We start from the raw sequence: 55,191 nt of genomic DNA, 5'->3' as shown, positions 1-55,191 counted from the left end.
TGCTGCGGTTCTCCCGCGAGGACCGGATCGCGGCAGTGTTCTGCGGTTCGAAGAAAAGCCTGGCCAGCGGGCTGCCGATGGCGGCGGTGCTGTTCTCCGGACACACCGTCGGCCTGATCGTGCTGCCGCTCATGCTCTTCCACCAGATCCAGCTGATGACCTGCGCGGCGCTGGCCAAGCGGTGGGGCAACCGGGCGGGCGCTTCCGGCGCGCCGGCGGCACCGGCCCGGTCGCTGGCCGCCGCCGGCTGACCAGACCGCGTGTCGCAGGCGCAATCCGGTCAGCCGGCCGGCTCCGCCCGCGCGGCCAGACCGTCAAGAACGTCGACGTAGGCGGGCGGCACCCGCACGTCGAGTAGCAATTGTCCGGTCGCGGTCGCCAGCGTGAAGGCAAAGAACGAGCAGCACGAACTCTCCCGCTCAGTGAGGTCGCGCGCCGCGCTCTCGGCGGCGGGATCGAGTTCCCACCGCAACACGGTGGGCGACAACCGCCGCTGACCACGTACCGCCGTCGCGAACAGTTCGTCGAACTCAGCGACCCGCAGCGGCTGAGCTGCCGTGGGTAGCGTGCACGCCTGCGGCATCCATGGGTCATCGGACGTAGCCATGCGACGACGGTAAACCCGTACCCAGCCAACCGGTGGGACCGCCGATGCCGATAGCTGGGGGAAGACTCGCGCAGACGGCCGCTTCCGCGAGACGTCCGGCGGACATCCGGCGAACCAATACCAGATCAGGTTTTGACTGTCCATACACACCATCTGGCTGACATTTGCCCCTAAGGTACAGTGCGTTCCACGAATTCGATCAAGGAGGGCGAATGCGGAACATCAAGCGCGGACTGCTGTCCGTCGCCGCCGCGGTGGCGATGGGAGCGGGAGTGCTGGCGGTGAGCGCGACTCCGGCCGCGGCGGCGAGCACCTGCGGCGGGGGCCTGCTGGGCAACTGGCCGATCACCGGCGGCTACATCGCGGTCTACTACTCGTCGTCGACCGGCGACAACTGCGCCATGACCTACACCAACCACCCGGGTAAGCCGCAGCACATCATGGTCGAGATCGACGACGGTGGCGCCGCACACCGTGACTCGGGGACCTACTCGTACTACGCGGGTCCGGTGTACGTCCACGCGCCGGGCAAGTGCGTCAACTTCGAGGGCCAGATCGGCAACGGCAGCATCGACGGCGTCATCAACGCGTACTGCGGCTGATCGGATCGGCCGCGGACGGGCGGCCGGCGTGGGACACCATGGATGACCCATCGCCGGCCGCCCGCACCGCACCAGGGGGCCTCGGGCGGTTACCGTCGCCGTCTCAGTCGCGGCTTCGGCGCGTCGCGCCGGGTCAGTCGGTGGTGTCGATGGCCTGCAGGAAGGCGTCGGCGATGACCGCGTGGCCAGCCAGGTTCGGGTGGATGCGATCGTCGGCCCAGTCGCTCGGCCGGGTCGAGGACAGCGCCTGGTCGAAGGCCTGCTGGGTGGCCACGTGGACGGCGTCGAACTCGGCCGCGAGCGCGGCGACCACCTTGCCGTACCGGTCGGACTCGGCGCGCTGCGGCTCGTCGCGGTCGGGCTCGATGATGTACGGGTCGGCGAGGATCAGCCGGCAGCCGGTGGCCTGCACCGCCCGGGTCAGCAGGGCGCGCAGGGTGCGCTCGTACTCGTCGATCGGCACGGCCTCGTCAAGCTGGCCGGTGAAGGCGCGCCAGACGTCGTTGATGCCGATCATCACAGACAGCCAGTCCGGCCGGGCCTCGATCGCGTCCCGCTCCCACCGGGCGGCCAGGTCGCGCACCGTGTTCCCGCTGATTCCCTGGTTCGTCCAGGTCAGGTGGGCGTCCGGTCGCCGGGCCGTGACGAAGGCCCGGATCAGGCTCATGTACCCGTTGCCGAACGGCGCGTACGAGTCTCTCCGCCCGCAGTCGGTGATGCTGTCCCCGATGAACACGACGTGCTGGCGTTCCTGAAAGAGCACGATCCCCTCCACGATCACAGGTCGTCGCTGTCGACGGCTGGTTGGCGTATAGGAGATCACAAGCCGGCCGCGGACACCCCCCTCGGGGGCGTCCGCGGCCGGCCCTGCCGATCAGAACCCGGCGGGAATCCCCTCGGTCGCGCTCAGCTCGTGCGGGCGGGCGCGGACCAGCACGGCGGTGAGGACGGCGGCCACCGCGATCAGGGCCGCGCTGACCCAGAACGCCACGGTGTAGCTGTGCACCGTGCCGGCCGCCGTCACCGCGGCCGACGGCGCCTTGCCCGCCGCGTGGTCGGCCAGGTACGAGGTCAGCGCCGAGGCGGCGATGGTGTTCAGCAGCGCCGTACCCAGCGAGCCGCCGATCTGCTGCGTGCTGTTGACCAGCGCGCTGGCCACACCGGCATCGTGGCTGGCGACGCCGACCAGCGCGGTGTTGGACAACGGGCCGAAGGTGATGCCCATGCCGAAGCTGATCACGAGCACCGCCGGCATGACGTGCGACCAGTACCCGGTGTCCACGCCGATCTGCGTCAGCAGCACCATGCCGATGGTCGTCAGCACCAGGCCGGCCACCATCGGGATCCGCGGGCCGATCCTGGGCGTCAGCGGGGCGGACACCCCGGCGCCGATGATGATGCCCGCGGTGAACGGCAGGAACGCCACGCCGGTCATCAGCGCCGAGTAGCCCAGGTTGATCTGCATGTAGTACGTCAGGAACAGGAACACGCCGAACATGCCCACGCCGACCAGCAGCGAGGCGAGGTACGAGCCGCCCCGGTTGTTGTTCAGGATCACGCGCATCGGCAGCAGAGGGTGCCGGGTGCGCAGCTCGATGACGACGAACGCGATGAGCAGGATCACGGAGACGGCCAGCAGGGACAGGGTGGTCGCCGAGGTCCAGCCGGCGGAGTCGGCCTTGGTGAAGCCGTAGACCAGCCCGACCAGGCCGAGTGTGGAGGTCACCGCGCCGGGGATGTCGTAGCGAGTGTCGCCTTCGGCCCGGCTCTCGTTCACGTACCGCAGCGCGAACACCGCCGCCACGATCGCGATCGGCGCGCTGACCAGCAGGCACCACCGCCACGACGCGTACTGGGTGAGCACTCCGCCCATCAGCAGGCCCACCGCGCCACCGCCACCGGCGATCGCGCCGTACACGCCGAACGCCCGGGCCCGCTCCCGCGCGTCGGTGAACGTGACGGTCAGCAGGGACAGCGCGGCCGGGGCCATCAGCGCGGCGAACACGCCCTGCGCGCCGCGCGCCGCGAACAGCATGCCCTCGTTGACCGCGCCGCCGCCGACCGCGGAGGCCGCGGCGAAGCCGATCAGGCCGATGATGAACGCCCGCTTGCGGCCGGTGAAGTCGGCGATCCGGCCGCCGAGCAGCAGCAGGCCGCCGAAGGCCAGGGTGTACGCGGTGACCATCCACTGCCGGTCCGCGTCGGAGATGTGCAGGGCCTTCTGCGCGGTCGGCAGTGCGATGTTGACGATCGTGGCGTCCAGCACGATCAGCAGCTGGGCGACCGCGATGATGGCCAGCGCCAGCCAGCGCCCAGGGTCCGGGACGGCGCTCTTTGTGGGCGCCGCCACCGTTTCGGTGGACATTGACATGGTGTATTCCTCTCCGGGCACGGCCGTATTCCTCACGGGCCAATCCGTGACGTATGGCGTCGTGCATGGTTTATCGGTCCGGTCGAGCCGGTACCGGTCGATCGTGTCGGTCGGCGAAATTGTCTGGTCGGATCGATCAGCAGGTCATGACGTTCACCGCATCAGCAGGGGCAGCACGATGTCGTCGACCAGATGGTCAACGAGGCGGGCGTCCAGCGGTTCACCCAGGACGAAGCTGTGCATGAACAGCTGCGCCGGAACGATCTCCTCGATGAGATCGACGTTGTATCCGGGCCGTAGCTCGCCGCGCTCCTCGGCACGGGCGCAGATGACCCTGGCGATGGGGCTCTTCGACGAGTGCAGCGCACGCATCTCGGCGGCCAGATCCTCGTCGGTGCGCATCGCCATCACCAGCCCGGCCAGCAGCGGCCCGTCCTGGCCGGCGGTCGCCTCGGCCATCTCACCGAACCAGGCGACCAGGTCGCCGCGCAGGCTGCCGGTGTCCGGCACGGTCGCCTCGCCGTCCTTGCACATCCGGATCGCGTCGACGGCTAGCTGGGCCTTGCCGGGCCAGTGCCGGTAAAGCGTGGCCTTGCTGGCCCGGGCCCGGGAAGCCACCACGTCCATCCGCAGGCATTCGTAGCCGACCTCGCGGAGCAGTTCGAAGGTGGCGCGCAGGATGGCCTGCTCGCGCTCGCCCCCCAGGCGGGAGTGCCGGTGCGACGGGGCGTCCGGGTCGCCGGCACCGGGCACGGACTGCTCGGCGGCGACCGGCTCGACCGCGACACCGCCGGCGGTTACCCCCTGTGTCATGACGCCACCCCCGACTTACGAAACGAAACCGTTTCGTACAGTACCAGCGAGGTGCCAGCGACCGGACACGATTTAGCGGTGAGCAGACACACACCCACCGCCCGGGACCGCCGCCCGGAAGACGGCCCGGCGGCGGGCGGCGGTGCGGGTGGCCGCGTTCAGAGGCTGGGCGAGGACCCCGGCTCGTCCGCCTCACGCCCGGCGGCGGCCTCCCGGCGGGCCTGCCGGTTGCGCTCCTGGAGTTCCTTCCACGCCCGGCGAACCTCGGGCGAGTGACCCTGCAGGGCCCCCTGCACCGCGGCCGGACCGAGCACGCGGTACATGGCCGATCCCAGGCGGTCCCGCTTCTCGCGGGCCGGAGCCGGCGCGGATCCGTCCGGCGCGGACCCGTCAGGCGCGGATCCGTCGGGCGCCGACCCGTCCGGCGCCGATCCGGCCGACGCCGATCCGGCCGGCGCCGCCGAGCCGTCGAACTCCGGCTGGCGCTTCCTGCGTCCGAACATGGCGCCCCTCCACTCCTTGGTGCGCCAATAGTGGCTACACCAATAGTTTGTGTGCCAATTAGTTGTACCATGAGGAAAATTCGGGAGGCACGCTTGAGCGATATGCGCGCGGTCACAGACCCGCTCGCCCTGGAGCGGCAGGTCTGCTTCGCCCTGTCGGTGGCGTCGCGCAACGTCGTGGCGCTGTACCGCTCCCACCTCGAACCGATGGGCCTGACCCACCCGCAGTACCTCGTCATGCTCGCGCTCTGGGGGGACTCCCCGCTGTCGGTCAAGGCGCTCAGCGGCCTGCTGCAACTCGACCCGGGTACGTTGTCGCCGCTGCTCAAGCGGTTGGAGAGCGCCGGATATGTGCGCCGCGAGCGGGATCCGAACGACGAGCGCCAGCTCGCGGTGACCCTCACTGAGGCCGGCACCGCCCTGCGGGACAGAGCCCTGGCCATCCCGGGCGCCATCGTGGCGCGGCTCGGCATGAGCCTGGACGAGTTGGAGCACCTGAAGGAGGTGCTGACCCGGCTCATCGACGCGTCCCGGCAGGAGCCCGCGACCGAGCGCTGACCCGCGAAGCGCTGACCCGCCGAGACCAGACCCTCCGTGACGAGGCCGTCTCGCCGGCCGTTGACCGGCGACCGACCGGTCGGCGACGCCTCGACGACCGGCCGGCGTCCGCCGGGTGACGTGACGCAGGCCGCTGCGGATACCCCAGCGGGTGCGGGCCGGACCCATAGGGCGCAAACTGTCAGGCGACCCGCACCCGATCGAGGGATGAGATATGCGCAGCCGCACCGACCTCGTCGAAGACCTCATGCAGCGGTTCCCGCACGTGCCGCGGGAGGCCGTGATCAAGGAAGACCTGCTGCGCGGCGGCCTCGCGTTCGACGACTCGGCGCTGTCGGACAACGAGGACGGCGAGGTCAAGCCGAAGTCGTACTTCATCTTCTCGTTCGACCACCGGACCCTGCCCGAGCTGGGCACCGCGGCCCTGCGCCGGCCGCCGGAGGAGATCGTGCTGACCGGCGGCCCGTACGAACTGCGCCGCACGGTGGTCTCCGTCCGGGTCAACCCCGACTCGCCGTACCAGGTGCGTGCCGACGAGGACGGCGCGCTGCGGCTGTTCCTGGACGGCCGGCCGATCGCCGACGTCGGACTGCCGCCGATGCCGGAGTACTACCGGCACAAGCTCTCGGGCGGCAAGTCGGTCATGGAGATCGCGCCCACCATCCAGTGGGGCTACCTGATCTACCTGACGGTCTTCCGGGTCTGCCAGTACTTCGGCGCTAAGGAAGAGTGCCAGTACTGCGACATCAACCACAACTGGCGCCAGCACAAGGCCGCCGGCCGCCCGTACACCGGAGTCAAGCCGGTCGACGAGGTGCTGGAGGCCATGGAGATCATCGACCGGTACGACACCTCGGGCATGTCCAAGGCGTACACGCTCACCGGCGGCAGCGTGACCTCGAAGGTGGACGGGCTGGCCGAGGCCGACTTCTACGGCCGGTACGCGGAGGCCATCGAGCAGCGCTTCCCGGGCCGATGGATCGGCAAGGTCGTCGCGCAGGCGCTGCCCAAGGCCGACGTGCAGCGGTTCCGCGACTACGGCATCCGGATCTACCACCCCAACTTCGAGGTCTGGGACAAGCGGCTGTTCGAGCTGTTCTGCCCGGGCAAGGAGCGGTATGTAGGCCGTGCCGAGTGGCACCGGCGCATCCTGGACTCCGCCGAGGTCTTCGGCCCGCGCAACGTGATCCCCAACTTCGTCGCCGGGGTCGAGATGGCCAAGCCGTTCGGCTTCGACACGGTGGACGAGGCGATCGCGTCGACCACCGAGGGCCTGGAGTACTTCATGTCCCGGGGCATCACCCCCCGGTTCACCACCTGGTGCCCCGAGCCGACCACGCCGCTGGGCAGCACCAACCCGCAGGGCGCCCCGCTGGAGTACCACATCCGGCTGCTGGAGGCGTACCGGGCGACCATGGACGCGCACGGCCTGTCCAGCCCGCCCGGGTACGGCCCGCCCGGCGCCGGCAACGCGGTGTTCTCGGTCAGCTCGTTCATGGACAGCCTGCCGCCGGCCGAGGAGTCCGAACCGGAGGCCCGGGCCGCGCTCAGCGTGCCGCCCGCCGGTCCCGCGCCGGCTGGGGAACCCGCCTGACCTCTCCGGTCGCCTCGTAGTCCCAGATCCGCCCGGCGTACGGGTTGCGGGCCGCCCGGCGGTACACCCGGAATTCCACCTGGGCGCGCAGGGTCTCGGCGAAGAACCCGACCTCGTAGAGGATCGGCGGGTCCTGCGGATCGTCCACGTCGATGGTGACCATGCGGCCATCGAGCGGGCCACCGTGCAGCAGCGCCCTGACATTGGGCATGTTCACTCCCCGGGGTCGGCGGTCCGCCTCCAGACTGCTGCGCCGGAGCGCCGGCCGGGGGTGGTCGGCGCGCCGTCAGCCTGGCGGGTGAACGCCGGCCGCGGCGCGACAGGTGGGCTCCGGACTCACCCGTCGCGCAGCGCGCTGACCCGCCCGGCCAGGTCGGCGGGTGCCCCGGCGACTGCGAAGAGCTTGTCCCGGCTGGTGTGCCCGGCCCGCACCGTCACGTCGGCGGGCCGCAACCGCAGCGCCTCGGCCACGGCCCTGCGGGCCTGCTCGGTCGCCCGCCCGTCCACCGCCGGCGCGCCGACCGCCACCACCAGCGCCGGGCCGTAGCGCCCCTGGTAGCCGCCGCCCACCCTGGTGTTCGCCGCGCCCGGCCGCACCCGCACCGCGATGACCGCCTCCACGGCACTCATTCTGGCCCACCTCGCTCCGGCAACCGCAGGACCGGGCACGGACGGGAGAACCGGGAACTTTCCCGGCGGCCGGGCCGACTATCTCTGGCGGGATGGGCATAACACCGGCGCTCGTCGCCCGCGTAGCTGGCGCGTGGACGTGAGCTGGCCGGCCCGCCGGGCCCGCCCTTGGCCACCGTGCCGCCGCCGGGCCCGATCCGGGGCCGGTCCGGACGACCGGCCGTCACGGAAGATCACGAAAGGACAACAATGAAGCGGACACTGCGGCGCGGATCGGTGATCGTCGCCGGGTCACTGATCGGCCTGCTCGCCACCGCGGGGGTCGCCCAGGCCCACGTGACGATCGATCCAACCCAGGCCAGCCAGGGCGGATACATCCGGATGGCGTTCCGGGTGCCGACCGAGAGCGACACCACCTCGACCACCAAGCTGGAGGTCGATCTGCCCACCGATGAGCCGATTGCCTCGATCTCGCTCGAACCGGTGCCGGGCTGGACCGGAACCCTGGACAAGACCAAGCTCCCCAAGCCCATCACCACCGACGACGGCGAGGTCACCGAGGCCGTGACCAAGATCACCTGGACCGCGAACTCGACCGACACGGCCATCAAGCCCGGGCAGTTCGAGGAGTTCCCGGTCTCGCTCGGCCCGCTGCCGGCCGTCAAGTCGATCACGTTCAAGGCCCTGCAGACCTACTCCGACGGCACGATCGTGCGCTGGATCGACCTGAAGACGCCCGGGGCGCCCGAGCCCGAAAACCCAGCCCCGGTGCTGAATCTGACGCCGACCTCCGACGACGCGGCCGTCCAGGCGGGCGCGCCGGCGGCCACCGGGGTGGGGGCCGACCCGTCGACGAGGACCTCGTCGGACACCGCCGCCCTGGCTACTGGCATCATCGGCGCCGTACTCGGACTCGGCGGACTGGTCCTGGGGGGCCTGGCGTTCACCCGGAGCCGCCGGGCCGGGTGAGCGCTACCGTTGTCGAGGGCTGGAAGCGGCACCCGAACCCCGGAAGCGGGTCGCAGACAGCGCGGTCGGAGCACGTACAAGGAGGCGGATCGGGTGTCGAAGAGTAGCCGGCAGGCGCAGCAACGGGCGAGGGAGGCGCTGGAGGCCCAGCGCAAGGCCGCCCGCGCGCGCCGGCAGCGGTTCACCATCGCTGGCTCGGCGGTGCTGGTGGTCGTGGTGGTGCTGGGTGTCCTGATCGGGGTGAAGGTGGCCGGCGGCGGCAACAAGACCCCGGCCGCGGCGACCTCGCTCGCCGCGTCGGACGTGGTCAACCCGCTGACCACGGTCCCGGTCGACGCGCTGAACCAGGTCGGCAAGGGCCAGGTCACCACGCTGCCCAGCGTGACCAGCGGTCAGACCATGCTCAGTGACAATGGCAAGCCGTTGATCGTCTACGTCGGCGCGGAGTACTGCCCGTACTGCGCCGCGGAACGCTGGGCCATGGTCCAGGCGCTGAGTCGGTTCGGGACGTTCAGCAACCTGGGCCAGACGCACTCCTCGTCGACCGACGTGTTCCCGAACACGCCGACGCTGTCGTTCCACGGCTCGAGCTACACCAGCCAGTACCTCTCCTTCCAGGGCGTCGAGACGGAGACCAACCGGCAGCAGGGCAACGGGTACGCGCCGCTGGACAAGCCCACCGCGGCCCAGCAGGCGCTGGTGAACAAGTACGACGCCGCACCGTACGTGCCGTCGGACGCGGCCGGTTCGATCCCGTTCATCGACTTCGCCAACAAGGCGATCGTGTCGGGCTCCTCCTACAGCCCGCAGTTGCTGGCCGGAAAGACTCCGGCCCAGGTCGCCGCGGCGCTGTCCAACCCGTCCGACCCGATCGCCAAGGCCGTCGACGGCACCGCCAACGCGTTCACCGCGATGCTGTGCCAGCTGACCAACGGCCAGCCCGGGAACGTGTGCACCACGTCCTCGGCGACGGCGTACCAGAGTCAGCTTCATGTCGCCAGCTAAGAGCGCGGGGCGAACGGTGACGGAACCGGAGCCGCTCGCCCCGCCGCGCTGGCCGGGGTTGGTCACCCTGCCGATCAGCGTGGTCGGGCTGGCGGTGGCGGCGTTCCTGACGATCCAGCACTACACCACGGCGATCCCGCTGGCCTGCCCGGACACCGGGATCATCAACTGCACCAAGGTCACCACCAGCGCGCAGTCCGCGATCTTCGGTATCCCGGTCGCGCTGCTCGGCCTGCTCTTCTTCGCCGCCATGGTGCCCCTGTGCCTGCCGGCGGCGTGGCGCTCGACCCGGCCGGAGTTGCGCTGGGGCCGGCTCGCGTTCGCGCTGATCGGCGTCGGGTTCGTGGTGTACCTGGTGTACACGGAGCTGTTCACGCTGGACGCGCTGTGCCTGTGGTGCACCACCGTCCACGTGATCACCGTCGTGCTGTTCGCCGTGGTCGCGATGGCCACGGCATCCACCGGCGAGGCCAACGCCTGACCGGTGCCGGCGGTGCGACGCGGGTCACCGCGTCGCACCGCAGCCGGTCCGGCCCGCCGGGGAACTTCCCGCACCCCGGCGGCGACTAACCACACGTGACGATCAAGCCCGAAACGCCGTCGCGTCCCGATCGGCGCCGCCGCCCGTGGCCGGTGCGGCTGGCCGCCTCCACCGCCACGATCATCGTGGTGGTGCTCGCGGCGGCCTCTCCCGCCTGGGCGCACTCCCGCTTGGAGCACACCGATCCGGCGGACGGCGCCACGTTAACCGCTCAGATCTCGACGGTTACCCTGACCTTCAACGAAATGGTTCGGGGGCAGTTCACGACCGTGGTGGTCAACGGCCCGGGCAAGGTCTCGTACAGCGAGGGGCATGTGCAGGTAATCGACGATGACGTGCGCCAGAAGGTGTACCCGCTGCACTCCGGCGGCTACACGGTGGCCTGGCGGGCGATCTCGGCGGACGGGCACCCGGTCGAGGGCCAGTTCCACTTCACCATGAAGCTGGCGGCCGACCAGGAGCCGACCACGAACCCACCGGCCACCCAGGCGGCCTCGGCGGGCGGCGGCGGGCGCTCGAACCGGCTGTGGCTGTGGGGCGGCGCGGCGGCGGTGGTCGTCGTGATCGTCGCTCTCGTGCTGGGCCTGACCCGCCGACGGGCGGTGAACGCGCCGTGACCCTGGACCCGAACGCCACCGCCCCCGACACCGACGCTCCCGACACCACCGCCCCCGAGGCCGACGCTCCGGAGGCCGACGCTCCGGAGGCCGAAGCCTCGGCCGCTCCGGTCGCCGCGGTCCCGGCGGGCGCGGTCCCGGCGGCTGTCGGTCCGGCGGGCCGCGGTCCGGGCACGGCCGGCCCGGTCACGACCGGACCGGCTGCGGCCGGCTCGAGGTGGTGGCTTCCGGCCGTGGTCGGCATCGCGGCGCTGGCCGTGCTGGTGCTCTCGCTGGAGGGCGGCCACGGGCTCAACGCCACCACGATCACCGGGCTGCCGAATCCCGGAACCTTCACTAACTGGGCGCTGCCGGTCGTCACGCTCGTCGTCGAGGGGCTGGGAACGCTCACCGTCGGCCTGTGCGTGGCCGCCGCGTTCCTGCTGCCGGGCAAGGACCGGACCGTCGGCGCGCAGGGGTACCGGATGCTGCACCGGGCCACCGGCTGCGCGGTGATCTGGGCGGTCGCCAGCCTGGCGCTGATCGTGCTGACCGTCTCGGACGTGCTCGGGCTGCCGCTGTCGCGGCTCGGCGCGACCAGCGTGTACAGCTTCGCGTGGTCGGTCTCCCAGGGGCAGGCCCTGCTGGTCCAGGCCATCATGGCGCTGGTACTGGCGATCATGACCCGGGTCGGGCTGTCCCGCTCGAACGCGGCCGCCTGCGCGGTGCTGGCGGTGATCGCCGTGCTGCCGCCCGCCTTCACCGGGCACGCCGCCGGCGCCGGCAACCACCAGATAGCGGTGACCAGCCTCGCCCTGCACGTCGCGTCGGCCGCGCTGTGGGTGGGCGGCCTCGCCGCCCTGCTGTTGCTGCGCCGCAGCCGGCTGCTGGCCGACGCCGCCGCCCGGTACAGCCGACTGGCTCTGTTCTGCTGGGTGGCCGTGGCGGTCAGCGGGGTGGCCAACGCGTGGGTCCGGCTGGGCGCCTTCGACGAGCTCTGGCGCTCCAGCTACGGGCTACTGGTGCTCGGCAAGCTGGCCGCCCTGGCGCTGCTCGGCGGTCTCGGCGCGGCGCACCGCACCCGTACCCTGCCGGCCCTGTACGCCGGCAGCCGGCGCGCGTTCTGGCGCCTGGCGGCCGGCGAACTGGTCGTCTTCGGGGCGACCTTCGGTCTGGCGGTGGCGCTGTCCCGCAGCCCCACCCCGGTCGCCAACACGGCCAGCCCCGACCCCCTGGTGGACATCCTCGGCTTCGGCATGCCGCCCGCGGCGACCCTGTCCCGCATGATCACGCTCGTGCTGCCGGACATGTTCTTCCTGACCGTCACCGTGCTCGGGACCGTGGCGTACCTGATCGGGGTGCGGCGACTGCGCCGGGACGGCCACCACTGGCCGATAGCCCGCACGATCAGCTGGGTGTGCGGGATGCTGCTGCTGGCCGCCGTCACCAACCTGGGCGTGGCGCGCTACGCGTACGTGCTGTTCAGCGTCCACATGGCCCAGCACATGGTGCTGTCCATGCCGGTGCCGATCCTGCTGGTCGGGGGCGCGCCGGTGACCCTGGCGCTGCGCGGCCTGCGCCGACCCGCCGACCCGCAAATGCGGGGCGCACGGGACTGGTTGCTGATCATCCTGCACAGCCGGGTGATGAAGGTGCTCACCCAACCGCTGGTGGCCCTGGGCATCTACATCGCCAGCCTGTACGGCCTGTACTTCAGCAACCTGCTCGGCACGCTGATGCGCTACCACCTCGGCCACCTGGCCATGCTCACGCACTTCGTGCTCGCCGGGTACCTGCTGTTCTGGGTGCTCATCGGCATCGACCCCGGCCGCCGGACGCTGCCCCAGCCGGTGCTCGTCCTCGTCCACTTCGCGGCGATGATCTTCCACGCGTTCTTCGGCGTGATCCTGCTGCAGAGCAAGACGGTGATCGCACCGGGCTGGTACTCGTCGGTCCACCCGAGCTGGGCGCCGAGCCTGCTGTCCGACCAGCACCTCGGCGCGGGCATCGCCTGGGCGTTCGGGGAGATCCCCGCCGCGGTCGTGTTCGGCATCCTGGTGTTCCGGTGGATCCGCTCGGACGAGCGCGAGCAGGTCCGGTTCGACCGGGCCGCCGACCGTGCCCAGGCCGCCGGCGAGGAGGACGAGCTGGCCCGGTACAACGCGTTCCTGCAGGCCGCCGCGCAGGCCGACGCCCGCCGGGGTGACGGGCGGTAGCGGCCGTCAGGCCGAGGTGACGGGCGGGTAGCGGCCGTCAGCCGGTGGCGCCCGAGCGGGTGGCCAGGGCGAAAAAGCGGTGGGCCGGGTCGTCGTACCGGGTCAGCCGCCAGCCCGAGGCCGCCAGCAGGGCGCGCAGGCGCGGCTCGTGCAGCGGCTCGTCCGGGCGCAGCGTGCGGCCGTGCCGGGCGGCCAGCGCCACCCGCCCGGTCGGGTGGAAGATGACCAGCGCGCCGCCGGGCCGGGTGACCCGGGCCAGCTCCGCCAGCCCCGCCGCCGGATCGGGCAGGTGCTGGACGAGCCCGGCGGCGAAGACGGCGTCCGCCCGCCCGTCGGCCAGCGGCAGGTGCCGGGCGTCCCCGAGCACCAGGTCGACCCCTGACAGGCCCTGCTCGGCGCGGGCCGCCGCGAGCATCTGCGGCGTGAGGTCCAGGCCGATGACCCTGCCACTCACCCCACGACCCGGCTCCGGCCGCGCCTGCGAAAGACCGATCGCCTGGGCCAGGACCGGCAGGGCACGTCCGGTGCCGCAGCCGACATCGATCACCGTGGCACCGGGCCGGATGCCGGCCTCGGCCACGGCCGCCGCGTAGGCGGGCAGGTCGTCGCCGAACTTGGCGTTCCAGGTCGCGGCCCGCACCGCGAAGAACGCCTGGGTCTCGCTCAGGTAGACGCGCTCGCCGTCCGGATCGAGCCGCGGTGAGACCCGCCGGATCACCGGCCAGGTCGGGTCGTGGTAATCGACCACGACGTCCGCGCCGCGCTCGCCGTCGCCGTCCACGCCGTCACCGTGGCCGGCGCCGAGTCCGGACGACCGCCCGGTACGCAGGTAGACGACCACGTCCCAGCCGCCGGCGGGCGGCCGGTGCCGCAGGCCGGACCCATCGGCCAGCACGACCGGGGCAGAGTCGGCGACCGACCCGCCGACGACCGGAGCGGAGTCGGCGGCCCACCCGCCGTCGGGCCCCGGGTCGGCCAAGGAGTCGTCCCGCGTCAAGGAGTCGTCCCGCACCCTGACGCAGGCCCGTCCACGTGCCCGGATCGCTCCGGCAAGCCGATCGGCGAACTCCCCGGCCGGTCCGCCGGCCGGATCCGCCACCGCGCCGCCGGCCTCCACCAGGACGGCGCGCTCCCCCGCCGAGACGGAGCGCTCCCCCGCCCAGGCCGCATGGGCCGAGGCCGAGCGATCCGGCACGGCGCCATCCGCCCGCGGGCCGGCCGCCGGCGGCGCCGCGACCACCAGGTCGGCGAGCAGGTCGATCACCCGCGCGGCCCGGGCTCGGCGTTCGGGCGCGTCGAGCGTGGGCCACGCGGACCAGGCGGTCGGCCGGGGAATCATGGCTCTCATCATTGCGCCGCCGGCGCGGGCCGGACAACGCGACGCCCCGCTGGTGCTGTGCTCCGTTGGTGCTGTGCCCCGACGGTGCTGTGCCCCATTGGTGCGGTGCCCCATTGGTGCGGTGCCCCGACGGTCAGGCCGCGCCGCGGTCATGCAGGTGAGCCCGCGCCCCATGTGGCGGCGGCACGGCACCCGGGCGCAGCTCGATGACGTTGTCGCCGGGCGGGTCCAGCCTCCACCGCACCGCGCCGCTCCGCCTGCCGGTACCCGCCGGGGGATCCTGGCTCATCGACGGCCGGCACAGCACCACGACTATCGCGTAACCGATTAGTAGCAGCGCGTGACTAGCCAACCGGCTCGGCGCCACCGTGCCGTCGATCAGATCGCCCAGGCTCATCAGGGTCAGCACGCCGACGAACGCGGTCAGGGTGGGCACGACCCCGGATGGGCGGCTGCGCCGCCACGCGATGAACAGGAACCCGGCGCCCACCGCCAGGTTCCATGCCGCCGACTCGTGTACCAGGTGGTCGACGCTGGCGCCCTCCATCTCGCTGGCCGGCATCGCCCCGGCCATCGTCGACCCGGCGATCTGCGCCACCCCGAGCAGTATCTGCCCCGCGCCGATCGCACCGAGCGCCATCCGCAGCACCGCGGCCCACCCGATCCGCCGACGCCTCGGCGCCGCGTCCAGCACGCTGTCCGGCACGCCCGGTACGGGTGGCACCGGCCCCAGTCGGGCCAGCCGGGTCACCGTCGCCGCATCGTCGAGCCACCGCCGGCAGTCCGCGCACTCGGCCAGGTGGGCGTCCACCAGCGCGGCCTGGTCGGGGTCCTCCTCGCCGTCCAGCCGCGCCGAGAGCGCCTCCCGCCACCTACCGCATTCCATACTGCACAGGTCGCCGGCCGCCGGCCGTTGGTTCCCGGCCGCCGCCGAAAGTGTCGCCGGCTCAACTCCGCACGCCGGCTCAACCCGCACGCCGGCTCAACCCGCACGCCGGCTCAACCCGCGCACGCGGGCTCCGGCCGCTCGTCGACTCGCACCGGTGTCACCAGGCCCGCGAACGGGGGCACTAGGTAGGCACGCTACCGTTGCGCCATGGCCGGGTCCGGTTACGACGACGAGAAGATCACGAGTGCGGCCCTGGCCGCCCGGGACGGCGACCGGGCCGCCGCCACGGTCTTCGTCGAGCTGACCCAGCGGCACGTGCACCGGTTCCTCGGGCACCTCGCGGACCTGCGCGACGTGGAGGACCTGGCGCAGGAGACCTACCTGCGGGCCATGTCGGGTCTTCGCGGCTTCGCCGCCCGTTCGTCGGCGCGCACCTGGCTGCTGTCCATCGCCCGCCGGGTCGCCGCCGACCATGTCCGCGCCGCCACCCGCAGTCCGCGGACCACCCCGCTCGAGGGGCAGGAGGTCGCCGCCGAGGCCGCGGCGATTCGGTTGTCCGGTGGGTTCGAGGACGCCGTGGTGCTGCAGCACCTGCTGACCGGCCTCGATCGGGAGCGGCGCGAGGCCTTCGTCGCCACCCAGGTGCTCGGCCTCAGTTACGCCGACGCGGCCGAGGTGTGCGACTGCCCGATCGGCACCATCCGATCCCGGGTGGCACGCGCCCGCGAGGACCTGGTGGAGGCGCTGAATGAGGGCCGCCACGCCGGGCGCGGACGCACCGGCACCTGACGCTCGCCGCCACCCGCCGCGCACCGAAACCCGCTCGCTCACCGCCACCCGCTCGCTCACCGCCACCCGCCCGCCGAATTCCCTCGCCGCATCCACACGCGCCGCACGGTCCGGCGCGCCAATCGGGCGCCCCGCGCGGTCTCCGACGACACGCGGACCGCGCCGCCGCTCAGGTTGACCCGTCTGCTTAGGGTGTGGGCGTGCTCGCGACGACGGCGCGCCCGGCAGCCACTGACGGCCGCGCGGCCAACCGATTGGCAACACCCGTTCGGATCCGACTCACGGCGTTGGTTCTCATCCTCGTCTCGGCGGCGCTGCTCACGGTCACCACCGTCGGCATGATGCGCACCCGCGACCAGGTCGATGTCGTCGGTGCGTACGCCGCACCGCAGGCCGCCACCGCCTCCGACCTCTACCTCGCGCTCAGCGACCTGGACGCCCAGGTCGCCCGCCTCATCATGATTGGCGACTCGGAGTCGCTGTCCGACAGCCGGCTCGACGCGCTGCTGACCTACCGGCAGCGCAGCAACCAGGTCGACGCGGACCTTTCCCAGGCGCTGAACACCGCCACCACCGCGTCGACCCGCACCCAGCTACGGACGCTCACCAGCCAACTGGCGCTGTACCGGCAGCTGGCCTGGGAGGCGCTCGCCGTTCAGGAAGGGGCGGCCGACCAGGTGCCCGGCCGCCCACCGGCGGACACCCTCGGGTATTACTCCCGGGCCACCACGCTGCTGCACGCCGACCTGCTGCCGTCGGCCAAGTCGCTGCGTTCGGCGAGTGAGACCACGCTCAACGATGCCTACTCCGGGCAGCGCTCGACCGCCCGATGGTCGCTGGCCCTGGCCGTGCTGTTCGGCGTGCTGGGCGTGATCCTGCTGCTGGGGCTGCAGGTCCGGCTGGCCCGGCGGTTCCGCCGCCTGATCAACCCGGCGCTGCTCGCGGCGACGCTGGCCACCATCGGACTGGTCGTCGCGGCCGGCGTGGTGTTCACCGGCGAGACCAATCGGCTGGACGCCGCGCAGCGCGACAGCTTCGCCCCGTACCTGTCGCTGACCGCGGCGCAGGCGGTCAGCTACGACGCGGCCGGGGACACCAGCCGGTACCTCATCTCCGGCAACCCGGAATACGTGCAGCAGGACCTGGCGGCGAAGTCGAAGTGTCTGGTCAACGGGGGCACGTGCGGCAGCGGCGGCGACGACCTGTCGGCGGGGCTGGGTGCCTTCGGCAGGGCACCGGGCAGCACCGGTCCCGGCGTGCTGGACCGGTGGAATGCCTACCAGCGCGACCACGACCAGATCGTCGCGCTGAGCGGCGACGGCCAACTCGCCACGGCCGTGAACCGGTTGACCGGCATCTCCCGTGGCGACGCCAACTTCGACTTCTTCTACTACGACACGGCGGTCAGCCAGATCACGGCCAGCCGTAAGGCGGGCTTCGACGCCACGGTGGCCGACGCCCGGCACGCGCTGGCCGGTTGGACGGTGATCCCCGCTGTCCTGATGGGCGTGGCCATGCTGCTGGTTCTGCTGGGAGTCAGGCCGCGCCTCGCCGAGTACCGCTGACGGGCGGGGGCGGCGGGCCTTGGCCCGCCGCCCCCGCCCGTCACGTCAGTGGAACTGCGGAACTATCAGGTAGATCCCGTAGGCCACGCCGAGAGCGCACAGCAGGAAGCAGACCCCGGCCAGGCCGCGGCCGGCCAGACCGTTGCCGCCGCGCTCCCGTGAACCCTCGGCCATGGCCAGGCCCAGGACCCCGCCGGTGAAGACGAGGACGGTACCCGCGCCGGCCAGCAGCCCGACGGCGAGCACCAGGCCCAACGAGTGCCACGCGATGGTCATCGCCACTCCTCCGCTCCCCGGCCGGCGGCGATCCAGGTCGCCCCGATCAGCCCGCCGAACAGCGCGTGCGACGAACTGGACGGCAGGCCGGCCAGCCAGGTCAGCAGGTTCCAGAGAATCGCGCCGATCAGGCCACCGAACACGATGGCCGGTGTGATTTTCGCGTCGTCGACAATGCCACCAGAGATCGTCTTGGCGACCTGTACGGACAGGAACGCGCCGACGATATTGAGCACCGCGGACACCCCGACGGCCACCCGCGGCTTCAGGGCACCGGTCGCGATGGAGGTCGCCATCGCGTTGGCGGTGTCGTGGAAGCCGTTGGTGAAGTCGAATGCGAGAGCGGTGACGATGACGAGCACGACGAGCAGAGACATGGAAGTCCTCCTCTCGATTCGTGCCGACAGGCTAAGCCGGCGCCCACAAACATCGGGCTATGTACACATGGCGATGCGGTTAACGCCCGCGCGGGACGGTGGACGGCAGATCGACGTGCGCGAACAAGCTTCTCGGCAACCGCCGTTCACCCGCCCGACGCGTGTGCTCGATCTACTGCGCCTGGTACCTGGATCGCTCACGACCGTTGGATCGCCCACGACCACTGGAGCGCGCACATGACTGGGGTGTCCCGCCGCACAGTCATCGGCACCGGAGCGGCGGTGGCCGGCGCCCTGGCCACCGGCCAGGTTCTGCCCGAGGCGGCGTCCGGCGCGCCCGCGCACGGCCGCACCGGCACCATCGAGGACGTCAAGCACGTGGTGATCCTGATGCAGGAGAACCGCTCCTTCGACCACTACTACGGCTCGCTGTCCGGGGTCCGCGGCTTCGCCGACCGCCAGCAGCTGCGCTACCCCGACGGTACGAACGTCTTCGAGCAGCCGGACGCCAACCGCGCCGGGGACCGGGTGCTGCGGCCGTTCCGGATGGACACCACCCGGTACGACGCCCAGGAGGCCGGCGACCTCGACCACAGCTGGGACGGCACCCACGCGGCGGCCAACGGTGGCGCGTGGAACCGCTGGGTCAACGCCAAGGGCGAGGAGGCGATGGGGTACTTCACCCGGGCCGACGTGCCCTGGCAGTACTCGCTCGCGGACGCGTTCACGATCTGCGACCACTACTTCTGCTCGATCCAGGGACCGACCACCCCGAACCGGCTGTTCCTGTGGACCGGCACGAACGACCCGGCCGGCACCGCCGGCGGTCCGGCCATCTCCAACCCCGACGACTACCTGCCGGTCTACCGCTGGACCACCTACCCGGAGCGGCTGGAGCGGGCCGGGGTGAGCTGGCAGGTGTACGCGAATACCGAGATCGGTGAGGGCGACTGGCTGGGCGACTACGGCGACAACCCGCTGTGGCTGTTCCAGGCGTACCACGACGCGCAGGGCTCCACCGATCCGGCGGTGCGCCGGCTCGCCGAGCGGGGCAGCGTGACCCCGTGGCAGCCGGACGCCGGGCAGGGCCACTCCGTCGACCACGTGCTGGCCCGGTTCATCGGCGACTGTGCCGCCGGCACGCTGCCCACGGTGTCCTGGATCGTCGCGCCGTACCGGTACAGCGAGCACCCGCAGGCGCGGCCGGTCGACGGCGCGGCGTACACCGACCGGGTGCTGCGGGCGCTGTGGGACAGCCCGGGGCTGTGGTCCTCCACGGTGGTGCTCGTCGACTTCGACGAGAACGACGGGTTCTTCGACCACGTGCCGCCGCCGGTGCCGCCGTCCGGCACCGCCGGGGAGTTCGTGGACGGTCAGCCCATCGGGCTGGGCCCGCGGGTACCGATGACGGTGGTGTCGCCGTGGAGCCATGGCGGCTGGGTCAACTCGCAGGTCTTCGACCACACCTCGGTGATCCGGTTTCTGGAGTTGGTCACCGGGGTCCGGGAGCCGAACATCTCGGCCTGGCGCCGCTCGGTCTGCGGCGACCTGACCAGCTGCTTCGACTTCGGCGACTTCAACCCGCGAGTGCCGACCCTGCCGGACATCGGGGCACTGGTGGCGCGGGCCGACGCCCAGGCGAGCCTGCCTCCGGTACCGGCGCCGGGCCCGGGAGCCCAGCCGGCACCGGCCCAGGAGCCCGGCGGCCGGCCGCGGCGGGACCTGCCGTACCAGCCGAACGCGAACGTCCTCATCGACCGGGCCACCGGCGCGGTGAGCGCGACGCTGACCAACGCCGGCAGAGCGGCCATGTCGTTCGCGGTGTACCCCGACGCCGCGCCGCCGTTCGCGGCCACCCCGGTGCTGGTGGGCCCCGGCCGGGAGGGCCAGTACCGGGCCGAGACCTCCGGTGGCCGGTACGCGTTCACTGTGTACGGGCCGAACGGGTTCATCCGGGCATTCGCCGGTACGGTCGTCCCAGAAGGTCGCCACGAGGGCCAGATACCCGGGGTGAGCGTCCAGGTCGACCCGGAGCACGGCGGGCAGCTGATCCTGACGCTGCGTAACGCCGGCTCCCTCGCGGTGCGCTTCACGCTCGCCAGCAACGACTTCCTGCGCCTGACCGAGGTGCACCAGGTGGGTCGCGAGGGCTTCACGCGGGTGACCTGGCCGACCCAGGACGGCTGGTATGACGTGACGATCACCACAACCGGCGCCGCGCCCATAGCCTACCGGTTCGCCGGACGCGTCGAACGCTCCTGACCTCCGCCTGGAGGCCACCCCGACCGGCCCGGGGCCGCCTGGCGGCCGCATTTGGACGCCAGGCAGACTTGCCGTGACGGCTCGGGGGTCGCCGCCTTACGACCGCCCTTCCGTCGCCGTGGAAGCCGGTCCTGGGAGGGCACGTGAGCTACTCGTTCTTGAGCCATCTGGAGTGCTCGCGCACTGGTACGCGCTATGACGCGGACATCGTTCAGGGGGTGAGCGAGCAGGGCGCTCCCCTGCTGGCCCGGTACGACCTGGACCGGGTGGCCGCCACGGTCAGCCCGGCCGAGATCGCCTCGCGACCGCCCACCCTGTGGCGCTACCACGAGGTGCTGCCGGTACGCGACGAGGCGAACGTGGTCACCATGGGTGAGGGGATGACTCCGCTGATCCCCCTGGCGACCTACGGCGCGAAGATCGGGGTGCCCGGGCTGCTGATGAAGGACGAGGGAGTCATCCCCACCGGCACCTTCAAGGCCCGCGGCGCGGCCGTCGGCGTTTCCCGGGCCGCTGAGCTGGGAGTACGCGGGGTCGCCATGCCCACCAACGGCAACGCCGGTGCCGCCTGGGCCGCGTACGCCGCCCGGGCCGGCCTGGCCAGCCTCATCGCCATGCCGACCGACGCTCCGTCGATCACCCGGGCCGAGTGTGTCGTGGCCGGCGCGGAGCTGTACCTGGTCGACGGCCTCATCGGGGACGCCGGCCGGCTGATCGGTGAGGCGGTCGCCGCGCGCGGCGGCTACCAGGAGGTCTCCACCCTCAAGGAGCCGTACCGGCTGGAGGGCAAGAAGACCATGGGGTACGAGATCGCCGAGCAGCTGGGCTGGCGGATGCCCGACGTCATCTGCTACCCGGCCGGCGGCGGGGTCGGCCTGATCGGCATCTACAAGGCGCTGCAGGAGATGCGCGCCCTCGGCTGGATCCCGGACCAGTTCCCCCGGCTCGTCGCGGTGCAGGCCGAGGGGTGCGACCCGATCGTGCGCGCCTTCAAGTCGGGGGCCACGAGCAGCCCGCCGATCGAGAACGCCGGCACCGTCGCGTTCGGCATCACGGTGCCCAAGGCGCTGGGCGACTTCCTGGTCCTCGACGCGGTCCGGGCGACCGGCGGCACGGCGGTCGCGGTCAGCGACCCAGCGCTGCTGGCCGAGCAGCACACGCTGGCGGCTCAGGAGGGCACGTTCATCTGCCCGGAGGGCGCCGCCTGCCTGGCGGCCGTGCGGCAGCTGCGGGAGTCCGGCTGGCTGGCCGAGCGCGACCGGGTGCTGGTGCTCAACACCGGCTCGGGCCTGAAATACCCGCAGACCGTGACCGTCGACGTGCCGACGCTGCCGGCCGACGGTCACCTCCCGCCGGCGCCGAGCGCCTGACGGCGTGACGGCGTGACGGCCTGACCACAGCCTGGCCTGACCACAGCCTGACCGCCGGCCGGCTGATTGTATGACCATTGTCACCGGCTGACCGTCGGTCCATGTGACCAGCTGAGCGGTGCCGGCCGGCCCCGGTTCCACCGGGACCGGCCGGCACGACCGCTGCCACCTCGGCGCCGCCGGCCCGCGCCCGCTCACCCGGCGGCACGGGCCGGCGACCGGGGTCACCCGTGGCCGGTACAGCTCACCGCCGGCGCCGGGTTGGCGGGGCCGGCGCCGAGAAACCCGATCGATTGGCTGCCGCCCGGCGGGATCGACCCGTTCCAGGCCGTGCTGGTCACGCTCACCGTGCCGCCACGCTGGCTCCAGGTGCCGTTCCACAGCTGGGTGACCTTCTGGCCGTTGGCGAACGTCCAGGTCGCGGCCCAGCCGGTGAACGGCGTGCCGCCGGTGTTGCGCACGCTCACCTCGCCCTGGAAGCCGCCGGGCCACTGGCCGGTCACCCGGTAACTCGCCGCGCACCCGCCGCCGTTCCCACCCCCGGGACCGCCGCCGGTGCCGCCCGGACCCACCACCACCTCGGTGATCGAGTTGGCCGGGAAGGTTCCGGTGTACAGGTACAGCGGCGGCTGCCCGTAGGCGACCGGCGCCGCGATCAGGTTCTGGTTCGGCTCGTGTGTGATCGAGGTGAGGTCGTCCGGGCCGTACCGGTAGACCTTCGCGAACGGGGTCAGCGCCCGACCCCTGATGGACACCTGGCTGGTCAGGTCGGTGCCGGTCTTGTTGATGATCATCAGGGTGGTGTCGCCGTCGGCGCTGCGGTCGGCCGCGTACACCGCCAGCTGACCCTGGTCGCCGCTGGTCGCCTGGACGCTGGTGTCGCCGAACGTGCCACCCGCGCCGTCGTAGTCGAGGTACATCCGGAACGCGTACGCGCCCGGCTGATCGGCGGTCGGTGGGGACCACAGGGTGGCCAGGTCCAGACCCTCCCGGCCGAAGATGCCCAGCACGTCGGCCTGGGCCAGCGCGCCGTTCATGGTGTCCAGGGCGCCCCAGTTGTATTCGGTGATGGCCGTCTTCGTGCCCGAGTAGTTGGCCGCCACCAGCTGCTTCATGCGCGGAATGAGCGCGGTCGCCGTGCCGATCCAGCTTTCGTCCACATAGGACGGATCCCACAGGTTGCGGGTGGAGCGCAGCCGCAGTGCGTTGGTGGCCGGGTCGTCACCGTTGCCGAACGCGACCCCGGTCTCCTGCGGGTACCAGTGGTTGTCGTAGTAGTCGAGGATCCGTACCCCGTGCGCCTGCTCGTACGCCTTCAGCTGCTGCAGGTACCAGGCGCCGAAGTCCACGCCGCCGTGCGCCGCCCGGTCCGGCGGGTTGCTCCAGCACGAGCCGCCCTCGATGCCGCAGGTCTGCTGGTCGGACCCCGACAGGGTGAGGGAGTTCCAGCCCCAGCCCACCGGGCCCAGGGTCTGCGCGCCCGGGTCGGCCGCCTTCACGGCCGAGGCGATGCGGTACGTCGAGTCGCGCATCTCATCGTAGGTGGCGCCGTTCGGGTGCACGTCGCGATGCGTCTGGAACCAGATGTCGGGCTCGTTGTCGAGGTTGTAGAACTTGACTCCCCCGTTCGCGGCCGTGCCGTACTTGGTGGTCAAATGGTTGAGCCAGTCGGTCACATAGGCGGCGCCGGCCGGGGCGCTGGTGTCCGTCGGGTCGTTGCCGGTGATCGGGGTGCCGTCCGGCCTGACACCGTTGCCGCAGTCCGGCCGCCACTGGTCGGTCTGCTGCTGCGGCCCGTACTTGGCCACGCTGAACCCACACGAGTAGTCGCGGGCCTTCGGTACCCAGCCGATCAGCGGCACGGTGAGAATGCTGTCGGTACCGGTCCGGACGTCCTGGTCGACGAACGCGTCGGTCTCCGAGCCGTCGGGCAGCCCGGCCGGATCGGCGCTACCCGGCACATTCTCGAAAAACCAGTCCGAGCCACGATTGGTCTCGTCGAGCGCGTAGTTGTACCGCGTGGTGGCGTTGCCGCCCCACCGGCGCACCGGCAGGCGCAACTGCGCCGCCAGGTCCTCGTCGGCGAAGTTCATTCCGTAGATGTCGCGGGAGATGGCGTGCCGGCCCGCGGTCACGTCGACCGCGAGCGCCGGGCCGCTGACCGGGGCCGCCGCGACCGGCGTGGCCACCAGCGCGGTGGCGGCGACCAGCGGTAACCCGGCGAGGATGACGGAGGTACGGCGCATGGGGGTGCTCCTTCCGCTCGAGCGCGGTGCGGGAAGGGCGGGCCGCGCGGCGGGTGCCCGGGTCGGGACCGGGGCGACCAGCCCCGACCCGGTCATCGCGGGCCGTGCCCGCAACCGTCGCATCGCGGGCCGTGCCCGCAACCGTCGCATCGCGGGCCGTGTCCGCAACCGTGGCCTGTCCACGCGTCGACACCTGGCGGGCGCTGCGCGTCGCCACACTGCGGGCCCTGCCCGCGGCGATGCCCTTTATTCGTGCTGCCCTACCGGCTGCGTGGCCCGGTGATCCACCGCTCATCGTGTGCCCGCCGGCTGCCGGCCGGCGGATGTCGCGGCGAGAATGCTCCCAAGAGACTGGATCGGACGCTAACCAAGCCATCCAGACATGTCAATAGCAATGGTCGAGGCGACGACATCCGACAAGGGTCGCCGCAGTAGCAATCACCCGACCGGCCCGGGCCCGATGCGCCGTCACTCCGCGGGCGGCACCGCCTGGTTGCTGTCCTTGAAGCTGCCCCAGCCATGCCAGCGCTGAATCTCGATCCAGGCATTGACCCGCGGCCGGTCGCGGGTGGGGTACGGCGCTCCCGTGTACTGCCGGGAGAGTCGGTCGATGCCGGAGAGATCCGAGTCCGCAGCGATGTCCGTCACCCGGCCGATCAGGGTGACGTGCGTATACCAGTCGCCCTCCGGTAGCACGGTGAGCGAGACTCGCGGATCGCGCCGCAGGTGCCCGAGTCGCACGCGCCCTTCGTCCATGTTGATCAGCACCCGGCCGTCGTCCTCCCACAGGTACCAGGTCGCGGTGGTCACCGGCTCGCCGTTGGCGCGGAGGGTGGCGATGACAGCGGGGTTGGGCTGGCGCAGCATGGCGACGGCATCGTCGGGCAGCGGGGGCAACGACATGTGATTCTCCTGTTCGGGTCATGGTTCGCGGCGCGGCCGGCGGCGGCCGAACGGTGGCCGGCCGTTCCAGCCGAGATTAGCCGTGACGGTGCTGGTTGGTCGCGATCATTCTCGGGCCAGGCTGCCAGGCGATGCCCTAGCCACGCGGGCGGGCCCCCACGGGAGCGAGAAGGAGTCACGTCGGCGGACGGCTCGCCACCCGCTCACTCGGATCTGCCCGACGGCCCCCAAAATCAACTAATCGGCCACATCGTCACGAAAATGGCGGCTCGGCCGCCCAGGCGTGCGATGACCCACCGGTCGCCTCCGGGGTCGGCGGATATGACGCGCGTCAATCCCCTCAACCTGTCGAAATCCTCAAATCCATCCCTGCACCGAAGCCAAACGGAACGTCGGCCACTAGCGTCAGCGCTGGCGGGGACACTCCTATAGCTCGGGAGAACGGATGAACCTACGCAGGTGTACAACGGCAGCCGCCGCCGGCGTGCTGATCACGATGGCGACTCTCGCGGTAAGTGGCACGGCGAACGCCGCGGCACCGGCGCCGGCACCGGCGACGGCCCAGCAGGGGATCACTCACGAGGAGAACTCCCGTGTCCCGGAGGGCGCGGTGTGGACGGAGGCATACTTCCCGTCCTCCGATCACAGCGGCGTCGAACTGCACGCCGACGTGCTGCGGCCGGCGAACCTGCCGTCCCGCGCCAAGACGCCGGTGATTCTCGCCGTCGGCCCCTATTTCAGCCACTCCGGTCAGACCGGGCCGGAGGGGTGGACCGAGACCGGCCCGTCCAACCGGTTCGAGGACTTCACCAGCGGCACCAACCTGTTCGCCCGCGGCTACACCTACGTCATGGTCGACCTGCGTGGCTTCGGCGGGAGCACCGGCTGCCTCGACTGGGTGGGGCCCGGTGAGCAGGCGGACGTGAAGGCCGCGATCCAGTGGGCGGCGAAGCAGCCATGGTCCACCGGCAAGGTGGGCATGTACGGCAAGTCGTACGATGCCGTGACCGGCCTGGTCGGCAACGACCTGCGCCTCGGTGCGCTGAAGGCCGTGGTCGCTCAGGAGCCGGTGTGGAACATGTACAACTACCTGTTCAGCAACGGCGTCCCCCGGCCCAACGTGACCGGCACGCCGAACTCCTACAACGGCATCGCCACCATGGCGCCGCTGGCCGACGACAGCGACCGCTACAAGGCGAACGCGGCCTACGAACAGGCCCACCCCGAGTGCCTGTCCGACAACCTCAAGAACAACAACAACCCCGACCTCGACTCGGCGTACTGGAGCGCCCGGAACCTCGCGGCGAAGGCAAAGGGCACGAGCACGCCGATGTTCATCACGCAGGGCTTCATCGAGAACAACACCAAGCCGGAAGACGCCCAGGAGTACCTGAGCAACCACCACGGCGTGGAGCAGGGCTGGATGGGACAGTGGGAGCACGTCCGCGGCAACGAGACCAACGCCCAGGGGCAGCTGCTGCAGGGCCGCGCCGGCTTCTTCGACGAGGTCATGCGCTTCTACGACCAATACCTCAAGGGCATCAAGCCGCACGTCCACGACGCCGCGTTCCACATCGAGGACAGCACCGGCGTGTGGCGCGCACAGTCGACCTGGCCCACTCCGTCGGCGTCCACCGTGGCCGGCCTGCCGAACGGGCAGTACGTCGATGACGGCCAGGCCTCGACGCTGGCCGCGCCGGCCGCGACCCCCACGACCGTCGGCCAGCAGTGGGACATGGAGCACGCCACGGACACCGCGACGGACACCGCCCCGCTCGCCGCGAAGAGCTTCGCCGCCGCGCCGGCGGCGGGGGACACGCACAGCTACTTCAGCTGGTCCACGCCGACCACCTCCCGGCTGCGCATCACCGCCACGCCCCAGGTCACGCTGAACGCCAGCGCGCCCGGCAACGTCTCGGTGCGACTGTGGGACGTCGCTCCGGACGGTACGGGGGTGATGTTCGATGAGAACGTGGCGCTGATCGAACACGCGGGTCGGGTCTCGTTCGAGCTGAAGTCCACCGACTGGACCTTCGAAAAGGGCCACCAGCTCGGCGTACAGATCGGGACGATCGGCGGCCGCAGCTGGCGCGACACCCCGAGCGGCAACACGATCCGGGTCAGTGGAGCGCGGCTGAGCCTGGCGCTGCAGGACCCGCGGTTCGACGTGCCGGCCCAGGGCGACCGGTCGCCGTTCCTCGACACCTACCTGTCGCAGGACACCCAGACGCTCACCGGCGTCGGCAAGGGCACCTTCCCGCTCACCCTTCACGCCCGGCACTGACGACCCGGGGGTCGGCCACCCTCGCCGCTCGCCGGCGTGAGCTCGCGGCCGACCGGGTGAGCGCGTGAGCCGCGCGGGTCTGATCCGGATGATCAGACCCGCGCGGCGGCCGGCTGGGCGCCGAGCGTGCCGGCCGGATGAACAAGGTCGGGGATGTCGCCATGGGCTATGGCCAACTCGCCACCCGCCCCGTGCTGGCCTGGGCCCTCGTCGTCGTCGGCGCGCGACTGCCGGTCGCGATGGCACCGCTCGCACTCGTATTCCTGGTGCGCGAGCGCCCCGGCGGGTACGCGGTGGGCGCCGGCCTCGGCTCGGCTTACGTCATCGGCGAGGTGGTGGGGGCGGCGGTGCTCGGGCCGTGGCTACAGCCACACCGGGCCCGTAACCAGTTGGCGGCCGGGTTGGCCGTCGGGGCCGGCGCGTTCGCGGCGCTCGGGCTGCTCCCCCACGCACACCCGCCGCTGTTGGCCATCCTGGCGGTCCTCGCCGGCGCCGCACCGGCGGCGGCGCCCGGAGCGCTGCGCACCCTGCTGACCTCGCAACTGCCGGAGGTCCTCGTCGTTACCGCGCTGAGCGCCGAATCCGTGCTCACCTACGCGGTGTGGGCCGTCGCGCCCGCGCTCGTCGGGGTGCTCGCGCTGAACCTCGCCCCGTCCCTGCCGCTGCTGCTCGCCGCCGCCCTCATGGCCGCGGCCGCCGGGGGGCTGCGGGCGTTGCCGCGCGGCTGGGCGGCGCGGGCGGACGATCGGCGGGGCGCCCACCTGACCCGAACGCTCCTCCGGGCGTGGCCCAGCTACCTCACCGGGGCCGCCGCGATGTCCCTGCTGGCGCTGGCCGAACTCGTCCTGCCGGCGCTGCTGCGGCAACGGTCTATCGGCGTCGGCTGGGCGGGTCCGCTGCTGGCCGGATTCTCCATCGCGTCCGCGGCCGGTGCCGCCCTGTACGGCCTGCGCCACAGCTGGCCCGGGTCGCCGCGCGCGCAGAGCCTGATTCTCCTAACGGCCGTCGCCGGGTGCGTCACGCTCATGGCCACCACGGGCTCGTTGCCCCGGATCGCGGGTGCGCTGCTCGTCGCCGGGCTGCTGGCATCCGGCGTGCAGGTGACCCGCGCCCTGTCGCTGCGCGAGGCACTGCCGTCCAGCGCGCACGCGGCGGCGTACTCCGTCATGTACGCGGCGACCGGGGTCGGCTACGCGAGCAGCGCCGCGTTGGTGGGCGCCGTGCAGACCGCGGCCGCGCCATCGGTCGCCGTCCTCGCCGGCGTGGGGTTGACCCTGCTGATGGTTGCCACCAGCGCCCTGGCCGAGCTGGGGACTCGACGCCGGGCATCCGTCACCCCGCGCGAAACAGAATGCGGACATGGGGCTCACGCTGAACCGTCGCCGCGCGGTCCGCGCGGATGACGGGCGACAAGTCAGGCCGGGAACCCGGACCACGCGATTTGGTACGGTCGCCGACCATGGGCTACGACACCAGCTTCCACCCGGTCGACGTGAACCTGGTGGCCACCCGCCTGCTGCCGTACATCGCCGGCCACGGCGGCGACGGTGACCTGGACGACCTGATCGCTCGGGCGGTACTCCTGCGCCGCGTCCGGTTCCGGGCGAAATCCTGGGCACTGGGCGCGTTGGAGGCGTTCGAGAAGCGCGGCATCGACGGACCCGACCCGGACCTGATCGTCTGGGGACGGCCGTTTTTCATCGTCGCCGACGAGCCCGGCCAGGTCGTGGCGGACGTGCTGCGCTACCTTGCCACGCCGCCCGACGACGTCGACGAACTCGCCCGCGAGATGGTCGCCCGGATCGACCCGGGGCTGGCCGGCACGGTCCGGCCCGACCCCGATGGCACCCTGCCGGACGACGCGGAGCTGGCCCGGTCGCTGAGCCGGCGGATGCGGGTGCTGCGGGCCAGCGCCGCGGCGCTGGCCGGCGGCGTCGCGACGGTGCGGGATCCCGACGGCGACGAGGAGTTCGAGGCGGCCGTGCTGCTGGCCCGTGAGGTGCCGCTCAGCGTGCTGGAGCTGGCCGCCGCGCTGACACCGGGATGGATGTCACGCGGGTACACCTGGCCCACCTCGCTGTGCGCGGCGGCCGGCGTACCGGCGACCGGCTTCGCCGCGCCGGAGGCGCTGTTCGCGCCGCTGCGCGAGCTGTTTCCCGGGATCGGCTGGTTCAGCGAGCCCACCATCACCGAGAACTACATGGTGGGTGGCCTCGTCGCGCCGGGCGACGTGGCGCGGGTGCGGGCGGAGCTGTCGGCGCGGCGTGACGCGCTGCTGGAACCGCCGGGTCGCGAGGGCTGGGCCGGGATCGCCGCCGACAACCTGCTCAAGATCGACGAGGCGCTGGCGCTCGCCGGGCACCTGGGCTTCGGATTCGCCGAGGCCACCGAGGTCTACAGCGGCTTCGAGGGCGAACTCAACTGAGCGGGCCCGGCAGTGGGCGGTGTGACATGGGCTGGCCGTGCGCGCTCGACGCCCGTGCTGGGCGGGGCTTCCGGTGGTTGCGCTCACCGTGGGTACCGGCGTGTGATGCGCTGTGGGCACGTTCGGGCTTGCGCTTTCCGCTGCGTCAACTCCTACGGTCGGGGGTGTGGCCGGAGCAGCCGGCCAGGCGATGGGAGGCATGGCAATGGCCTGGTCAATCGCGGACGTAGCGCGGTTGTCCGGGGTGACGTCCCGGACGCTGCGGCATTACGACGAGATCGGCCTGCTTCCGCCCGCGTGGATCGGGAGCAACGGGCACCGCTACTACGAGGAGACCCATCTGCTGCGCCTGCAGCAGATCCTGCTGATGCGGGAGCTGGACCTGGGACTGCGCGAGATCGCAGCGGTCCTGGACAGCCAGGCGGACCAGGTGTCCGTGCTCCGGGAGCACCACCGGCGCCTGCTGGTGGAGCAGGAGCGGCTGGCCACGCTGGCACGCACGGTCAGCCGCACCATCGCCGAACTGGAGAAGGGAAAGGACGAGGGCGACGTGGTAGAGATCAACAGGCCGGAGAACCTGTTCGAGGGATTCGACTCCTCGCGTTACGAAGCCGAGGCACGCGAGCGGTGGCCGCAGGAGTACGAGCAGTCTCGGCAGGTCAGCGAGGGGCTTACCGCTCAGGACCAGGAGCGGATGCAGCGCGAGACGACGGCGCAGATGATTCGCATGGCGGAGTTCATGGCGACTGGTACGCCCGTCCTCGACCCCGCGGTGCTCACTGAGGTGGACGCTCACTACCGGGGCATCTGCCGGTTCTGGACCCCGAACGCGGCCGCGTACAAGGGGTTGGGCCAGACCTACGTTGATGACCCGCAGTTCCGTACGGCCTACGACAAGGTCGCTGCCGGGCTGGCCGAGTACCAGCGCGACGCGATGGCCGCCTACGCCGAAGCCCGGCTGAGCTGACCGACAGCTCACCCGCCGGGGGGCTGCAGACCCCCGGCGCACTAAGGCGGCGGCACGGCCGCCGGTCCCGCCGACCAGTGGTGTCAAGGTTCTGGCAAGACCGGAGTGCAAACCGATGCCCGACACTTGCCGGTACCGCCGCGGCTAACGGAGGGCAGGCGCATGCATCCACAGTCGTCACCCGACCCACCGATGTACCAGGGCCCCCCGTTCGGCCCCGCCATCAGCGCGCCCCCGTACCAGCCCGTGCCCCCGGGTCCGCCGCGGCCGCCCGGTCGCCGCGCGTTCACCATTGTGGCGGTCGTGGCGGCGGTCGTGCTGATCGCGCTCGGCACCACCCTGCTGGTCGGCCTGTCCACCGTCTCGGGGCTGCGCCACGACGTCGTCACCGCCAGGAATCAGCGCGATGCGGACGCCCGTCGCACCGCCCTCGGGCGTGGCCCGGCGTGCCTCACCGCGTACCGAAGCCGATCCCGCACCGCGGCCGACCCCTCCCCGTCATAACCCTCGATGTCTAGGCATTAAGGATATGGGCGCAACCGCGCCAGACAAACCCGTCGCCCCCCGAGTCAGCGGCGGACCCCGGTAGCGAGCTCGGTGGTCATGACCAACTCGATCTCGTCGCTGTAGCCGGTCAGCGTCGCGGTCACTTCGGCCGTCAGGTCGTCGCGGACCTCGGGCGGCAGGATCAGGTGCGCCGACGTGGTGTTGACGCGCGCCACGAGATCGGCCACCGACATCGCGCGCGTCCAGTGGTACCGGCGCGTTCGCAGGTCCGAGAAGTAGTCGCCCGCTTCGGCGTGCAGCTCGGGCCACCCGTCCGGATGTTCCTGGTCGACGAGATTGTCCGGGGCGGACGGGAGTGCGGGCTCCTCGTGAACCGAACGGATCTCGATGCCGAGGCGGTCGTACGCGGCGGTGAAAGCGGCCGGGACCCGCGGATCGGCGTAGCGGTCCTCGTTCCAGAACAGCGCGATCACGCCGCCGCCGCGGACCGCGGCACCAGCGTCGGCCCAGCGCGACTTCGGATCGGTCCAGTGCCATGCCTGCCCGCTGATCAGACCGTCGAAGCCGGGCGCACCGGCCGGTCGGGCCGCCGACCAGCCCTCGAACGTGGCGATCTCCACCCGCGGCCGCGCGTCGCCGGTGAGCTTGGCCGACAGCACCTCCGCCATCTCCGGGTCCGGTTCGACACAGGTCATCGCCATGCCACGGGCGGCGAACGCGGCGGTGGCGATCCCGGTGCCGGCGCCGACCTCGACCAGCCGCGGACCCGGGACCATCGCGACCACGTCGTCGACCAGTTGATCCGGATACCGGGGGCGGTACCTGTCGTAGTTGGCGGCAGCCTGGCCGAAGCTTCGCGCGCGGACGCTGTCGATGTTGGGATTCTCGGTCATGCTGATCATCCTCACACGGCCCATCTCCGCGCCGCCGAGACCGGAGGTTCCCGACCCTCGATCGGCGAACCGGCCCTGGACCGGTTCTCCTATCTGCGGTTCAACCTTGACGGCCGGGAGATGACCTCGCGGTCCGCCGCCCGTGCTCAACTCGCCCGGACGTTCGGGTTCCCGGATCGCTACGGCAAGAACTGGGACGCGTTGAACGACTCCTTCGGCGACTTCGTCGGGGCCCATTCCGGCGCGTTGATAGCGGTCGTGTGGGACCACGTCGACGCCGCCGCACGGCTCGCTCCAGCGACCGCCATCGAGGTGGGCTGGGCGCTGCTGATGTCGACGAGCGGTTCGCCGCGACCGCTCGGTGAGGCTGGGGACCGGCTCATCGAGTTGGACGTCTTCGTCGTCGGCGACAGCGACGACTTCGACCGCCCGTAATCGGGCACCCGCGCGGTGCGGTCAGGGCACCCGGGCGACGCCGCCGTACCAGGCGACGTCCTCGATGGTCGGCCGGGGCTGCGGCTCGTCCTCGGCCCGCCACTGCGAGACCGATACCACGCCGGGCTCCAGCAGTTCGAGCCCGGCGAAAAAGGTGGCGAACTCCGCCCTGGTGCGGAAGTGCACGTCCTCGGCGCGGATCCGGGCGCCGGTGTCGACCGACATGAAGTCGTGGGTGACGTGGGACAGCACCACGTAGCTGCCCGGCGCCAGGGCGCGGATCAGCGGCGCCGGCAGGCCGTGCGGGTCGTCGGCGTCGGGAATGAAGTGCAGCACGGCGACGACCATGAGGGCGACCGGCTGGGACAGGTCCAGGGTGGCGCGAAGGTCGGGGTGGCCCAGGATCTTCGCGGGCTGCCGGAGGTCCGCGTCGAGGTAGGCGGTGGCGCCCTCGGGGGTGCTGGACAGCAGCGCGCGGGCGTGGGCGAGCACGATCGGGTCGTTGTCGACATACACGACGCGGGAGTCCGGCGCGATGCCCTGCGCGACCTCGTGCGCGTTGGGGCTGGTCGGGATGCCGGTGCCGATGTCCAGGTACTGGCGGATGCCGGCGTGGCGGGCCAGGTGAGTCACCGTTCGGCGCATGAAGCGCGGTTTTCCTGGACGGCGACGCGCATGGTGGGGAACGTGGCGATCAGCCGCTCACCGGACTCGCGGTCGGCGGGGAAGTTGGTGGTGCCACCCAGCAGGTAGTCGTAGCGCCGAGCGGGGTGGGTGACCGAGGTGTCGATGGACGGGCCCTGCTCTTGCTCGCTCACCTGGCCTCCTTGGCTGGCCGTTCTCGCCACCGTGCTTACCGGCGGGCGCGCCGCGCCGGCGCCGAGCATGATCGACGTTCATGATAGCCCGGCCATCGGGCCGGCGCCGCCGGGCGGAGGCGGTACGCGGTCACGACCAGGCTTCGCGGGCGTCGGAGTCGCTGGGCTCGTACTGTGCCGGCGGGCCGCCGTGGGTCCAGGGGGTGTCCTGCCGGTCCGGGAAGACGGCGGTCGGCTGGTATCCGTCCACAATGGAGGAATAGCGGACCCGCTCCCCCACCTCCGGCACGCTGCCGGGTGCCGGCACCTTGCCGCGCCCCATGCCGCCCGACAGTTCGAGCAGCACGGTCCCCTCCGACGCGGCCACGACGGTCGCCTTCTGACCGGGCCGGCCGACCCCGACGACCTGCGCACCGGCCGGCAGGCGCACCGGGTCGGCGGTGGCGACCGTGATGTGCGGGCGCAGCTTGCGGGACCGGCCGGCACCCTCGGTACGTTCCGGCTCGGCCCCGGTGACGACGCCGGCGAACGCCTCGCCGGCCAGCCGGTACTCGGCGAACACGAGCGGGTCGTCGAAGGCGCGCTGCGCGGCATAGCTGGCCGCAGCCCGCTCCAGTCGGTTGAGGCGCTGCGCGGCGGCGACCGCGCTGTCCCGGCGCGGCTGTGGCGGCCCGCCGGCGCTGTGGTGCTCCACCTGGGCGGTGTAGGCGTCCTTGTCGGCGTCCCACCGGCCGGCCACCCGGTCGCCCACCGGCAGGTCGCGCAGCAGGTCGACGGCCCGCCACATCAGCGCCCAGGTGGGCTCCAACTGGGTGGCGAGCGCCTTCTCCAGCGCCGGTACGTCGCCGGCCTCGATGAGCGGGCTGAGGATTTCGTTGTCGAAGCCGGGATCGGTGGCGGGGCCCGCGGGCGGCCAGGTCAGCGGGTCCTCGGCGGCGGCCGCGGCCCGCGGCCCGGTCATCCCGGACGGCGGGGCTATCCAGCCGAGCAGGGCGGCGAGGTTCTGGTCCTCGACCGGGCTCTGTCCGCTGGCCCAGTGCATCGCCAGCGCCCCGGTCGCGGTCAGCAGCAGGCAGGAGCCCGGATGCTCGGCGCGCTCGGCGAAGAAGGTGAGCCACCGACCGAGCAGCGGTACGGCCGGTGCCACCGCGGCCTCACCGTACGAGCGGCGGAACCGGGTGGACCGGCCGAACAGTCGCACGAAGCCGACCCCGGCCGCGTTGGGCACCAGGATCTGCGGCGCGTCCGCGTACCGGACCCGGATCTCGCGGCCCCGGTCGGCGGCCACCGCCTCCACCCGGGTCACAAAGCTGTCCACGTAGGACACCACGACGGACGCCAGGGACTCGGCGAACGCGAAGCGCTGGTCGCGGTTACGGGGCTGGGGCACGATCAGCAGGCGCGGCGCGTCGCAACGGTCGCCGACCATCGCGGCCAGTGGCGCGTTGGCCTCACCGGCGAGGACCAGCGGGATGAGCACGAGCGGCCGCTCGTGGAGATGGACGTGGCGGACCGTCGCGATGGGCTGCGCCCGGCCGGCACGTACCGCCTCGGCGCGAGCCAGTGAGGTCAGGACGCTCATCGCTCACCGGCCGGTGCGGCCGCGCCGAACAGTTGCTCCACATCGGACAGTTGGTCGCGGGCCCGGCGCGCGGCGGCCCCGCGCTGCGCCCGGTCCACACCCCGGTGGATCGCCAGCTCCTCGCGGGCGGCGCGGATCACGATCTCCGGCGCGAGCTGGACGAAGCCCTCGCCGATGCCCGGGATGTTGGCCGCGAAGCGCCACAGCAGCCGGCGCGCGGCCGGCCCGCCCCCGTCCGAGCGGGCCGCCTGCTCGGCCACCCGGATCGCCGCGGTCAGCAGGTCGGCGCGGGGACTCAGCTCCCCGATGATCCGTCGCTCCATCGGCCAGGTGGACAGCGCGAGCAGTCCCCGGGCCGGAGTCAGCAGGGCGGTGAGCGGGTTGCAGACGTAGTACGGCCGGGAAAACGGCGCGGCGGCGAAGGCGCGCTCCTCGTGGCGGCGCAGGCCGCTGAGCCGGGTGCTCACGATCTCGCCGACGAAGAACGCCTCGTGTACGGCGATGATCAGTCTTGGCGCCGCCGGTACCGACAGCAGCGTCAGCACCTGACACACCTGCTCCCGCAGCGGCAGCGGCGGCCCGGCCGACCCCGGTGCGCCGGGCGGGGCCTGGCCCGCCGGGCCTCGCGGCTCGAGCCGCGCGAGAGCCTCCTCCCAGGAGTGCTCGGTCCGGTGCAGCTCGGCGCGCAGGGCCTTGGTGGTCACCCGGTCTCCGGCCACGGTCGCCCGCCGCACCTCGACGTGCAGCTCCCCGATGCGGTGCTCCAGTCTCTCCATGATGGACTCGGCCACGCCGACCACCGTACAAGACTCCGTTTCGGTCCAATATCGTCGACGATGTCCGCCCGGTATCGACCTGATATCGCCCGAAGAGGCGTCCTCGTCCTCATTCGACTGCTATGTTCCCCGATGGGTTACCGCCGCTTCGTGGTCGGGGACCGTCCCAGGCTCCCCCGATCGGCCGGCGCGTCTCCCGATCGACCAGCGCGGGGCCCGGCAGACCCGGCCCGACCCGGGGTGGGCCGGCCGCGCGCGACCACCAGGGACCATCTGAGTATGAATTTCATTATCGTATAGAGTCTGCGAGTACGACCCGACCGACCCGAGGGGAAAGCCGATGAACATGAGCCCGAGAGTCCGCATGGTCGTCCAGACACTGGCGGTCGGCGTCGTGGGCGTGACCGTCGTGGACGGCGCGCGGCGGCTGCTGCGTGGGGGCTCGGTGCGCGGCGGAGCGGTGGCGGCGACCTCCTGGGCGCTGCGCGGCCGCCGGTCGCTGGAGTCCGGGGCGGAGAACGCCCGGCTCACCATGTCCGACGTGATCAGCGAGGCCCGGCATCGGATCGGTGAGCAGTCCCCACCGCCGGGGGCCGGGACCGATCGCCACGAACACGAACACTGACCCGGCCATGCCAGAGGCCGCGCCGCAGATCTTGTCGGACGCCGCCGGGCGGGTACGGTTCCGGGTTCCGTGGCTGCGGAACTCGAACGGGCGCGCGGTGGCCATCGAGGACGCGGTGGACCGCGTCGACGGAGTGCGCAGCGTGCACGCCTTCCCGCGTACCGGGTCGGTGGTGGTCTGGTTCCATCCCGGGCGGTGCGACCGGGACGCGCTGCTGTCGGCCATCGACTCCGGCCACGCGGTGCACGCCGACGCCCGGCCGCTGCGCCCGCCGCGCTCGGCGGAGGTGTCCAACGCCGACCTCGCCCGCATGATCGTCGGCGGCATCGCGCTGCTGCTGCTGGGCGGACGCCGCTACGTGCTGCGCCGGCCGCCGCTGCTCGGCCCGTCCGGTCGTACCTTCGCCACCGGCGTCACCGTCTTCACCGGGTACCCGTTCCTGCGCGGCGCGGTACGCAGCCTGACCAGCCGCCGCGCGCCCGGCACCGACGTGCTGGTCTCCGCGGCGACCGTGGCCAGCCTGGTGCTGCGCGAGAACGTCGTCGCGCTCACCGTGCTGTGGTTGCTCAACATCGGCGAGTACCTGCAGGATCTGACCCTGCGCCGCACCCGCCACGCGATCCGGGACCTGCTCACCGGCACCCAGTCGCAGGCGTGGGTGCTCGACGAGTGTGGGCACGAGCGGCTGGTCGACATCGACCGGCTGCGCGTGGACGACCACATAGTCGTGCACGAGCACATCGCTGTGCCGGTGGACGGAATCCTGGTGGACGGCGACGGCGTGCTCGACCAGTCGGCGATCACCGGCGAGACGCTGCCGGTGGCGGTGGCCCTCGGCCAGCACGTCCACGCGGGCAGCGTGCTGCTGCGCGGCCGGGTGGTGGTGCGCGCCACCGCGGTCGGCCCGGACACCGCGATCGGCCGGATCGTCGCCCGGGTCGAGCGGGCGCAGACCGACCGCGCGCCGATCCAGACCATCGGCGACAACTTCTCCCGCCGGTTCGTACCCGTCTCGTTCGCGCTCGCCGCCGCCACCCTGATCATCACGCGGGACGTGCGGCGGGCGATGACCATGCTGCTGGTCGCCTGCCCGTGCGCGGTGGGCCTGGCCACCCCGACCGCGATCAGCGCGGCGATCGGCAACGGGGCACGCCGCGGCATCCTGATCAAGGGCGGCTCGCACCTGGAGGCCGCCGGCCGGGTCGACGCGGTCGTCGTGGACAAGACCGGAACGCTCACGCTGGGCCGGCCGGTCGTCACCAACCTGGTCAGCTTCCGCGAGGGATGGGCGCCGGAGCAGGTGCTGGCGTACGTGGCGAGCTCGGAGATCCACTCCCGGCACCCGCTGGCCCAGGCGGTGATCCGCTCGACCAACGAGCGGCACATCACCATCCCCTCGCACGAGCAGTGCGAGGTCCTGCTCGGGCTGGGCATGCGTACCCAGGCCGACGGGCGCACGCTGCTGCTGGGCAGCCTGGACCTGCTGCGCGGCGAGGGCATCTCGGTCAGCGCCGAGGCCCTGGACTGGGTCAGCAGGCTCCAGAAGGCCGCGGAGACGCCCCTGTTGCTGGCGGTCGACGGTGAGCTGGTCGGCCTGGTGAGCCTGTGCGACACGGTGCGCCCCGAGGCCCGGGAGGTGATCGACGCGCTGCGTGCCGACGGGGTTTCCCGCATCGTGATGCTCACCGGCGACCACCCGGACACCGCCGCGGCCGTCGCCGGTGAACTCGGCCTGACCGAGTGGCGCGCCCAGGTGATGCCCGAGGACAAGGAGGCGGTGGTACGCGCGCTGCGGGCCGAGGGCTACACGGTGGCGATGCTGGGCGACGGCACCAACGACGCCCCCGCGCTCGCCCTGGCCGACATCGGCATCGCGATGGGCATCGCCGGCACCGACGTCGCGGTCGAGACCGCCGACGTGGCGCTGGCCGGCGACGACCTGCGCCGGCTGATGGAGCTGCGCGACCTGTCCCGCCACACGGTGGGCGTCATCCGCCAGAACTACGGCATGTCGATCGCGGTCAACTCGCTCGGGCTGATCGTGAGCGCCGGCGGCGTGCTGTCCCCGGTCATCGCGGCCGTCCTGCACAACGCCTCGTCGATCGCGGTCGTCGCCAACAGCTCCCGGACCACCCGCTACCGGGTCGCGGTGCCGGACCGGTAGAGCAGGTCGGGCGCCTGGTCGATGATGTACCGCCGCAGGTCCGATACCGGGGTGGACAGCCGCCAGTCGCCGGACCAGGCGACCGAGATGGTGCGGCTGGCGCCCTTGTCCGCGATGGCCAGCTCGACCGTGCCGGCCATCGCCGCGCCGGCCGGCAGCACCGCCACGCCGAGGCCGGCGGCGACCAGCCCCGCGGCCGTGGTCATCTCCTGGCTCTCGTAGGCGTACCGGATCGGCAGCCGAGCCGCCCGCAGCAGCGTGTCGGTGATGGTCCGCACGCCGTACCCGGCGATCATCGTGATCAACGGTTCGTCGGCGACCTCGGCCAGGTGTACCCGGGCCCGGCCGGCCAGCCGGTGATCGGCCGGTACCAGCAGGGTCAACGGCTGCTCGACCAGCCGCCGGGTGCCCAGGTGCGGATGGGACGGCACCGGGCCGGCCACGCCCAGGTCGAGCCGGCCGGACAGCACCCCCTCCACGATCACGTGGGCCGCGTCCTGCACCAGGCGCACCGCCACCCGGGGATGGGTCTCGCGGAACCCGCGCAGCAGGGCCGGCACCACGGTCGGTCCCATGCTGTGCAGGAAACCGAGCACCACCGTGCCGGAGTCGGGGTCCGCCTCGGCGCGCACCGCCCGCACCCCGGCCAGCAGCTCGTCCAGGGCCCGTTCGGCGTGGCCGGCCAGCAGCTGGCCGTGCCTCGTCAGCCGCACGCCGCGCCCCTCCCGGTGCAGCAGCGGGGTGCCCAGCTCGGCCGCCAGCCGGGCCAGCGCCCGTGACAGGGTCGGCTGCGGGATGCCCAGTTGCTGCGCGGCCCGCGTCACGTGCTCGTGCCGGGCCACCGCGACCAGCTCCTCCAGCCCGGGCGCCAGGCCGAAGCTCTCATACGCCATTGCATGAAGATACGCCGAGTCATGTATTGGACGCATAGGACCGACCGCTCCTAGCGTCGAAGGCGTGCGGACGCTTGCGCCAGAGCTTGATCAGAAACGCCTCCCCGGCCTGCTGCCCGGCACGCCGGAGGCCCGCCGGCTCAACCTCGCCATGCTGGCCGCCGGGCTGGCCGCGTTCAGCCTGCTGTACTTCACCCAGGCGCTGCTGCCGGCGATCGGCGCCGAGTTCCGGGTCGGGCCGGCCGCCTCCAGCCTGACCATCTCGTGCGCCACCGGTGCGCTGGCGCTGGCCATCCTGCCGCTGTCCAGCCTCGCCGAGTCGCTCGGCCGGACCCGGGTCATGCGCGGCGGCCTGCTGATCGCCTGCCTGCTCGCCTTCGCCTCGGCGCTGGCACCCCAGTTCTGGGTGCTGCTGGCCACCCGGGCGCTGATCGGAGTGGCGCTGGCCGCGGTCGTCGCCGTGGCGATGGGGCACCTCGCAGACGAGATCCACCCGAGCGGCGTGGGCGCGGCCATCGGGCTCTACGTGTCGGGCAACTCGCTGGGTGGCGTGCTCGGCCGGCTGATCCCCGGCACGGTCCAGGATCTGGGCTCCTGGCGGCTCGCCGTTGGCGTGCTGGGTGCCGCTGCCGCGGTCGCGGTGGTCGCGTTCATGGCGCTGCTGCCGCCGGCCCGGCGCTTCCGGCCCGCCCCGGCGCGGCTGGGCGCGCACCTCGACGCCCTGCGCGAGCTGTCCCGCGACCGCGGCGTACTGCGGCTGTGCGCGGTGGGCTTCCTGCTCATGGGCGGCTTCGTGGCCTGCTACAACTACCTGACGTACCGGCTGACCTCGGCGCCGATCCGGCTGTCCGCGAGCGTGGCCTCGCTGCTGTTCCTGGCGTATCTGGCCGGCACGGTCAGCTCCACGGTCGCCGGCCGGCTGGCGGACCGGCACGGGCGGCACATGATCATCGGCGCCGGCGCGTCGCTGTCGCTGGTCGGGCTGGCCCTGACCCTGCCGAACAACCTGATCATGATCACCATCGGGCTGGTCGTGTTCACCGCCGGCTTCTTCATCGCGCACTCGGTCGCCAGCGGCTGGATGGCAGCCCGGGCGTCGCGGCACCGGGCGCAGGGCTCCGCGCTCTACCTGATGGCCTATTACCTGGGCTCCAGCTCGCTGGGCTGGGCGATCGGCCTGGCCTGGCTGCACAGCGGATGGACCGCCACGGCCGCCGTGATCGGCGCGCTGTACCTGGCCGTGTTGGCGTGCGTCGCGGGCATCTCGCGAGTACCGGTGCCGGACCGGGGGTGAGGTCCGGCGGCGCTACCGCCGCGCCAGCAGCCTGCGGTACGCCTCGGCGCCGTCCGGTACCCAGTCCCACTCGGTGAACCGCAGCGCCAGCTCCTCGTCGGACAGGAACGCGTGCCAGGCGACCTCCTCCGGCTGCGGGCGCACCGGCCGGTCGCAGACCACCTCGTACACGGCCGACCACCAGGCCCAATCCGGCGACTCGAAGAGGTACTTGAACTGGAACGTCGGCCTGGCGAGTCCGGTGACTCCGAGCTCCTCCTCGGCCTCGCGCAGCGCCGCGTCGTCGTAGGACTCTCCCGCGCCGACCACCCCACCGACGAACATGTCGTACAGCGACGGGAAGACGAGCTTGTCGTCGGTGCGCCGGTGCACGAAGATGCGGCCCCGCTCGTCGCGTGCCTGGATGAACACGCACCGGTGCGTGAGGTGGTTGGCGTACGCCTCGCCGCGCGGCGCCTGCCCGATCACCCGGTCGTGCTCGTCCACGATGTCCAGCAGCTCCCGCGCCGCGCGCCGCGCGTGTTCGCTCATGGTCACATCCAATCACGGCCCCGGCCGCCCGCCGCCGGCCAGGCGGAGGGGCGTTCGCGGTTACCGACGCCCCGGACCGCCACGCTCCCAGCCTCCCCCGGCGCCGCGCCTTACCGGCCACCGGCGCCCGGCCGCCGTGGTCGGATGGTCCTAGGCGCCCGGGTACGTCAGCCCGAGCATCCATCGCGAGAATTCGCGGCTCTGACCGGTCGGCACGCCGGAGCCCACATCCGCTTCGTCCGATTGTTACCGAATCTGCCGTGGCTCGTTACTCAAGCGTGGACAGCACGCAAGATCACGACGGCGCGGTACCCGCCCGGCGCGGCAGGATCGCGCTGCTGGCCGGTTGCGCGATGGCGGTCGCGGCCTTCGGTCCGTACACGTCCGTCGCCGGGGTGCGCACCGAGCAGGTGGTGGTCTACGGCGTCGGCGCGGCCGCGCTGCTGTCGACCCGGTGGACGGGCATGCGGCTGTCCCGCGCGGCGGTGCTGGTCGCCACCCTGCTGGCGGGCGAGATCGTCATCGCCGTGGTGGGCACGCTGGTGCCCGTCGTCGACCTGTCCCCGTACGTGGTGGGCAGCGTCCTTCCCGGACTGGACAACCTGATCCTGCCACTGGTGGTGCTGGCCTCGGTGTGGACCCTGCTGGCCGCCGGCGCGGACCGGGACCGGCTGCTGCGCGTCGCCTGCCGGGTGGTGGTGCTGGCCATGTGCGCCAACACCGTGGTCGCCTACCTGTCCCAGCTGCACGACCTGACCCCGCTGCTGGCGCGGTTCTGGGACAACACCGTCGACGCGGGCGACGCCTCCACCGGTACCGTGGCCGGCAACGCCGCCCAGCTCGGCCGGTTCACCGGGGTCTTCAACCAGCCCGCCGAGGCCGGCGAGATGTACAGCATCGCCCTGCTGGCCGCCATCTACCTCTACCGCGCCAAGTCGGTGCGGCTGGTCCTCGCCGGGCTCCTGCTCGGCATCGGCGGCGTGCTGACCATCAGCAAGGTCTTCCTGCTCGTCGGCCTGCCGATCGCCGTGTGGCAACTGCTGCGCGTGTCGACGCAGCGCGGTCGGCGGCTCACCCTGCTGGCCACGGGCATCTTCGCGGTCGCCGCGCTCGCCGAGTCGGGCATCGGGCCGGACTGGATCGGCGGCGGGTTCCTCGACCGGCTGCTGCATCCGGGCGACTCGTCCGGCCTGCTCGACCTCTACACCGGCGGCCGGATCGGCGGCGTGTCCAGCCTGCACCTGGTGAGCGACGCCGTACTGCACAACTCGCCCTGGTTCGGGTACGGCGCCGGGGGGCTGGCCGCGCCGTACGACAACGGGTGGATCGAGGCGCTGGCCGTCGCCGGGCTGTTCGGCGTCGCGCTCTACACCGGCATCCTGCTCGTGCTGGCAGCCGGGTGGCTGCGCCGGCACGCCCTGATGAGCGAGGCGCAGGCCCGGCTGGCGGGCGGCCTGATCGTGCTCGCCGCCGGCGCGTCGGTGGGGCTCCCGGCGCTGACCGCCAACCGGGTGGCGACCGTCATGTGGCTGCTGCTGGCCCTGGTGCTGCTGTCCGAGCCGCTCGCCGTGCCCCGTGCCGTACCGGTGGAACGGGAGGTACCCGTCCCGGTCGAGCCGGCGGGCGTGCGCTCGGGGGTAGGGGCCCATGCGGCGTGAGACCGGGGCGGCGGCGCGCCCCAACGGCCGCCGGCTGTACGAGATCGACCTGCTGCGGTTCCTGGCCGCGCTGGCAGTGCTGCTGTTCCACGTCAGCTACAGCCCCGGCCAGTCCGAAATCGACTACGCGCCGGTCCTGGGCCCGGTCACCAGGTACGGCTACCTCGGCGTGGACCTGTTCTTCACGATCAGCGGCCTGGTCGTCTTCATGAGCCTGTGGGGGCGCTCCCCCCGGCAGTTCCTGGCCTCCCGGATCTCCCGGCTCTACCCGGCCTTCTGGGTGGCGGTCACGCTCACCACGCTGGTGGTGGTCGTCGTCGGGGCGCGCGGCCGGCCCGGCGTCGGCCCGGTCCAGTACCTGGCGAACCTGACCATGTTTCCCCAGGTCGGCAACGTGCCCTACGTCGAGGGCGTGTACTGGACCCTGTGGTCCGAGTGGCGCTTCTACGCCTTGCTGTTCGCGTTCGCGATGCTGGGCATCACGGTCCGGCGGACCCACGCCTTCATGTGGGGTTGGCTGGTCGCCAGCCTGGCGCTGGAGTTCGTGCCGCCACCGGGCCGGATCGGCAGCGGGATCGCCCTGATCGTCCAGCCGTTCTACTGCCACTACTTCATCGCCGGCATGGCGCTCTACCTGATCCACCGGTCCGGCGCGACCCGGAACCTGGTCGCACTCCTGATCGCCTGCTACGCCAACGCGGTCTGGCAGGGAGTCCGCAACGCCGACCAGCGCGCGCTGGTCGACGCCCGGCTCAACGGGGTGGTCGTGGCCGCCATCGTCACCGCCATCTTCGTGGTGATGGCCCTGGCCGCCACCGGGGCGCTGCGCCGGTGGAGCCGGCCCGGCCTGGCCGCCGTCGGGCTGATGACCTATCCGCTGTACCTGATCCACCCGACCCTCGGCTTCGCGCTGCTCAACGCGTTGTCCCCCGCCGTCAACCGGTGGGTGCTGCTGGTCGGGGTGATCGCCGCGCTGTGCGCGCTGTCCTGGCTCATCAGTACCCAGATCGAGGCGCGGGTACAGCCGAGGATGCGCACCGCGCTCGCCGGCGCCCGAAAGCCAGCGCCCCAGGCCCGCCCCCGGCGCCTCACCGTCGAGCCGTTCGTTCCCGAGCCGCTGACTCCCGAGCCGCTGACTCCCGAGCCGCTCGACGCGGAACCGGATGCCGCCGGGCCCATCGTCACCGCCCGGCGGCGGCTGGCCGACGACGCCCGGGGGAACCCCTAGACCGCCGAGGGGACCCGCCGGACGCGGCGCGCCCGGGCCGACCACCGGCCATCGTGGTAGCCCACGTCGATCGGATGCTCGAACGCGGCGGAGACGTTGTCGGTCGTGACGATGTCGCGGGCCGGGCCGGCGGCGACCACCCTCCCGTCCGCGATCAGGAGCGTGTGCGTCGTACTGGTCGGCAGCTCCTCGAGGTGGTGGGTCACCAGGATGGACGCCACGTCGGGATGCACCTCGTCGAGCAGGTCGATGGTTTCGAGCAACCGTTCCCGCGCCGCGACGTCGAGTCCGGTCGAGGGCTCGTCGAGCAGCAGCAGCCGCGGATCGCAGATCAGCGCGCGGGCGATGAGGACCCGCCCGCGCTCGCCCTGGGACAGGGTGGGCCACCGCTCGTCGGCCTTCCCACCCAGCCCGAGCGAGTCGATGAGCGCCTCGGCCCGGTCGACGTCCTCGGTGCGCGGGCTCCACCGCGGCGGCAGGTCGACGGTGCCGGTGACGCCGGTGAGCACGACCTCCCGGATGGTCAGTGGCGAGCGCAGCGGGTGCCGGGGGTTGACGTGCCCGATCGCGCGACGCAGCTCCTGCAGCTCGACCCGACCCAGCTGCCGGCCGAGCACGCGCACGGTGCCCGAGGTGGGGAAGGTGACGGCGCCGCAGAATCCGAGCAGGGTGCTCTTCCCGGCCCCGTTGGGTCCGAGCAGGGCCCAGTGTTCGCCCTCGCGCACGGTGAAGCCGATGCCGTGGATGATCTGCTTGCCCTCGCGGCGGAAGGTCACCGCGTCCAGTTCGAGTACGGGCGGCCGGGGCGAGCCAGCGTTGCTCATCGGAAGATCCTCTTGCCTGTGGTGTGGGGTGTGACCGACCAGACCGGATCGCGGCCCACAATGATCTCCACCGGAGAAGAGCCTAACTCAGCACGCGATGGTCGGGCCCCGCCGGGCTTCCGTCGGTGGTCATCGGACCGACGCTGGGGCGGCGGCGGTCACCGGCCGACAACGCGACGGCGGCGGGTACCGCGTCGAAGGCCGCGTCGATCTCGCGGACCAACCCGGACACCTTGCCCGGGCCGGCGGCACGCTTGTCGCCCCGCACCCAGTCCCTGGCCGCGCACCGCCAGGCGGCCAGGGCGAACTCGCCGAGCAGTTGGACCCGGAGGTCGCGGTCGTCGAGGCCCAGTGCGTCCGCCAACACCTGCGCTATCCGCCGCCGCGTCGCGACCGAGGCTGCGTCGCTGCGCTCGCCCAGCGCCGGGGTGCGCGCGATCAGCCCGCGGGTGGCCAGGAACCGGCGCAGCCACTCGTCGCCCATCCCCCGCACGGTGGCGGTCAGGGCGTCACGCAGCGCGCCGAGCACCTCGCCGTGGATTTCGCCGCCGGACAGCCGGTCGCAGTAGGCGTCCCACAGTTCGGCCTCGGCCGCGAGCGCCACGGCCTCCTTCGACGGGAAGTGGCGGAAGAAGGTGCGCTTGGAGACCTCGACGGCATCTGCCGAGGGTTCGCCGGCACCGGCCGGGAGCGCTGGATGCGGTCGGTGGAGGCCACGGTGCCAGGCATCCGGCACCGCCGGGCGACCGGGTACCTGCCGTACCGCCACACCGCCGAGCCGGCCGGGGCTCCCCCGGCCGGCTGCCTGGCGACCATCACCGTGGACTTCGACGGGCCGAACACGCGGCGGGCGCGTGACTGGATCGACGGCGTGTTCGCCGCCTCGGGGACCGACCGGGCCTCGCCGGCCGCGGGGCTGATCGCCGCGCATTTTCACGTCAGCCTCGACGGCATCCGAGTGCTCAACCTCGCCGAGTGGACCAGCGCCCGGGCCCACCGCGAGGCGGCCGAGGCGGCCGCCCCGCGACTGCGCGACGCTGCCCGGCGCTTCCCCGGCGTGGTCGGCACCGCCGTGCGCCGCTTCGTCCCGTACCGGGGCATCACGTTCGCCGATTGACCCGCCCGCCCGGGGCCGCCACCGGCGCGGAAGCGGCCCACCGGGCACGGGTCAGCCCCACACCTCCCGGGCCGTCTCCACGATCAGGCGCAGCTTGGCGACCTGCTCGTCGTAGCTGAGCACGTTACCCTCCACAGTGGACGAGAAGCCGCACTGCGGCGACAGGCACAGCTGCTCCAGCGGCACGTACTTGCTCGCCTCGTCGATGCGCCGCTTCAGGTCATCCTTGTTCTCCAGCGGCCCGCGCTTGGTGGTCACCAGACCGAGCACCACCATCTTGCCGGGCGGCACGAACCGCAGCGGCGCGAAGCCGCCCGAGCGCTCGTCGTCGTACTCCAGAAAGAAACCGTCGACGTCCAGCTGCGAGAACAGCGCCTCGGCGACGAAGTCGTACCCGCCCTCGGCCGCCCAGGACGAGCGGAAGTTGCCCCGGCACATGTGCGTGGTGACCCGCATGCCCGCCGGCCTGCCGGTCAGCGCGGCGTTGATCTGCCGGATGTACCGCTCGTGCTGGTGCTGCGGGTCGCCGCCCTGCGCCGCGACCAGCTCACGCTGCTTCGGGTCGTTGAGGTAGGCCAGGCTCGTGTCGTCCAGCTGGAGATAGGTGCAGCCCAGGTCGCCCAGCCGCCGGATCTCCTCGGCGTAGGCGGCGCTCAGGTCGGTCCAGAACCCCTCCAGGTCGGGGTAGACCGCCGCGTCGATGGCGGCCCGGCCGCCGCGGTAGTGCACCATACTGGGCGACGGGATGGTGAGCTTGGGCGTGCCAGTGGTGGCCTGCCCCTTCAGGAAGCCGAACGCGTCGCCGAAAATGGTGTCTGGCAACGAGATCCGGCCGTCGATCTTGAGAGCGGCCGAGGCGAACTCGAGCGTGCCGTCGGCGTTGTAGAACCGCACAGACAGCTTGTCGTCGCCCTGGTGCACGCCGCCCAGCTGGTAGATGAAGTCCATGTGCCAGGACGTGCGCCTGAACTCGCCGTCGGTGCGGGTCTGCAGGCCGACCTCCTCCTGCATCCGCACGACGTCCCGGATCGCGTCGTCCTCGACGGCCCGCAGGTCGTCGGCGGAGATCCGGCCGGCGGCGCGGTCCTCGCGGGCCTTGAGCAGTTGGGGTGGGCGGAGCAGGCTGCCGACGTGGTCGGCTCGGAATGGGGCCAGGGAGCGTGAGGCCACAATGTCTCCCTCCGTGATCGTCATCGATACCGCGCCAACCCTACTCGGAGTCGGTGGGAGTTGACCTCCATCCGCCCGCCGGGCGATGCGGCCGGCCGCCGCACAGCACCACCTCGATACTTCGGGTGTTTCCAATGTCACCCAACGGATCCGCCGAGAGCACCACGAGGTCCGCGTCCTGCCCGACCCGGACCGCGACGAGCCGCGCGGCGCCCAGCTTCGCGGCGGCCGTCGCGGTTGCCGCTCGCAGTGCGTGCGCCGGGGACAGCCCGGCCCGGGTGAGCAGCAGAAGCTCGTGGTGCAGCGTGAGGCCGTGCGGCGTCGCGATGTTGGGATTACCGCGGGTTCGCAACCCCGCGGCGCGCCATCGCGGTCGCGGGCCCGGCGTCCCGCGCCCGGGGGTTCGCGACCGGTTGACAGCAGTCGATGGATCGGGCTATGTTCCTGACGCTGGAAAGCGCTTTCCAGCGTCAGCGGTCGATGCGCCACCCCTCTCACCGCCGGCCCGGCCGGCCGCACGGCCACCCCGCCGGCGCACACCGGCACGGGCCCCGATCCCCCGAGGTCTGACATGAATCCTCGAACCGCCCACCGCCCGCTCGCGGGCACGCTGCGGCTCGCCACCGCCGCACTGGCCACCGTCTCCGGCATCGGCCTGGCCGTCCTGCCGGCCGGGGTGGCCCAGGCGTGCGGCCGGTCCGCGTACACCGCCGTCGTCGCCCAGGACGGCAGGGGCGACTACCCGACCGTGCAGGCCGCGGTCGACGCGGTGCCGGTGGGCAACACCCACCGGTTCACCATCAGGATCAAGCCGGGGACGTACCGGGAACTCGTCACCATCCCCTCGGACAAGCCGTACATCTCGTTCGTCGGCACCGGACGCCGCCCGAACGACGTGGTCATCACGTACGACAACGCCAACGGCACCCCCAAGCCGGGCGGCGGCACCTACGGCACCTCGGGCAGCGCGTCCGTGACCATCGACGGGAACGACTTCACCGCGAAGAACCTCACCTTCGCCAACTCGTTCGACGAGGCGGCGCACCCCGAGATCACCAGCCAGCAGGCGGTCGCCGTGCTCACCCACGCCGACCGGCTGGTCTTCGACAACGTACGGTTCCTCGGCGACCAGGACACGCTCTACGTCAACAGCCCGGCCACCACCACCCAGTCCCGCGCGTACTTCCGCTCCTGCTACGTGGAGGGCACCGTGGACTTCATCTTCGGCCGGGGCACCGCGGTCTTCGACCGCTGCACCATCGACTCGCGCGACCGCGGATCGACCACCAACAACGGGTACGTCACCGCCGCGTCGACCGACATCAGCAACCCGTACGGCTTCCTGTTCTACCGCTGCACGCTGGTCAGCAGCGCCGCCGCCGGCACGGTGTACCTCGGCCGGCCCTGGCACCCCAGCGGCGACCCGAACGCCCTCGGCCAGGTGGTGTACCGGGAGTCCACGCTGGGCCCGCAGATCCAGGCCGCGCCCTGGACGGACATGTCCGGGTTCTCGTGGAAGGACGCGCGGTTCGCCGAGTACCGCGACCGGGGCCCGGGCGCGGCCGTGAACGACGACCGGCCGCAGTTGACCGCCGCGCAGGCGGCCAGCTACACCCCGCGCAGGTACCTGGCCGGCGCCGACGGCTGGAACCCGATCCGCTGACCCGGCGCGACAAGCCCGGCCCACCGGCTCCCACCGGTGGGCCGGGCCGCACGTCATCCGTCCAGCGGCATCGTCAGCGTCGGCACGACCGGTTCGACGTCGGGGCGCAGGCGCTGCACGGCGGTGCCGAGCGCGAAGAACTCCAGTGCGTGCTCGCCCCACTCCCACGCCGACTCTGTGACCGTGACGCCGACCACCCCGTCCGCGCCGACCTGCTGACCCTCGTACTGCATGCGGGTCATGGCGAGTTCCCGGGCGTCGTAGGCGGCCTGGCTGAACAGGGTCAGCTCCGTGTTCTGGCCGAGCTGGGACAGCATCTGCCGGAACGACATGTGCGCGATGTGGTAGACGCACGTGCCCAGCACCATCGCGCGCGGGATCCAGCCGTGGTGCCACAGCGTCCAGAAGTCCTGACCGGACAGGTGCGAGGTGAACGGCCGGCCGGCGGGCGTGCGGTAGGACCGGCCATCCGTCGCCTTGACGGCGGTACCCACCGCGATGAACTCCAGCACGTCGCCGGCGAACGCGTACCCCGCCGACCGCAGGCGCACGCCGATGACCCCGTCTGCGCCCAGCGCCTCGGCCTCAGCCTCCATCCGGGCCATCGCGAGTTCCCGGCACCGGTACATCGCCTGGCTCAACACGGTCAGTTCCTGGCTGACGCTCCACCGCGAGGGCTGGATGCCGACGTGGTAGAAGCACGAACCCATGACCAGGCCCACCGGCTCGAACCCGGTCTGGGTGGTGACGACGAATTCGTTGACCGACAGGTCGGAGGTGAAGAACTGCTTCCCGCCCTGGCTCGCGCCGCCTATCCGGCTGGCGGCGGTGGGCGGCAGGGGCTGCTGCTGTTGCGAGAGCGGAGCGGACATGCGCGGGTACTCCTCCGTGCGGGCGAGTGCTGATCATTCGCAGGGTAGGCCGCGCCCGCCAGCCGGTCCGCGCGGCCGGTGGGCCGCCCGGGCTTCGCCGGGTCGTACGCCCTGACGCGGCGGTGCCGCCCGACCGGGACGTGGATGTCCACGCCCGGCCGGGCGGCACCCGGCGGCCGGCCGGGGCCTGGCCGGCCGCTCGTGCCGTGCCTGAACCGGGCGCCCTACTCGGGCGCCTCGGCGGTCGCCCGGCTACGGATCTCCTCCACCACGGCCGGGTCGGCCAGGGTGGTGGTGTCGCCCAGCGACCGGTTCTCCGCGACGTCGCGCAGCAGCCTGCGCATGATCTTCCCGGACCGGGTCTTGGGCAGTTCGGGGGTGAACACGATGTTCGCCGGCATGGCCAGCTTCCCGATCTTTCCTGCCACGTGCTCGCGCAGCTCGGCGAGGCGTGTGGGCGATCCCTCCTCGCCGCCCTTGAGCGTCACGTACGCCACGATCGCCTGGCCGGTCTGCGCATCCGACCGGCCACAGACCGCCGCCTCGGCCACCGACGGGTGATCGACCAGGGCGCTCTCCACCTCGATGGTGGAGATCCGGTGCCCGGACACGTTCATCACGTCGTCGATGCGCCCGAGCAGCCAGAAGTCGCCGTCCTCGTCGACCCTCGCGCCGTCGCCCACGAAGTACCGGCCCGGGTACTTGGACCAGTACGTCTGCTCGTAGCGCTCCGGGTCGCCGAAGATGCCGCGCAGCATGGCCGGCCACGGCGTACGCAGCACCAGGTAGCCCCCGGCGCCGGGCGGCACCTCGTTGCCCCGCTCGTCCAGGACCGCCGCGTCGATGCCGGGCAGCGGCCGGGTGGCCGAGCCCGGCTTGAGCGTGGTCAGCCCCGGCAGCGGACTGATCAGCACCATCCCGGTCTCGGTCTGCCACCAGGTGTCCACGACCGGGGTCCGGTCGCCGCCGATGTACTTGCGGTACCAGATCCAGGCCTCCGGGTTGATCGGCTCACCGACCGAGCCGAGCAGCCGGAGCGAGGACAGGTCGTGACGCTGCGCGTACTCCGGCCCCCACTTCATGTGCGTACGGATGGCGGTGGGCGCCGTGTACAGCACGGTCACCCCGTACCGCGCGACGATGTCCCACCAGCGGTCCCGGTCCGGGAAGTCCGGCGTGCCCTCGTACAGGACACTGGTCGTCCCGTTGCACAGCGGCCCGTACACGATGTAGCTGTGCCCGGTGATCCACCCTATGTCGGCGGCGCACCAGTACACCGTGTCCGGCTTGATGTCGAAGATGTAGTGGTGGGTGGTCGACACCCCGACCAGATACCCGCCGGTGGTGTGCACGATCCCCTTGGGTCGGGCGGTGGTTCCGCTGGTGTACATGAGGAACAGCAGGTCCTCGGCGTCCATCACCTCGCACGGGCAGGATGCCGGATCGTCGGGTACGTCCGCGGACGCCTCGTGATACCACACGTCCCGACCGTCCACCATGGACACTTCACCGCCGGTTCGCCGCACCACCAGGCACGAGCGCACGCCGGGCGCCGCCGCCAACGCCTGGTCGGCGGTCTGCTTGAGTGGCACCGGCCGGCCCCGCCGCCAGGACTCGTCCTGGGTGATGAGTACCTCGCAGCCCATGTCGTTCATACGGCCGGACAGCGAGTCTGCGGAGAAGCCACCGAACACCACGGTGTGCGGCGCCCCCAGCCGGGCGCAGGCCAGCATCGCCACCGGAAGCTCCGGCACCATGCCCATGTAGATGGCAACCGCGGTGCCCTTGCGCACGCCCAACTGCTTGAGCGTGCTGGCGAAGCGGACCACCTCACGTTGCAGGTCGGCGTAGCTGATGTCGCGCCGGTCGCCGACCGGCTCACCCTCCCAGTGGAACGCGATCCGGTCGCCGTTGCCGGCCTCGACGTGCCGGTCCACGCAGTTGTAGCAGGCGTTGAGCGTGCCGCCGAGATACCACTTCGCGTACGGCGGGTTCCACTCGCGCAGGGTCTCGAACGGGGTGAACCAGCTGACCCGCTCCCGGCCCTGCTCCGTCCAGAACTCGTCGGGGTCGCGGTCGTAGAAGCCCGGCCCGGCGTTGGCCCCCGCCGCGAACTCCGGCGGTGGCGGATAGGTGCGCCCCTCGGAGAGCAGCGCGTCGATGTTGATGTCGGTCATGACGTCGCCGTCAGCGGCTGCCGGACAGCGCACCGGCGCGTACGCCGGCGTTCATCGGCGAGCCGACCCAGAGCACGGCGCTGCCCCGCATGCCGTTGATGACGCCGGCCGCCGACGTGTACCAGGCGACCGCGGCCGTGATGACGCCGATGATCCCGCCCACGTGCAGGATGTTCTCGTTGTTCGAGAAGTTCGCCACGGCCAGCACGATCTCGGTGATCTGCAGGGTCAGGAAGACGCCCAGGACGGCCAGGTTAACCTGGCTGCTCCACAGCAGCATGTACAGGTTGAAGATGGCGAACGCCAGCAGGATCCACGCCTCGTCGTTACTCACCTGGCCGGCGTTGGCCTTCGGTGCCACCAGCAACGCGTAGAGGCCCAGGCCGATCCAGAAGCCGCCGTACGTCGAGAACGCGGTGGCGCCGAACACGTTGCGGTTGCGGAACTCCCACATGCCGGCCAGCAACTGGCACAGGCCGCCGTAGGCGAAGGCGTAGCCCAGCCAGGCATCCGTGCCGTGCGTCCAACCGGCGTTCTTGGCCGACAGCAGGAAGGTGGTCAGCGCGAAGGCGGCCAGCCCGAGCGGCGCGGGGTCGGCGATGCCGGACGCGGCGGGTGGTATCGATGCGGGGGTGCTCAGTTCGTCGGTCATTTTGACGATCTCCTAGTCCGGTAAACGGGGCTACCTGACACAGGGCGTCGGTGCGCGCGCGAGCCGCGCGGCAGGGGCGCCGAACAATGGCCGGCGCGTGGAACCAGGGGGCGCCGGCCGGCGGTCTGGCCGGGCCGGCGTGACGCAGCCGGCGCTGGTCCGATCGCCGCTGAACAACAGACAGCGAGTTTTGCGCAACGATTAAACTAATACCAGAGCGAACCATAGATGTACATGCGCCGCCTCCGGGGATGCGCGCGGGTTGAGAGCCGTTCGATTGGGAAAACCTCTGTCGCAGAGGTATTGTGACAACCGTGATCAACCCCGAACCCGGCGGTACCAGCGAGGGCCTCGCGGAGGACCTGCTCGCCACCCTCGGCCTCATGCGTCGCCACCTGCGGCGGCGCGCCGGCCGGCCGTGGCCCAGCTCCCCGCTGACCACCTCGCAGGTGGAACTCGCCCGGCTGGTCAGGCACAACCCGGGCATTTCGGTTGCCGAGGCCGCCGGCGAGCTGGGCCTGGTCCCGAACACGGTGTCCACCCTGGTCGGCCAGCTCTCCGAGCAGGGCCTGCTGCGCCGCTCGCCGGATCCCAACGACCGGCGGGTCGCCCGGCTGACCCTCACCCCGCCCGCGCAGCAACAGGTCAACGCCTGGCGCGATCGGCGCATCGCGCTGGTCACGCAGGTGCTCGAGCGGCTCGACGACCGGGAACTCGACGCACTGCGGACGGCCCTGCCGACGCTCAACGCCGTCGCGGAGCGGCTGCGCTCCGAAGGCGCCGACGACCTGGCCGGCGACGGCCCGGACGGTGACAACGAAAGGGAATCCGGAAGCGAAGGTCGCACCGGCGGCAGGAACGGCCCGGCGCCGGGCGACGGGAAGGGTGCGAGCCGGCGGACCGGAGGCCGCGCGGCCCCGGACAGTGCAGAGATCGTGGAGAACGCATGAGTGAAGCCGTGGATCAACGAGCCGGCACCGCCGTCGCTGACGATTCAGACCTGGCCGTACGGGTCACCGGTCTGACCCACAAGTTCGGCGACCACGTCGCCGTCGACAATTTGGATTTGACCGTGCGCCGGGGCGCGAGCTTCGGCCTGCTCGGTCCGAACGGGGCGGGCAAGACGACCACGCTGCGCGTGCTCAACACGCTGTACCCGCCGCAGAACGGATCAGTGCGCATCTTCGGGCTGGACGTGCGTACCCAGGCCATGGCGGTGCGCCGCACCCTCGGCTACGTGCCGCAGCAGCTGTCCATCGAAGGGGCGCTGACCGGTCGGGAGAACGTGGCGTGGTTCGCCCGGCTGTTCGACGTGCCCCGACGCGAGCGCGCCGACCGCGTCGCCGAGGTCCTCGCGATCGTGGACCTCACCGAGGCCGCCGACCGGATCGCCGGCGGCTACTCCGGCGGCATGGTGCGCCGGCTGGAGCTGGCACAGGCACTGGTCAACCGGCCGGCACTGCTCGTGCTCGACGAGCCCACGGTCGGCCTCGACCCGGTCGCCCGCGACTCGGTGTGGGCCCGGGTGCAGGACATGCAGCGCCGGTACGGGATGACCGTGCTGCTGACCACCCACTACATGGAGGAAGCCGACGCGCTGTGCGATCAGGTGGTCCTCATGCACCGCGGCAAGGTGCGCGCCGCCGGCTCGCCCGATGAGCTCAAGGGCTCGCTCGGCCCCGGCGTGAGCCTCGAAGACGTCTTCCGCCACTACACGGGCGAGAGCCTGGACCCCGCAGAGAAGGGAGGGCTGCGCGATGTCCGCAGTACCCGCCGCACCGCCCAGCGCATGGGCTGAGCCCCCGTACCGCAACGCCACCCGCCTGTTCTCCCGGATCGTCACCTTCTGCCTGGTGGAGCTGCAGAAGCTCAAGCACGACCGCAGCGAGCTGATCACCCGGGCGATCCAGCCGATCCTGTGGCTGGTCATCTTCGGCGAAACGTTCAGCCGGATCCACGCGATCCCCACCGGCAACGTGCCGTACCTGGACTACCTCGCCCCGGGCATCATCGCTCAGTCGGCGCTGTTCATCTCCATCTTCTACGGCATCCAGATCATCTGGGAGCGGGACGCGGGCATCCTGACCAAGCTGCTCGTGACGCCCACCCCGCGCTCCGCGCTGGTGGCCGGCAAGGCGTTCGCGGCGGGCGTGCGCACGATCGCGCAGACCATCGTGGTGCTGGTGGTCGCCGCCCTGCTCGGCGTGGGCATGACGTGGAACCCGTTGAAGCTGCTGGCGGTCGTGCTCGTCGTCGTGCTCGGCTCGGCGTTCTTCTCCTGCCTGTCGATGACCATCGCCGGGCTGGTGCTGCGCCGCGACCGGTTGATGGGTATCGGTCAGGCGATCACCATGCCGCTGTTCTTCGCCTCCAACGCCCTGTATCCGGTCAACGTCATGCCCGGCTGGCTGCGGGTGCTCAGCCACGGCAACCCGCTCACCTACGAGGTCGCCGCCCTGCGCGGGCTGCTCATCGGGCAGCCCACCACGTACTGGCTGGATTTCCTGGTGTTGGTCGTCGCCGCGATCGCGGGGATCGGCGCCGCCGCCGGGCTGCTGGCCGGGCTCGCCCGCTGACGAGGCCGCCGGGCCGGGCGTCAGGCCCGTAGCCAGCAT

53 protein-coding genes and 2 pseudogenes (1 of these 55 only partly in view) are annotated in these 55,191 nt (G+C 72.0%); 29 read left to right on the top strand and 26 right to left on the bottom strand.

The features are described from left to right. Positions 1-251 carry the final stretch of a bile acid:sodium symporter family protein gene (locus tag ABEA87_RS05555; protein WP_345626672.1) on the top strand. The gene continues 766 nt to the left of window position 1, outside the view, so the window shows 251 of its 1,017 coding nt (coding positions 767-1,017); its start codon lies beyond the left edge, outside the window; its stop codon occupies positions 249-251. Positions 252-280: 29 nt separating this feature from the next. Here ABEA87_RS05555 and ABEA87_RS05550 read toward each other — a convergent pair whose 3' ends face one another. Beyond that, a complete protein-coding gene (locus ABEA87_RS05550; RefSeq protein ID WP_345626670.1) occupies positions 281-607 on the bottom strand; it encodes a hypothetical protein in 327 nt (108 codons plus the stop codon). Positions 608-819: 212 nt separating this feature from the next. Here ABEA87_RS05550 and ABEA87_RS05545 point away from each other — a divergent pair, with 212 nt between their 5' ends. After that, positions 820-1,209, top strand: coding sequence for a hypothetical protein (locus tag ABEA87_RS05545; protein ID WP_345626668.1), 390 nt, complete (start codon positions 820-822; stop codon positions 1,207-1,209). 133 nt (positions 1,210-1,342) lie between these two features. Here ABEA87_RS05545 and ABEA87_RS05540 read toward each other — a convergent pair whose 3' ends face one another. The 4 genes from ABEA87_RS05540 to ABEA87_RS05525 form a co-directional block, all read right to left on the bottom strand. Continuing rightward, entirely contained in the window at positions 1,343-1,972 is a 630-nt protein-coding gene (locus ABEA87_RS05540) for an SGNH/GDSL hydrolase family protein (RefSeq protein ID WP_345626666.1), read from the bottom strand. A gap of 111 nt (positions 1,973-2,083) precedes the next feature. Beyond that, a complete protein-coding gene (locus ABEA87_RS05535) occupies positions 2,084-3,580 on the bottom strand; it encodes an MFS transporter (protein WP_345626664.1) in 1,497 nt (498 codons plus the stop codon). 153 nt (positions 3,581-3,733) lie between these two features. After that, positions 3,734-4,393, bottom strand: a complete 660-nt coding sequence (locus ABEA87_RS05530; protein ID WP_345626662.1) for a TetR/AcrR family transcriptional regulator — start codon at positions 4,391-4,393, stop codon at positions 3,734-3,736. Positions 4,394-4,551: 158 nt separating this feature from the next. Further along, entirely contained in the window at positions 4,552-4,896 is a 345-nt protein-coding gene (locus ABEA87_RS05525; RefSeq protein ID WP_345626661.1) for a hypothetical protein, read from the bottom strand. Between the two features lie 102 nt (positions 4,897-4,998). Here ABEA87_RS05525 and ABEA87_RS05520 point away from each other — a divergent pair, with 102 nt between their 5' ends. Beyond that, positions 4,999-5,454 carry a MarR family winged helix-turn-helix transcriptional regulator gene (locus ABEA87_RS05520; protein ID WP_345626659.1) on the top strand — a complete coding sequence of 152 codons (456 nt, stop codon included), beginning with the start codon at positions 4,999-5,001 and terminating at the stop codon, positions 5,452-5,454. 214 nt (positions 5,455-5,668) lie between these two features. After that, the gene (locus ABEA87_RS05515; RefSeq protein WP_345626657.1) at positions 5,669-7,048 is read left to right on the top strand and encodes a radical SAM protein; all 1,380 of its coding nucleotides are present in this window, start codon (positions 5,669-5,671) and stop codon (positions 7,046-7,048) included. On the opposite strand, the gene ABEA87_RS05510 is transcribed toward ABEA87_RS05515, so the two are convergent. Further along, positions 7,002-7,259 carry a hypothetical protein gene (locus ABEA87_RS05510; RefSeq protein ID WP_345626655.1) on the bottom strand — a complete coding sequence of 86 codons (258 nt, stop codon included), beginning with the start codon at positions 7,257-7,259 and terminating at the stop codon, positions 7,002-7,004. The two genes, ABEA87_RS05515 and ABEA87_RS05510, sit on opposite strands and share 47 nt — an antisense overlap. Positions 7,260-7,384: 125 nt before the next feature. After that, positions 7,385-7,678 carry a DUF167 domain-containing protein gene (locus tag ABEA87_RS05505; protein WP_345626653.1) on the bottom strand — a complete coding sequence of 98 codons (294 nt, stop codon included), beginning with the start codon at positions 7,676-7,678 and terminating at the stop codon, positions 7,385-7,387. A gap of 249 nt (positions 7,679-7,927) precedes the next feature. Here ABEA87_RS05505 and ABEA87_RS05500 point away from each other — a divergent pair, with 249 nt between their 5' ends. From ABEA87_RS05500 to ABEA87_RS05480, 5 genes are all read left to right on the top strand, one after another. Next, positions 7,928-8,647, top strand: coding sequence for a YcnI family copper-binding membrane protein (locus ABEA87_RS05500; RefSeq protein WP_345626651.1), 720 nt, complete (start codon positions 7,928-7,930; stop codon positions 8,645-8,647). 93 nt (positions 8,648-8,740) lie between these two features. After that, complete coding sequence (locus ABEA87_RS05495; RefSeq protein ID WP_345626649.1) at positions 8,741-9,652, top strand: DUF929 family protein; 912 nt, start codon at positions 8,741-8,743, stop codon at positions 9,650-9,652. Between the two features lie 16 nt (positions 9,653-9,668). After that, positions 9,669-10,133, top strand: coding sequence for a vitamin K epoxide reductase family protein (locus ABEA87_RS05490; protein WP_345626647.1), 465 nt, complete (start codon positions 9,669-9,671; stop codon positions 10,131-10,133). Between the two features lie 95 nt (positions 10,134-10,228). After that, a complete protein-coding gene (locus tag ABEA87_RS05485) occupies positions 10,229-10,810 on the top strand; it encodes a copper resistance CopC family protein (RefSeq protein ID WP_345626646.1) in 582 nt (193 codons plus the stop codon). Continuing rightward, a complete protein-coding gene (locus ABEA87_RS05480; RefSeq protein WP_345626645.1) occupies positions 10,807-13,005 on the top strand; it encodes a cytochrome c oxidase assembly protein in 2,199 nt (732 codons plus the stop codon). Before ABEA87_RS05485 ends, ABEA87_RS05480 begins: the two co-directional genes overlap by 4 nt. Positions 13,006-13,042: 37 nt before the next feature. Here ABEA87_RS05480 and ABEA87_RS05475 read toward each other — a convergent pair whose 3' ends face one another. Both ABEA87_RS05475 and ABEA87_RS05470 read right to left on the bottom strand, forming a co-directional pair. Next, positions 13,043-14,344: a class I SAM-dependent methyltransferase gene (locus ABEA87_RS05475; RefSeq protein WP_345626643.1), complete on the bottom strand. Its 1,302-nt coding sequence runs from the start codon at positions 14,342-14,344 to the stop codon at positions 13,043-13,045. Positions 14,345-14,477: 133 nt separating this feature from the next. Then, on the bottom strand, positions 14,478-15,230 hold the full coding sequence (locus tag ABEA87_RS05470; protein WP_345626641.1) for a zf-HC2 domain-containing protein: 753 nt from the start codon (positions 15,228-15,230) through the stop codon (positions 14,478-14,480). Between the two features lie 210 nt (positions 15,231-15,440). On the opposite strand from ABEA87_RS05470, the gene ABEA87_RS05465 reads away from it, so the two are divergent. Further along, on the top strand, positions 15,441-16,022 hold the full coding sequence (locus tag ABEA87_RS05465; RefSeq protein WP_345626639.1) for a sigma-70 family RNA polymerase sigma factor: 582 nt from the start codon (positions 15,441-15,443) through the stop codon (positions 16,020-16,022). Positions 16,023-16,309: 287 nt separating this feature from the next. Continuing rightward, positions 16,310-17,587 carry a hypothetical protein gene (locus tag ABEA87_RS05460; protein ID WP_345626638.1) on the top strand — a complete coding sequence of 426 codons (1,278 nt, stop codon included), beginning with the start codon at positions 16,310-16,312 and terminating at the stop codon, positions 17,585-17,587. Between the two features lie 45 nt (positions 17,588-17,632). Here the strand turns inward: ABEA87_RS05460 and ABEA87_RS05455 are convergent, their stop codons facing one another. Further along, on the bottom strand, positions 17,633-17,863 hold the full coding sequence (locus ABEA87_RS05455) for a hypothetical protein (RefSeq protein ID WP_345626636.1): 231 nt from the start codon (positions 17,861-17,863) through the stop codon (positions 17,633-17,635). A gap of 2 nt (positions 17,864-17,865) precedes the next feature. Continuing rightward, a pseudogene (locus ABEA87_RS05450) lies at positions 17,866-18,240 on the bottom strand (inorganic phosphate transporter); the annotation flags it as partial. A gap of 237 nt (positions 18,241-18,477) precedes the next feature. Here ABEA87_RS05450 and ABEA87_RS05445 point away from each other — a divergent pair. Together ABEA87_RS05445 and ABEA87_RS05440 are read left to right on the top strand one after the other, a co-directional pair. Further along, positions 18,478-20,502, top strand: a complete 2,025-nt coding sequence (locus ABEA87_RS05445) for a phosphocholine-specific phospholipase C (protein ID WP_345626634.1) — start codon at positions 18,478-18,480, stop codon at positions 20,500-20,502. A 143-nt stretch (positions 20,503-20,645) separates the two neighbouring features. Next, positions 20,646-21,872 carry a threonine synthase gene (locus ABEA87_RS05440; protein ID WP_345626632.1) on the top strand — a complete coding sequence of 409 codons (1,227 nt, stop codon included), beginning with the start codon at positions 20,646-20,648 and terminating at the stop codon, positions 21,870-21,872. A 224-nt stretch (positions 21,873-22,096) separates the two neighbouring features. Here the strand turns inward: ABEA87_RS05440 and ABEA87_RS05435 are convergent, their stop codons facing one another. Further along, positions 22,097-24,118, bottom strand: coding sequence for a glycoside hydrolase family 44 protein (locus ABEA87_RS05435; protein ID WP_345626630.1), 2,022 nt, complete (start codon positions 24,116-24,118; stop codon positions 22,097-22,099). Between the two features lie 468 nt (positions 24,119-24,586). Beyond that, positions 24,587-25,021 carry a PPOX class F420-dependent oxidoreductase gene (locus tag ABEA87_RS05430; protein ID WP_345626628.1) on the bottom strand — a complete coding sequence of 145 codons (435 nt, stop codon included), beginning with the start codon at positions 25,019-25,021 and terminating at the stop codon, positions 24,587-24,589. 445 nt (positions 25,022-25,466) lie between these two features. On the opposite strand from ABEA87_RS05430, the gene ABEA87_RS05425 reads away from it, so the two are divergent. The 5 genes from ABEA87_RS05425 (at position 25,467) to ABEA87_RS05405 (ending at position 31,201) form a co-directional block, all read left to right on the top strand. Beyond that, positions 25,467-27,305 carry a CocE/NonD family hydrolase gene (locus ABEA87_RS05425; RefSeq protein WP_345626626.1) on the top strand — a complete coding sequence of 613 codons (1,839 nt, stop codon included), beginning with the start codon at positions 25,467-25,469 and terminating at the stop codon, positions 27,303-27,305. 137 nt (positions 27,306-27,442) lie between these two features. Further along, positions 27,443-28,708 carry an MFS transporter gene (locus ABEA87_RS05420; protein WP_345626624.1) on the top strand — a complete coding sequence of 422 codons (1,266 nt, stop codon included), beginning with the start codon at positions 27,443-27,445 and terminating at the stop codon, positions 28,706-28,708. 56 nt (positions 28,709-28,764) lie between these two features. Then, the gene (locus tag ABEA87_RS05415) at positions 28,765-29,730 is read left to right on the top strand and encodes a serine/threonine-protein kinase (protein ID WP_345626622.1); all 966 of its coding nucleotides are present in this window, start codon (positions 28,765-28,767) and stop codon (positions 29,728-29,730) included. Between the two features lie 205 nt (positions 29,731-29,935). After that, positions 29,936-30,697, top strand: coding sequence for a MerR family transcriptional regulator (locus ABEA87_RS05410; RefSeq protein WP_345626620.1), 762 nt, complete (start codon positions 29,936-29,938; stop codon positions 30,695-30,697). Between the two features lie 162 nt (positions 30,698-30,859). Then, a complete protein-coding gene (locus tag ABEA87_RS05405; RefSeq protein ID WP_345626618.1) occupies positions 30,860-31,201 on the top strand; it encodes a hypothetical protein in 342 nt (113 codons plus the stop codon). Between the two features lie 65 nt (positions 31,202-31,266). Here ABEA87_RS05405 and ABEA87_RS05400 read toward each other — a convergent pair whose 3' ends face one another. After that, positions 31,267-32,097 carry a class I SAM-dependent methyltransferase gene (locus ABEA87_RS05400; protein WP_345626617.1) on the bottom strand — a complete coding sequence of 277 codons (831 nt, stop codon included), beginning with the start codon at positions 32,095-32,097 and terminating at the stop codon, positions 31,267-31,269. Between ABEA87_RS05400 and ABEA87_RS05395 the strand changes: the two genes are divergently transcribed. Next, the gene (locus ABEA87_RS05395) at positions 32,002-32,532 is read left to right on the top strand and encodes a barstar family protein (RefSeq protein ID WP_345626616.1); all 531 of its coding nucleotides are present in this window, start codon (positions 32,002-32,004) and stop codon (positions 32,530-32,532) included. The genes ABEA87_RS05400 and ABEA87_RS05395 overlap by 96 nt on opposite strands. Before the next feature lie 21 nt (positions 32,533-32,553). Here ABEA87_RS05395 and ABEA87_RS05390 read toward each other — a convergent pair. The 3 genes and pseudogenes from ABEA87_RS05390 to ABEA87_RS05380 form a co-directional block, all read right to left on the bottom strand. Beyond that, a pseudogene (locus tag ABEA87_RS05390) lies at positions 32,554-33,419 on the bottom strand (SAM-dependent methyltransferase). Positions 33,420-33,480: 61 nt separating this feature from the next. Further along, positions 33,481-34,932: a hypothetical protein gene (locus ABEA87_RS05385; RefSeq protein WP_345626614.1), complete on the bottom strand. Its 1,452-nt coding sequence runs from the start codon at positions 34,930-34,932 to the stop codon at positions 33,481-33,483. Next, positions 34,929-35,723 (bottom strand): hypothetical protein, encoded by a 795-nt coding sequence (locus tag ABEA87_RS05380; protein WP_345626612.1) that lies wholly within the window; start codon positions 35,721-35,723, stop codon positions 34,929-34,931. Before ABEA87_RS05380 ends, ABEA87_RS05385 begins: the two co-directional genes overlap by 4 nt. A gap of 331 nt (positions 35,724-36,054) precedes the next feature. Here ABEA87_RS05380 and ABEA87_RS05375 point away from each other — a divergent pair, with 331 nt between their 5' ends. Both ABEA87_RS05375 and ABEA87_RS05370 read left to right on the top strand, forming a co-directional pair. Next, positions 36,055-36,333: a DUF1490 family protein gene (locus tag ABEA87_RS05375; RefSeq protein WP_345626610.1), complete on the top strand. Its 279-nt coding sequence runs from the start codon at positions 36,055-36,057 to the stop codon at positions 36,331-36,333. A gap of 7 nt (positions 36,334-36,340) precedes the next feature. After that, positions 36,341-38,497, top strand: coding sequence for a heavy metal translocating P-type ATPase (locus ABEA87_RS05370; protein ID WP_345626608.1), 2,157 nt, complete (start codon positions 36,341-36,343; stop codon positions 38,495-38,497). Here ABEA87_RS05370 and ABEA87_RS05365 read toward each other — a convergent pair. Further along, the gene (locus ABEA87_RS05365; RefSeq protein WP_345626606.1) at positions 38,470-39,390 is read right to left on the bottom strand and encodes a LysR family transcriptional regulator; all 921 of its coding nucleotides are present in this window, start codon (positions 39,388-39,390) and stop codon (positions 38,470-38,472) included. The two genes, ABEA87_RS05370 and ABEA87_RS05365, sit on opposite strands and share 28 nt — an antisense overlap. 64 nt (positions 39,391-39,454) lie before the next feature. On the opposite strand from ABEA87_RS05365, the gene ABEA87_RS05360 reads away from it, so the two are divergent. Beyond that, the gene (locus ABEA87_RS05360) at positions 39,455-40,684 is read left to right on the top strand and encodes an MFS transporter (RefSeq protein ID WP_345626604.1); all 1,230 of its coding nucleotides are present in this window, start codon (positions 39,455-39,457) and stop codon (positions 40,682-40,684) included. 12 nt (positions 40,685-40,696) lie between these two features. Here ABEA87_RS05360 and ABEA87_RS05355 read toward each other — a convergent pair whose 3' ends face one another. Beyond that, positions 40,697-41,215, bottom strand: coding sequence for an NUDIX hydrolase (locus ABEA87_RS05355; RefSeq protein ID WP_345626602.1), 519 nt, complete (start codon positions 41,213-41,215; stop codon positions 40,697-40,699). A 260-nt stretch (positions 41,216-41,475) separates the two neighbouring features. Between ABEA87_RS05355 and ABEA87_RS05350 the strand changes: the two genes are divergently transcribed. Then, positions 41,476-42,873 carry a hypothetical protein gene (locus ABEA87_RS05350; RefSeq protein ID WP_345626600.1) on the top strand — a complete coding sequence of 466 codons (1,398 nt, stop codon included), beginning with the start codon at positions 41,476-41,478 and terminating at the stop codon, positions 42,871-42,873. Next, the gene (locus ABEA87_RS05345; protein WP_345626598.1) at positions 42,863-44,101 is read left to right on the top strand and encodes an acyltransferase family protein; all 1,239 of its coding nucleotides are present in this window, start codon (positions 42,863-42,865) and stop codon (positions 44,099-44,101) included. Before ABEA87_RS05350 ends, ABEA87_RS05345 begins: the two co-directional genes overlap by 11 nt. On the opposite strand, the gene ABEA87_RS05340 is transcribed toward ABEA87_RS05345, so the two are convergent. Beyond that, complete coding sequence (locus ABEA87_RS05340) at positions 44,098-44,925, bottom strand: ABC transporter ATP-binding protein (protein WP_345626597.1); 828 nt, start codon at positions 44,923-44,925, stop codon at positions 44,098-44,100. The genes ABEA87_RS05345 and ABEA87_RS05340 overlap by 4 nt on opposite strands. A gap of 82 nt (positions 44,926-45,007) precedes the next feature. Further along, positions 45,008-45,529, bottom strand: coding sequence for an acyl-CoA-like ligand-binding transcription factor (locus ABEA87_RS05335; protein ID WP_345626596.1), 522 nt, complete (start codon positions 45,527-45,529; stop codon positions 45,008-45,010). A gap of 93 nt (positions 45,530-45,622) precedes the next feature. On the opposite strand from ABEA87_RS05335, the gene ABEA87_RS05330 reads away from it, so the two are divergent. Then, complete coding sequence (locus ABEA87_RS05330) at positions 45,623-46,042, top strand: hypothetical protein (RefSeq protein WP_345626595.1); 420 nt, start codon at positions 45,623-45,625, stop codon at positions 46,040-46,042. A 51-nt stretch (positions 46,043-46,093) separates the two neighbouring features. On the opposite strand, the gene ABEA87_RS05325 is transcribed toward ABEA87_RS05330, so the two are convergent. Together ABEA87_RS05325 and ABEA87_RS05320 are read right to left on the bottom strand one after the other, a co-directional pair. Beyond that, the gene (locus ABEA87_RS05325) at positions 46,094-47,236 is read right to left on the bottom strand and encodes a 5-methyltetrahydropteroyltriglutamate--homocysteine S-methyltransferase (protein ID WP_345626594.1); all 1,143 of its coding nucleotides are present in this window, start codon (positions 47,234-47,236) and stop codon (positions 46,094-46,096) included. A gap of 16 nt (positions 47,237-47,252) precedes the next feature. Next, a complete protein-coding gene (locus ABEA87_RS05320) occupies positions 47,253-47,564 on the bottom strand; it encodes an amidohydrolase family protein (RefSeq protein ID WP_345626592.1) in 312 nt (103 codons plus the stop codon). Between the two features lie 219 nt (positions 47,565-47,783). Between ABEA87_RS05320 and ABEA87_RS05315 the strand changes: the two genes are divergently transcribed. Further along, positions 47,784-48,875 carry a pectinesterase family protein gene (locus tag ABEA87_RS05315; RefSeq protein ID WP_345626591.1) on the top strand — a complete coding sequence of 364 codons (1,092 nt, stop codon included), beginning with the start codon at positions 47,784-47,786 and terminating at the stop codon, positions 48,873-48,875. A gap of 53 nt (positions 48,876-48,928) precedes the next feature. Here ABEA87_RS05315 and ABEA87_RS05310 read toward each other — a convergent pair whose 3' ends face one another. From ABEA87_RS05310 to ABEA87_RS05300, 3 genes are all read right to left on the bottom strand, one after another. After that, a complete protein-coding gene (locus ABEA87_RS05310) occupies positions 48,929-49,747 on the bottom strand; it encodes a heavy metal-binding domain-containing protein (RefSeq protein WP_345626589.1) in 819 nt (272 codons plus the stop codon). A gap of 224 nt (positions 49,748-49,971) precedes the next feature. Further along, a complete protein-coding gene (acs, locus tag ABEA87_RS05305; RefSeq protein WP_345626587.1) occupies positions 49,972-51,924 on the bottom strand; it encodes an acetate--CoA ligase in 1,953 nt (650 codons plus the stop codon). A 10-nt stretch (positions 51,925-51,934) separates the two neighbouring features. Further along, positions 51,935-52,576 carry an acetate uptake transporter gene (locus tag ABEA87_RS05300; RefSeq protein WP_345626585.1) on the bottom strand — a complete coding sequence of 214 codons (642 nt, stop codon included), beginning with the start codon at positions 52,574-52,576 and terminating at the stop codon, positions 51,935-51,937. Between the two features lie 314 nt (positions 52,577-52,890). Between ABEA87_RS05300 and ABEA87_RS05295 the strand changes: the two genes are divergently transcribed. From ABEA87_RS05295 to ABEA87_RS05285, 3 genes are read left to right on the top strand one after another with little or no spacing between them, the layout of a single operon-like run. Then, positions 52,891-53,526, top strand: coding sequence for a MarR family winged helix-turn-helix transcriptional regulator (locus tag ABEA87_RS05295; protein ID WP_345626584.1), 636 nt, complete (start codon positions 52,891-52,893; stop codon positions 53,524-53,526). Continuing rightward, on the top strand, positions 53,523-54,374 hold the full coding sequence (locus ABEA87_RS05290) for an ABC transporter ATP-binding protein (protein WP_345626582.1): 852 nt from the start codon (positions 53,523-53,525) through the stop codon (positions 54,372-54,374). The genes ABEA87_RS05295 and ABEA87_RS05290 overlap by 4 nt, the downstream gene beginning before the upstream one ends. After that, positions 54,334-55,152 carry an ABC transporter permease gene (locus ABEA87_RS05285; protein WP_345626580.1) on the top strand — a complete coding sequence of 273 codons (819 nt, stop codon included), beginning with the start codon at positions 54,334-54,336 and terminating at the stop codon, positions 55,150-55,152. The genes ABEA87_RS05290 and ABEA87_RS05285 overlap by 41 nt, the downstream gene beginning before the upstream one ends. Positions 55,153-55,191 lie beyond the last annotated feature (39 nt).

The sequence above is a fragment of the Rugosimonospora acidiphila genome (assembly GCF_039543385.1).
In the GTDB taxonomy this organism is placed as follows: domain Bacteria; phylum Actinomycetota; class Actinomycetes; order Mycobacteriales; family Micromonosporaceae; genus Rugosimonospora; species Rugosimonospora acidiphila.
This window is presented reverse-complemented; position numbering and strand designations above follow the sequence as displayed.

What these genes read in the sequence shown, in the direction of transcription:
- ABEA87_RS05550 (WP_345626670.1), bottom strand. Translation starts at nt 607, where the DNA reads ATGGCTACGTCCGATGACCCATGGATGCCGCAGGCGTGCACGCTACCC.
- ABEA87_RS05545 (WP_345626668.1), top strand. Translation starts at nt 820, where the DNA reads ATGCGGAACATCAAGCGCGGACTGCTGTCCGTCGCCGCCGCGGTGGCG.
- ABEA87_RS05535 (WP_345626664.1), bottom strand. Translation starts at nt 3,580, where the DNA reads ATGTCAATGTCCACCGAAACGGTGGCGGCGCCCACAAAGAGCGCCGTC.
- ABEA87_RS05530 (WP_345626662.1), bottom strand. Translation starts at nt 4,393, where the DNA reads ATGACACAGGGGGTAACCGCCGGCGGTGTCGCGGTCGAGCCGGTCGCC.
- ABEA87_RS05525 (WP_345626661.1), bottom strand. Translation starts at nt 4,896, where the DNA reads ATGTTCGGACGCAGGAAGCGCCAGCCGGAGTTCGACGGCTCGGCGGCG.
- ABEA87_RS05520 (WP_345626659.1), top strand. Translation starts at nt 4,999, where the DNA reads ATGCGCGCGGTCACAGACCCGCTCGCCCTGGAGCGGCAGGTCTGCTTC.
- ABEA87_RS05515 (WP_345626657.1), top strand. Translation starts at nt 5,669, where the DNA reads ATGCGCAGCCGCACCGACCTCGTCGAAGACCTCATGCAGCGGTTCCCG.
- ABEA87_RS05510 (WP_345626655.1), bottom strand. Translation starts at nt 7,259, where the DNA reads ATGCCCAATGTCAGGGCGCTGCTGCACGGTGGCCCGCTCGATGGCCGC.
- ABEA87_RS05505 (WP_345626653.1), bottom strand. Translation starts at nt 7,678, where the DNA reads ATGAGTGCCGTGGAGGCGGTCATCGCGGTGCGGGTGCGGCCGGGCGCG.
- ABEA87_RS05500 (WP_345626651.1), top strand. Translation starts at nt 7,928, where the DNA reads ATGAAGCGGACACTGCGGCGCGGATCGGTGATCGTCGCCGGGTCACTG.
- ABEA87_RS05475 (WP_345626643.1), bottom strand. Translation starts at nt 14,344, where the DNA reads ATGATTCCCCGGCCGACCGCCTGGTCCGCGTGGCCCACGCTCGACGCG.
- ABEA87_RS05470 (WP_345626641.1), bottom strand. Translation starts at nt 15,230, where the DNA reads ATGGAATGCGGTAGGTGGCGGGAGGCGCTCTCGGCGCGGCTGGACGGC.
- ABEA87_RS05465 (WP_345626639.1), top strand. Translation starts at nt 15,441, where the DNA reads ATGGCCGGGTCCGGTTACGACGACGAGAAGATCACGAGTGCGGCCCTG.
- ABEA87_RS05455 (WP_345626636.1), bottom strand. Translation starts at nt 17,863, where the DNA reads ATGACCATCGCGTGGCACTCGTTGGGCCTGGTGCTCGCCGTCGGGCTG.
- ABEA87_RS05445 (WP_345626634.1), top strand. Translation starts at nt 18,478, where the DNA reads ATGACTGGGGTGTCCCGCCGCACAGTCATCGGCACCGGAGCGGCGGTG.
- ABEA87_RS05435 (WP_345626630.1), bottom strand. Translation starts at nt 24,118, where the DNA reads ATGCGCCGTACCTCCGTCATCCTCGCCGGGTTACCGCTGGTCGCCGCC.
- ABEA87_RS05430 (WP_345626628.1), bottom strand. Translation starts at nt 25,021, where the DNA reads ATGTCGTTGCCCCCGCTGCCCGACGATGCCGTCGCCATGCTGCGCCAG.
- ABEA87_RS05425 (WP_345626626.1), top strand. Translation starts at nt 25,467, where the DNA reads ATGAACCTACGCAGGTGTACAACGGCAGCCGCCGCCGGCGTGCTGATC.
- ABEA87_RS05420 (WP_345626624.1), top strand. Translation starts at nt 27,443, where the DNA reads ATGAACAAGGTCGGGGATGTCGCCATGGGCTATGGCCAACTCGCCACC.
- ABEA87_RS05415 (WP_345626622.1), top strand. Translation starts at nt 28,765, where the DNA reads ATGGGCTACGACACCAGCTTCCACCCGGTCGACGTGAACCTGGTGGCC.
- ABEA87_RS05410 (WP_345626620.1), top strand. Translation starts at nt 29,936, where the DNA reads ATGGCCTGGTCAATCGCGGACGTAGCGCGGTTGTCCGGGGTGACGTCC.
- ABEA87_RS05405 (WP_345626618.1), top strand. Translation starts at nt 30,860, where the DNA reads ATGCATCCACAGTCGTCACCCGACCCACCGATGTACCAGGGCCCCCCG.
- ABEA87_RS05400 (WP_345626617.1), bottom strand. Translation starts at nt 32,097, where the DNA reads ATGACCGAGAATCCCAACATCGACAGCGTCCGCGCGCGAAGCTTCGGC.
- ABEA87_RS05385 (WP_345626614.1), bottom strand. Translation starts at nt 34,932, where the DNA reads ATGAGCGTCCTGACCTCACTGGCTCGCGCCGAGGCGGTACGTGCCGGC.
- ABEA87_RS05375 (WP_345626610.1), top strand. Translation starts at nt 36,055, where the DNA reads ATGAGCCCGAGAGTCCGCATGGTCGTCCAGACACTGGCGGTCGGCGTC.
- ABEA87_RS05370 (WP_345626608.1), top strand. Translation starts at nt 36,341, where the DNA reads ATGCCAGAGGCCGCGCCGCAGATCTTGTCGGACGCCGCCGGGCGGGTA.
- ABEA87_RS05365 (WP_345626606.1), bottom strand. Translation starts at nt 39,390, where the DNA reads ATGGCGTATGAGAGCTTCGGCCTGGCGCCCGGGCTGGAGGAGCTGGTC.
- ABEA87_RS05355 (WP_345626602.1), bottom strand. Translation starts at nt 41,215, where the DNA reads ATGAGCGAACACGCGCGGCGCGCGGCGCGGGAGCTGCTGGACATCGTG.
- ABEA87_RS05345 (WP_345626598.1), top strand. Translation starts at nt 42,863, where the DNA reads ATGCGGCGTGAGACCGGGGCGGCGGCGCGCCCCAACGGCCGCCGGCTG.
- ABEA87_RS05340 (WP_345626597.1), bottom strand. Translation starts at nt 44,925, where the DNA reads ATGAGCAACGCTGGCTCGCCCCGGCCGCCCGTACTCGAACTGGACGCG.
- ABEA87_RS05330 (WP_345626595.1), top strand. Translation starts at nt 45,623, where the DNA reads ATGCGGTCGGTGGAGGCCACGGTGCCAGGCATCCGGCACCGCCGGGCG.
- ABEA87_RS05325 (WP_345626594.1), bottom strand. Translation starts at nt 47,236, where the DNA reads ATGACGATCACGGAGGGAGACATTGTGGCCTCACGCTCCCTGGCCCCA.
- ABEA87_RS05315 (WP_345626591.1), top strand. Translation starts at nt 47,784, where the DNA reads ATGAATCCTCGAACCGCCCACCGCCCGCTCGCGGGCACGCTGCGGCTC.
- ABEA87_RS05310 (WP_345626589.1), bottom strand. Translation starts at nt 49,747, where the DNA reads ATGTCCGCTCCGCTCTCGCAACAGCAGCAGCCCCTGCCGCCCACCGCC.
- acs (WP_345626587.1), bottom strand. Translation starts at nt 51,924, where the DNA reads ATGACCGACATCAACATCGACGCGCTGCTCTCCGAGGGGCGCACCTAT.
- ABEA87_RS05300 (WP_345626585.1), bottom strand. Translation starts at nt 52,576, where the DNA reads ATGACCGACGAACTGAGCACCCCCGCATCGATACCACCCGCCGCGTCC.
- ABEA87_RS05290 (WP_345626582.1), top strand. Translation starts at nt 53,523, where the DNA reads ATGAGTGAAGCCGTGGATCAACGAGCCGGCACCGCCGTCGCTGACGAT.
- ABEA87_RS05285 (WP_345626580.1), top strand. Translation starts at nt 54,334, where the DNA reads ATGTCCGCAGTACCCGCCGCACCGCCCAGCGCATGGGCTGAGCCCCCG.